This is a genomic window from Pantoea sp., assembly GCF_028283705.1.
Lineage (GTDB): Bacteria > Pseudomonadota > Gammaproteobacteria > Enterobacterales > Enterobacteriaceae > Pantoea.
Genome location: NZ_JAPWKD010000032.1, coordinates 686,864 through 744,534, shown reverse-complemented (window position 1 = coordinate 744,534; position 57,671 = coordinate 686,864). Strand labels below are relative to the sequence as shown.

The window sequence follows — 57,671 nt, the reverse complement described above, 5'->3', positions numbered from 1 at the left end:
AGCAAACGCACCCGATGGCTTTTTGTCCGATTCTGCATAGCTATGCGGAAACTTATCGAATTAAAACTTTTCATAACAGCGAGTTATGGTTCTGTCAACGGATCAGCATTTTATGCTACAGCACAGGATAAGATTTAAGCTATCCGCCCAGGGGTTGCATTTACCGTAGTGAAAATGGTACTTATCTCGCCCCTGTGAAACCAGTATCCACTCAGGCTGACTCACAGGATGCGCGCAAAACGCCCGCACAGCAGTACCGGATCTATTCCAGTATAACCCTCTATTTTATCGAGCTTTTGCTCCCTTCCCTGTGTGTATCGTCTTCTGCACCTTCGCAGCAGAGCAAAGGGGTTTTAACTGAGGAAATAACGCGTTATGAAAGGTTTTAAATTCAGCCTCGCCTGGCAAATAGTGATCGCGCTGATTCTCGGCGTGGTGGTCGGCTCGGTGCTGCATAATCAGCCGGACGATCGTGAATGGTTAATCACCAATATTCTCAGCCCGGCCGGTGATATCTTCATTCATCTGATCAAGATGATTGTGGTGCCGATTGTGGTTTCATCATTGATTGTCGGCATCGCCGGTGTCGGTGATGCGAAAAAACTCGGACGCATTGGTGTCAAAACCATCGTCTATTTTGAAGTGATCACCACCATTGCCATTGTGGTCGGCATTACGCTGGCCAACGTATTCCAACCCGGCAGCGGCATTGATATGTCAACGCTGGCAACGGTGGACATCTCTAAATATGAAGCCACCACGCAGGCAGTGCAGGGTGCACCTCACAGCCTGGTGACCACCATCCTGTCGCTGATCCCGCAGAACATTTTCGCCTCGCTGGTGAAAGGTGACATGCTGCCGATTATCTTCTTCTCGGTATTGTTTGGTCTGGGGCTGTCATCACTGCCTGCGGAACATCGCGATCCGCTGGTGGGGCTGTTCCGTTCGGTTTCCGAAACCATGTTCAAAGTGACGCATATAATCATGCGCTACGCGCCGGTCGGGGTGTTTGCCCTGATTGCCGTCACCATTGCGAACTTTGGTTTTGCTTCTCTGTGGCCGCTCGCCAAGCTGGTGCTGCTGGTTTACGTCGCGATTCTGTTCTTCGCCTTTGTGGTGCTGGGCGCGGTGGCACGTTTGTGTAAGCTGCGCATCACCACCCTGATGCGTATCCTGAAAGACGAACTGATTCTGGCCTATTCCACTTCCAGCTCGGAAACCGTGCTGCCACGCATTATGCAGAAGATGGAAGCCTATGGCGCACCGAAGGCCATCACCAGTTTTGTGGTGCCGACCGGTTACTCCTTTAACCTCGACGGTTCTACGCTGTATCAGAGCATCGCGGCGATCTTTATTGCCCAGCTGTACGGTATTGACCTGTCGCTGACCGATGAAATCATCCTGGTGCTGACCCTGATGGTGACCTCGAAAGGGATTGCTGGTGTACCGGGCGTCTCCTTTGTGGTGCTGCTGGCGACGCTGGGCAGCGTAGGGATTCCGCTGGAAGGTCTGGCGTTTATTGCCGGTGTTGACCGCATCATGGATATGGCGCGTACCGCGTTGAATGTGATTGGTAACGCGCTGGCAGTGCTGGTGATCGCGCGCTGGGAAAACCAGTTCGACACCGAACAGGCCGCCGCTTACGAGCTGCAATTACGCACCCAGGCGTAACCTCCTGCATAAACCCGCCGCCCGGCGGGTTTTTTCTTTCTGTCCCACAAAACTGAAAAAATCTTTTCCTGCCTGAGTGAATTAAGAATTCAATTTGATATATAGTTTCACGAATAAATTATTCTTTCACCGGAGTGTGTGCGCATGAAAATCGATCTTAGCCAGATGGTCACCGAAGGCCGTAACCCAGCCAGCCAGCATATTGATGAGTTGTCGACGGAAGCGATGCTGCGCGTTATCAACGATGAAGATAAAAAGGTGGCGCTGGCTGTAGAAGCGATCGTGCCGCAGATTGCCCAGGTGGTGGATGCCATCACCGCTGCCTTTCGCCAGGGCGGTCGCCTGATTTACTGCGGGGCTGGCACCTCCGGACGTCTTGGCATTCTTGATGCCAGCGAGTGCCCGCCGACCTTTGGCACCCCACGTAGCCAGGTGGTGGGGTTAATCGCCGGGGGACACACCGCGATTTTGCAGGCGGTGGAAAATGCGGAAGACAACATTGCGCAGGGCGCGCAGGATCTGCGTGATATTCAGTTCAGCGCCAAAGATGTGCTGGTGGGCATTGCCGCCAGTGGCCGCACCCCGTACGTACTGGGAGCGCTCGACTACGCGAAACAGCAGGGTGCGTTTCGCGCCGCCTTAACCTGCAACCCGGATAGCGCGATGGCGCAGGTGGCCGATGTGGCGCTAACCCCGGTGGTTGGCCCGGAAGTGGTCACAGGCTCTTCGCGGATGAAAGCCGGTACCGCGCAGAAGCTGGTGCTGAATATGCTGACTACCGGCGCGATGATCCGCAGCGGCAAGGTGTACGGCAATCTGATGGTGGATGTGGAAGCCACCAACCAGAAACTGGTACAGCGGCAGATTAACATCGTCCGCCAGGCGACCGATTGCGATGAAGACACGGCGCAGCAGGCGCTGGCGGCCTGTCAGGGCCATTGCAAAACCGCTATTGTGATGGTGCTGGCGGGTTTGCAGGCTGATGAAGCGCAGGCGCTGCTGGGCCAGCATCACGGCTTTATTCGTCAGGCGTTACGTGATGCAGGAGCGCAATAATGGCCGCCATCAGCGAATCCTTATTGCGCGGTATTCTGCACGCCGTGGGTGGGGCCGCCAATGTGGCGCACTGCGGTAATTGCATGACGCGCCTGCGCCTGACCTTAGCGGATGCGCAGCTCGCCGATCATGCACGGCTGAAAACCCTGCCAGGGGTGCTCGGGGTGATCGACAGCGATGCGCAGTTGCAGATCGTGTTAGGCCCTGGCAAAGCGCAGAGCGCGGCAGAAATGATGCAGACGATGCTGGAGAGCACGCCGGATCTGCAATCCATTGCCTCGGCGCAAAAGCAGCAGCTCAAAGCGAAACAAACCAGCCGCCTGCATCAGTTTCTCGCACGCTTTGCCACCATCTTTACTCCGCTGATCCCCGGCTTTATTGGTGCCGGTTTGCTGCTGGGTTTCGCCACGCTGATCGAGCAGATATTTCATCTCACCACGCCGGGTGATCATCCTCACTGGTTGCTGGCGACCGTGGCGTATATGAAGGTGTTTGGCAAAGGGCTGTTCACCTTTCTCAGCATCCTGATTGGTTACAACGCGCAAAAAGCCTTTGGCGGCACCGGGGTGAATGGGGCGATTATCGCTTCATTATTTGTGCTGGGCTATGTACCCACCGCCACCGTGGGTTATTACAGCGGCATGGAGAATTTCTTCGGTCTGACTATCGATCCGCGCGGCAATATTATTGGCGTGCTGCTGGCGGCAATATTTGGTGCCTGGCTGGAGCGGCAGCTGCGTAAAATCATTCCTGATAATCTGGATATGATTCTCACCTCGTTGCTGACCTTGCTGATCACTGGCGCGGTGACTTTCCTGGTGATCATGCCGATTGGCGGTGAATTATTTAAAGGCATGTCTTGGCTGTTTATTCATTTGAACAGCAATCCGTTTGGTTGCGCCATTCTGGCCGGATTGTTTCTGATTGCGGTGATGTTTGGTATTCATCAGGGGTTTATCCCGGTTTATTTTGCTTTGATGGAAAGCCAGGGCTTTAACTCGCTGTTTCCGATTCTGGCGATGGCGGGAGCTGGTCAGGTGGGGGCGGCGCTGGCATTGTGGTGCCGGGCGGATAAACATTCGCAGTTACGCAGCCAGATAAAAGGGGCGATTGTGCCGGGCCTGTTAGGGGTCGGCGAGCCGTTAATTTACGGCGTCACCCTGCCACGCCTGAAACCCTTTATCACCGCCTGCTGTGGCGGGGCGCTGGGTGGTTTCTTTATTGGTCTGGTGGCCTGGCTGGGATTACCCGTCGGCATGAACACGGTGTTCGGTCCGTCTGGGCTGGTGACGCTGCCGCTGATGACGTCACCGCAGGGTATCTTCGCCGGTATGGCGGTGTATCTCGCCGGATTGATGGTGGCCTGGGTAGGCGGGTTCGCTTTTACCTGGTGGGGCGGCACGCGCGGGGTGGATTTGAGTTAATCGATTAACGTCAAAAAACGGCGCGATAATTCGCGCCACTACATGAAATTTAATGGGTTTTTCTCCCTTTTTGCTCCCCTGAACCTGCCAATCCCCTGCTTATGCGGATTTAAAATGAGATAACCATATTAAAGTTACGACCTTTTCCTGCCGAAAAGATAAAGAAGGGTTATCAATTTTTTTCTCGCCTCTGGCTTGCAAGGACTCAATCATGCGTAACAATCAGCCCATCACTCAGCGTGAATACGTCTTTGACGATCATGCCACCCTGATGTCTACCACCGATCTCAACAGCTATATCACCTACGCCAACGATGCTTTTATTGAGGTCAGTGGATTTACCCCGGAGGAGGTGAATGGTCAGCCACATAACATGGTGCGTCACCCGGATATGCCGCCGGAAGCCTTTGCGGATATGTGGGCGACGTTAAAACAGGGTGAACCCTGGACCGCACTGGTGAAAAACCGGCGTAAAAACGGTGATCATTACTGGGTGCGCGCCAACGCCATTCCGGTGGTACGCGCGGGGCAGGTGCAGGGGTATATGTCTGTGCGTACCAAACCGACACCCGAAGAAATCCGCCAGAGCGAGGCGCTGTATCGGGATTTTCGTGAGGGGCGCAGTAAAGGCCGCCGTTTTCATAAAGGGTTAATTGTGGGGCGCTTTAGCGCGTTACTCAAAACGTTGCCGCTGCGCTGGCGGATTCGTTCCCCCCTGGCCGCGCTGCTGCCGCTGTCAGTGCTGGGGGTCTGGTTGCTTGGCCTGCCACCGCTGGCGCTGGGCTACTTTAGCGGCGGTATGGCGCTGTTATTGTTGCTGGCCAGCCTGTGGCTGGAGCAACAGATTTCACGCCCGATGGAACGTATCTGCCGCCAGGCATTGAGTGTGGCGACCGGGGCCAGCCATAAAGTGGAGCAGATGGATCGCGTCGATGAAATCGGCGTCACGCTGCGTGCCATTGGTCAGCTCGGGCTGATGTTCCGCTGGCTGGTGGATGATGTCAGTGGTCAGGCGATTAACGTGCTGGGTGCCAGCGATGCCATTGCGCGCAGCAACGATGAACTGAGTCGGCGTACTGAGCAGGCGGCTGCCAATGTACAGCAAACGGCCGCCACCATGAACGAAATGACGGCGACAGTGAAAAGTAATACCGAAACCGCCAGCGAAGTGAATGATCTTTCGGCCAACACCAGCCAGGCGGCGGTGCAGGGCGGTAAAGTGATGCAGGAAATGGTCGGCATGATGGCGGAGATTGCCGACAGTGCTAAGCGTATCGCCAATATTACCAGTGTGATTGACGGCATTGCCTTCCAGACCAATATCCTGGCACTGAATGCGGCGGTTGAAGCGGCACGCGCCGGGGAACAGGGCAAAGGTTTTGCTGTGGTGGCCGGTGAAGTGCGCAACCTGGCGCAGCGGAGCGCCACTGCGGCCAGCGAGATCAAAAAGCTGGTGGAAACCAGCGCCAGCCGTGTGCAGTCAGGCAGCAGCCACGCCGACGCTGCCGGGCGCACCATGCAGGACATCGTTGAACAGGTGCAGCATGTCACCGCGTTAATCGCGCAGATCAGTGCGGCGACGGCAGAACAATCCGTGGCGCTGAGCGAGGTAAGCGGCGCGGTGGAGGACCTGGATGACATCACCCATCAAAACGCCGCGCGCGTGCAGGAAGGGGCAGAAGCGTCAGAACGTATGGCACGCCAGGCGAATCGCCTGGTGGAAGCGATCAGCGTGTTCCGTTAAAGCTCGGAAATCACCTCCCGTCGGGCGCGCAGTGCGCCTGGCGGTTGTCCGACAATCCGCTTGAACGCCCGACTGAATGCCGCCAGCGAGCCGTAACCCAGATGAAAGGCGACGCTTTCCATCGCCTCTCCTTCGTTAACGATGCGCTGCACAGCCAGACGCATACGCAGTTCGGTGAGATAGCGCAGCGGCGTCATGCCGGTGGCCGACTGAAAACGGGCGGCAAACACCGAACGCGAGCTGCCCGATTCGCGTGCCAGCCGTTCTACCGTCCAGTTTTCGCCTGGCGCGCGGTGCATGGCCGCCATCGCCAGACTGAGGCGCGGATCGCGCAGCGCCTGCACCAGCCCGCTGCCTTTGCCGCAGCCGTTTTCCACCCAGCCACGCACAATCTGTGCCGCCACCACATCCGCCAGACGTGACAAAATCCCGGCAAATCCCGCCTGGCGCAAGCGCGTTTCCCGCTCCATCGCATCGAGGATTGGCTGGATTTCCGGATATTGCGCCAGCAGCGTGCTGACCAGCATCACATCCGGCATGGTGTGCACCAGCGGCTGCATCCCGCCCAGTTCAAACGCCATGCAGGCGCTGAACAGCACCACATCGGCGTTATCCGGGCTGTCGCACGCGGTGCCGTCAATGGCACAGACGCTGTCGCAAATCGGTTTGCTATTAAAGGTGCTGATCGGCTCGCAGTGCGCTTCTTCGCTTGAGATCAGCGCGTGGGGCCGACCATGCGGGATCAGCAGCGCATCACCGGCCTCAAGGGGATAGATCGTCCCGGAGGCGGAGCGGATCAGCAGCGATCCGCGTCCGACAAAATGCAGCTGCGCCCGGCCTGGCGCATCGTCGTAACGCAGGCCAAACGGGGCATTCAGGGCGATACGCTGATACCTGACGCCGTACAGACGCATGCCCATCAGCAGTTCACTGGTCAGATCTTCATAGCGGCTCATACGATTCCAGACGAATTATCAAAAAACAAAGTTTCTGTATCATAGATCGTCTTGCTGTTGCTCACTATGCTCACTCTTTAATATTTTGTGATGGGGATCGCAGATGAGCCTGAATAGTGATGTCGTCGAACAGAGTTTGCCGGTGGAGAAACCCGCGTGGGGTGCGGTATTTGCCATGGCTTTCGGCGTATTCGGCCTGATTACCGCCGAGTTTTTGCCGGTAAGCCTGCTGACGCCGATTGCCGCTTCGTTGCAGGTCAGTGAAGGGCAGGCGGGACAAACCGTCACAGTGACCGCGCTGGTGGCGCTGCTGACCAGCCTGGTGATTGGCAATCTCACCCGCCGTCTTGATCGTCGCATGGTGATGCTGGCATTTACCCTGTTGTTGATCGCCTCGGCGCTGCTGGTGGCGTTTGCTGAGGATCTCACCATGATCCTGCTGGCGCGTGTGTTGCTGGGCATGGCGATTGGTGGTTTCTGGACGTTATCAACCGCCATCACCATGCGTCTGGTGCCGAATGACCAGGTGCCACGTGCGCTATCGATTGTATTTAGCGGGATTTCACTGGCGACCATCATCGCCGCGCCGCTTGGCAGCTATCTGGGTGGGCTGATTGGCTGGCGCAATATTTTCCTGCTGACCGGTGCGTTAGGCGTGCTGGCGTTGTTCTGGCAGTTCTTTACCCTGCCTGCCATGCCGCCGGAAAACAAGGCACGCAGTGGTGGCGTGCTGGACCTGCTGCGCCGCAGCGTGATGCGCTGGGGGATGCTGGCGGTGATCATGATGTTTACCGGTCACTTCGCCTTCTTTACTTACCTGCGTCCGTTCCTGGAAAGCGCTGCGCAGCTTAACGTCAATCAGCTGTCGCTGGTGCTGCTGGCGTTTGGTGTGGCGAACTTCTTCGGGACTTCGCTGGCGGGTTATCTGGTGACGCGCAGCGTTTCGCTGACCCTAAGCGGTATGGCGCTGCTGATGAGCGTCACTGCGCTGGTGCTGGTGAGCTTCGGCGGTGTCTCGTGGCTGGTGGCGGTTGGTGTCGCGGTATGGGGCCTGGCATTTGGTTCGATGCCGACTGGCTGGTCAACCTGGATTTCCCGTGCTGTGCCGGATGACGCGGAATCCGGTGGTGGCTTGCTGGTGGCGACGATTCAGCTGGCGATCACCGCCGGTGCTGCTGCGGGTGGCTGGATGTTTGATTTGCAGGGCGCAGGCGGGGTATTCCTCTCCAGTGGTGTACTGATGTTGCTGGCGGCGATAACCATTTTCACCCGTGTGCGGCATCACGGGTAGGTAATTAAAAAAAACACGCGATAAATCGCGTCGCTACAAATTGCACCTGCTTGTAGCGGCGCGATTTATCGCGCACGTTAACTTTCAGTAATCACAGCGATAAATCCTGCCTTTTAACTAAAACGCAGATTATTAACACTGTGTGCAAAAGCTAACCATAACGTGCTTTTTATGGTCAATTTTTTTGAATGATAACCGCAAATCTCTCCGCTTTTTGTTGATCAATTTTCGGCCTAATATTTATCTCAACAAGGCGATGACGCCTTACCTAATCAAATATTGACCGAGGAATTGACCATGAAATCTATCAAAACTTTTGCTGCTGTTGTTGCTCTTTCCGTCCTGCCTTTCGCCAGCTTTGCTCAGAGCGTGACCGCTACCGCGTCAACTCTGGACGGTGCTGAAGCGAAAATTGCTGCTCAGGCACAAGAAGTTGGTGCTTCCTATAAAGTGACAGAAGCCACCTTCAACAACGGCGTGCACATGACCGCTGAACTGACTAAATAAGTCAGTTAACAATCTGTGCTGACAGGGCGCCTCTGGGCGCCCTGGCCGCGTTTAAGCAGATAAAATCCTGTCGCTTTCCTTCGTAAATGATTACTATTCGCAAAAATAAAATCCTTCGTCGGCCTGCCTCGGGCTGCTTTTAACGATCTGGTTGCAATGTCGGGCTTTCATTCACTGCCGTGAGGCGGTGGTTTTGCTATGGAGAAGTCATGAAAGCGAATAAAACTGTGCAGTGGGTGCTGCGTCCACTGTTTCTGGCGACAGCCCTGTTTTCTACCTCTGCGGTAATGGCGGCAGATGCTCAGGAATTGAATCAGCCGATCTCGAAAGGTGCCTATGAACTGGCGTTCAGCAACAGCGATAACGCGCTGTTTCTGGCGACGTCACAAAATGCCACCAACGAAAAAGGCGGCACCGTCTATCGTCTCGACCCGCAAAATCTGGCGGTAAAACAAACCATCGATACCGACCTGAAAGCCTTCGGTGCCACCATCAACCCCAAAACCAACGTCCTCTACATCGGTAATACCGTGAATGCGGCGGTGACAGCGGTGGATGCCACCAGCGGCAAGGTACTGAATACACTGGTGCTGGATGGCCGTAAGCGCAGCGAAGATGTGCGTCCGCTGCAACCGCGTGAGCTGGTAGCCGATGCGGCGACTGACCGCGTTTATATCACCGGTCTGGGCCCGCAAAGCGTGGTCTGGGTGGTGGATGGCAAAACGCTGCAACTGATTAGCACCGTGCCGAACACTGGCAAAATGGGCACCGGCCTGGCGCTGGATTCCGCTGCGCAGAAACTCTACGTTACCAACGGCGACGGTGAGCTGGTCACCATCAATACCCGCCTGAATGCGATTGAAAAGCGTCATAAAATCGACGCGGATAAAGATCATTTCTTCCTGAACATCGCGCTGGATACCCAGGGCCATCGCGCCTTCCTCAGCGATTCCAAACAGCCGCAGGTGCTGGTGCTGGATACCCGTAGCCAGCAGGTTATCCACCGGATTGATGTCCCTGAATCGCTGGCGGTGCTGTTCAATGCTGACCGTGATGAACTGTACGTGACGCACCGCAAAGCGGGCGAAATCAGCATCATTGACGCCAGCAACTACAAAGTAAAACGCACCGTCAAAGCACCGGGCCTGCCGAACAGCCTTGCGCTGTCGGCGGATGGTAAAACGTTGTTTGTCAGCATCAAACAGCCTGGCTCACGTAAAGAACCACCCAAAAATCCGGATAGTGTGCTGCGCATCGCGCTGTGATCACATTTATCTGAATTTGCAGGGCGGCTTGTGCCGCCCTTTGCATTTCCTGCCTTTGCTCAGCGTTTCACTGCGCTTACTGCGCTACCTTTAAGTACCACAACACCAAAAGGGAGAACGCAATGAGCCAGTTTTTTATGCATAAGAAGGTCGATCTGGTTAACGAAGCTATCGAAGGGATTCTGTTGAGTACCCCGTGGCATAACCTCAGTCGGCTGGATCTCGGAGATGAGATCCGCGTCGTGGTGCGCAGTGACTGGGACAAAAGCAAAGTCGCGCTGATTTCCGGGGGTGGCTCCGGCCATGAACCGGCCCATGCCGGATTTGTCGGTAAAGGGATGCTGACGGCGGCAGTGTGCGGCGATATCTTCGCCTCGCCGAGTGTTGATGCGGTGCTGAGTGCGATTATCAATGTCACCGGCGACGCGGGCTGTTTGTTAATTGTGAAAAATTATACCGGTGACCGCCTCAATTTCGGGCTGGCGGCGGAGAAAGCGAAAAAGCTCGGCTACAAAGTGGAGCTGGTGATGGTGCAGGACGACATCGCCCTGCCAGATAACCCGCAGCCGCGAGGCATTGCCGGGACAGTGCTGGTGCATAAAATTGCCGGTCACGCTGCCGAACAGGGCAAACCGCTCAGTGTCGTCAAAGCGTTAGCGCAGCAGACGATAGAAGCCACCTCGTCGATTGGCCTGGCGTTTGGCACCTGCCATATTCCGGGTGAAAAACGCGATGATCGCGTGCGGGAAGGGCACAGCGAGCTGGGCATGGGCATACATGGCGAACCGGGCGTAGTGACGCTTGATACGCAAAATAGCCGGAAAATCAGCAGCATCATGACGGATAAACTGGCCCAGACGCTGCCAGACGGCAAACAGTCGCTGCTGCTGATCAATAACCTCGGCGGTTTCTCACAGCTTGAGCTGGCGCTGCTGACGCGCGAAGTGTTGCAGTCACCGCTGGCGGCACGCATCACTCATCTGATTGGCCCGGCTACGCTGGTGAGTGCGCTGGATATGAAAGGTTTTTCACTGTCGCTGCTGGCGCTGGAGCCGCACTTCCTCGAAGCGTTGAGCGCCCCGGTGCAGGTGATGGGCTGGGTGCCGATGTATGACTTTGCCCCGGTCAGCCTGCAAACCGCGACCGCTCCCCTCAGTGAGCTGGAAGTGACGCCATCGCAGGACAAGGCTGTGGCGGAGGTAGTGAAACGCATTACACAAACGCTGATCGAGCTGGAAAGTGACCTGAATGCGCTGGATGCCAAAGTGGGCGATGGCGATACCGGCTCCACTTTTGCTGCCGGGGCGAAGAAAATTCAGCGCGGTTTGCGCGAACATCAGTTGCCGCTGGCGGAATTGTCAGTGCTGCTGGCGCTGGTGGGTGAGCAGATCTCCACGGTGATGGGCGGTTCGAGTGGTGTGCTGATGTCGATTCTGTTCACTGCCGCTGGACAGCGGGTGGACGAGGGTTATGAGTTGCCGGAAGCGCTGATGTACGGGCTGGAACGCATGAAACATTATGGTGGTGCGCAACCAGGGCACCGCACGATGATCGATGCGCTGGAACCGGCACTCTGGGCGCTGGTGGCGGGGCAAACCATGCAGGATGCCGCCGATGCGGCGAAGAAAGGCGCGGATGCCACGGCGCAGATGTCGAGTGCCAAAGCCGGACGCTCGGCCTATCTCAACCAGCAAAGTTTGCACGGTGTGAAAGATCCAGGTGCATTTGCGGTTGAGCAGGTGTTTGCCGCATTGGCGAAACCCTGATTACGCATGAAACCGTAGCGGCGCGATAAATCGCGCCGCTACGGGATTATTCTGCCGCTTCGCGCATCATCTCTTCGTGCGGGATATCCTGCAAAATCTGCTCAAAACTGCGCAGACGTTTGTAGATCGACATCAACTCCACCAGCGTTGACCACGAGGTAATCAGGTACTGGAACGACGAGCGTACCTGGTCAAACACGTTGGTGATCTGGTTCAGCAGACCGAGCGTAATGGTGCCTGCCACAATCGACGGAAACAGCAAAAACAGCCCGAACACGTTATCTACCTGCAAATAAAGAATGCGGGTGATGTTGAAATACAGATAGTGAAAATAGAGGCGGAAATAGTTAAAACGCACTCGGCCAAACAGCTCAGTGACGGTGGGTGGTGAGGCGCGCGATGCATCATCTTCGCCGTAGACCAGTTCTTTACGATAGGCGGCTTCCACCCGCTGGTTACGAAATTCCAGACCGGGCAACTTGATACCCACCAGCGCCAGCAGGCCGGTGCCGAAAATTGACCACAGCACCGCAGCAATCACCAGCGCGTAAGGGATATTGCCCAGCAGTGGGATATCTTTCACATGATGCGACAGGGTGATCAACACCGGCAAGAAGGCAATCAGCGTCATGATCGCCTGAATAAAGCTGACGCCCCAGTCTTCCAGCGTGCTGGCGAAACGCATGGTATCTTCCTGCACACGCTGCGCCGCACCTTCCACATGACGCAGGCGTTGCCAGTTGTGCATGTAGTAGTTATTCATCGCGGTACGCCAGCGGAACACCCAGTGGCTGATGAAGAAGGAGTTCATCACACCAATTACCACGGCAATCAGCGCGATGCCTAAAAAGGCGACTACCTGCTGATAAAATTCACCGATCTGCACCGAACCGGCTTTAGTGAGCGCTTTCTGAATCAAATCATAGAACGGGCCATACCAGGCATTGACCGCCACCCCAACCTGCACACCAAACCAGGTGACGAAGATAATCAGTGCGGAACCCCATACTGACCAGCGTTGCCACGGATGGTTATCCGCGATGCGCCAGGCGATGGCAAACAGCGCCACTACCAGCCAGTAATAGGCGTAAAACCACAGTTGGCTGGCGGCGATAAAACGCAGCGCGTTATCAGGCAACGGTTTACTCATTGCTGCGGCAATATTGGGCCACATGGAAGGTAAGTCGCTGGCAAAGCCAAACCAGGCAAAAATCGCCAGTAAACTCCAGATGGCCACCGTGCTGAAAAACAGCGCTGGCCGGGGAAAATAGGACTTAAACATAGACACTCCGCTGTTATCAGATCCCTTTATACCGTTTAGGGGCCTTAACTGTCTGTAGGCTGTTGTATCAGACCATGACAATGTCGCGCCTGCGGTGTAAAGCCGCTGCGCAAAATGTTAATTATTTTGTGCGATTTTGTGTCCTTACGCTAAATCTTTGTCAGCAACGGTGTTACACTGCGGCGCAATGTTACCGGTAACGGTGGCGCTGTATCCTTAAGCCCGCACATAAAAATCATTACAACGCAATCAGTTAACCTTTCATGCCACATTATATGCGGCACTGAGGCAATGTCATGTCAGAACACAAAAATGGTCACACACGCAGGGATTTTCTGCTGAGAACCATCACCCTGGCGCCAGCCATGGCGGTGGGTTCCACGGCGATGGGTGCACTGGTTGCGCCAATGGCTGCCGGAGCAGCAGAACAAAGTGGCGGGCCACAAAAAGCCCGCGACTATCAGCCGACCTGGTTTACGGCTGAAGAGTTTGCCTTTATCACCGCTGCGGTGGCACGTTTGATCCCCAACGATGAACGCGGTCCTGGCGCACTGGAAGCCGGGGTACCGGAGTTTATCGATCGCCAGATGAACACCCCGTACGCCCTTGGCAGCAACTGGTACATGCAGGGGCCGTTCAATCCCGATCTGCCGAAAGAGCTGGGTTATCAGCTGCCGCTGGTGCCGCAGCAGATCTACCGCCTGGGCCTCGCCGATGCTGATAGCTGGAGCAAAAAGCAGCACGGCAAAGTGTTTGCTGAGCTGAGCGGCGAACAGCAGAATGCCCTGCTGAGCGATTTCGAAAGCGGTAAAGCGGAGTTCACCCAACTCCCGGCCAAAACCTTCTTCTCCTTCCTGTTGCAAAACACCCGCGAGGGTTACTTCAGCGATCCGATCCACGGTGGCAATCAGGGTATGGTGGGCTGGAAGTTGATTGGCTTCCCCGGCGCACGCGCTGATTACATGGATTGGGTGGAACGCGGTGAACGCTATCCGTTCCCGTCAGTGGATATTCGCGGGGAGAGGGCGTAACCGTGGCAAATGAATTGAAGAAAGTGGATGCGGTGGTAGTGGGTTTCGGCTGGGCTGGCGCCATCATGGCAAAAGAACTGACCGAAGCCGGGCTGAATGTGGTGGCGCTGGAGCGCGGTCCGCATCGTGACACCTACCCGGATGGCGCGTATCCGCAATCCATTGATGAACTGACCTACAACATCCGTAAAAAGCTGTTCCAGGATCTGTCAAAAAGCACCGTCACCATTCGTCACGACGCGTCACAGACGGCGGTGCCTTATCGTCAGCTGGCGGCGTTTCTGCCCGGCACCGGCACCGGCGGCGCGGGCCTGCACTGGTCGGGCGTACATTTCCGTGTCGATCCGGTCGAGCTGAATCTGCGCAGCCATTATGAAGCGCGTTACGGCAAAAACTTTATCCCGGAAGGCATGACGATTCAGGATTTCGGCGTCAGCTATAACGAACTGGAACCCTTCTTCGATCAGGCGGAGAAAGTCTTTGGTACCTCGGGCAGTGCCTGGACCATCAAAGGCAAGATGATCGGCAAGGAGAAAGGCGGCAACTTTTACGCGCCGGACCGCTCCAGCGATTTCCCGCTGCCCGCACAGAAGCGTACTTACTCGGCGCAGCTGTTTGCCCAGGCGGCAGAGTCGGTGGGCTATCATCCGTACGATATGCCATCGGCCAACACCTCAGGTCCGTACACCAACACCTACGGCGCACAGATGGGCCCGTGCAACTTCTGCGGCTATTGCAGCGGCTACGCCTGCTACATGTATTCCAAAGCCTCGCCTAACGTGAACATCCTGCCCGCGCTGCGTCAGGAGCCGAAGTTTGAGCTGCGTAACAACGCCTATGTGTTGCGCGTCAATCTGACCGGCGACAAAAAACGCGCCACCGGCGTGACCTATCTCGATGGTCAGGGCCGTGAAGTGGTGCAGCCTGCGGATCTGGTGATCCTGTCGGCGTTCCAGTTCCACAACGTGCATTTGATGCTGCTGTCCGGTATCGGCCAGCCGTATAACCCGATCACTAACGAAGGTGTGGTCGGTCGTAACTTCGCTTATCAGAACATCTCGACGCTGAAAGCGCTGTTCGACAAAAACACCACCACCAACCCGTTTATCGGTGCGGGTGGCGCTGGGGTAGCGGTGGATGATTTCAACGCCGACAACTTCGACCACGGTCCGTACGGTTTCGTCGGTGGCTCGCCCTTCTGGGTGAACCAGGCGGGTACCAAACCGGTTTCCGGTCTGCCGACCCCCAAAGGCACACCGAACTGGGGCAGCCAGTGGAAAGCGGCGGTAGCGGATACCTACAACCACCATATTTCGATGGATGCCCACGGTGCGCACCAGTCATACCGCGCTAACTACCTCGATCTCGATCCGAACTACAAAAATGTCTACGGCCAGCCGCTGCTGCGTATGACCTTTGACTGGCAGGACAACGACATCAAGATGGCGCAGTTCATGGTCGGCAAGATGCGCAAAATCACCGAGGCCATGAATCCGAAGATGATCATCGGCGGCGCTAAGGGACCAGGCACCCACTTCGATACCACCGTGTATCAAACCACGCATATGAGCGGCGGGGCGATCATGGGTGAAGATCCGAAAACCAGCGCAGTGAACCGTTATTTGCAGAGCTGGGATGTGCCGAACGTGTTTGTGCCGGGGGCGTCTGCGTTCCCGCAGGGTCTGGGCTACAACCCGACCGGCATGGTGGCGGCACTGACTTACTGGTCGGCGAAAGCCATCCGTGAACAGTATCTGAAGAACCCTGGTCCACTGGTGCAGGCATAAGGAAAACGGCGATGATGAAAAGCATTCTGGCCCTGGTTTTGGGCACGCTGTCGTTCGCCGCGCTGGCGGACGATCAGGCAAATGATGCCCTGGTAAAACGGGGTGAATATCTGGCGCGCGCCGGTGACTGCGTGGCCTGCCACAGCGTCAAAGGTGGGCAGCCTTTTGCCGGTGGTTTGCCGATGGCGACGCCAATTGGCACCATCTATTCCACCAACATCACCCCGGATAAAACCACCGGGATTGGTGACTACAGCTACGACGACTTCCAGAAAGCAGTGCGTCATGGCGTGGCGAAAAACGGTGACACGCTGTATCCGGCGATGCCGTATCCGTCTTACGCGGTGGTGAGCGACGAGGACATGAAGGCGCTGTACGCGTACTTTATGCACGGCGTGGCACCGGTGGCGCAGGCCAACAAAGATAGCGATATTCCGTGGCCGCTGTCGATGCGCTGGCCGCTGGCAATCTGGCGCGGCATGTTTGCGCCGGACGTGAAAGCGTTCCAGCCTGCTGCCCAGGAAGATCCGGTGCTGGCACGGGGTCGTTATCTGGTGGAAGGTCTGGGTCACTGTGGCGCCTGCCATACGCCGCGCAGTATCACCATGCAGGAGAAAGCGCTCAGCAATGATGGCGCGCATGATTACCTCTCCGGCAGCAGCGCACCGATTGATGGCTGGACCGCAAGCAACCTGCGTGGCGACAACCGTGACGGCCTGGGACGCTGGAGCGAAGACGATCTGCGCCAGTTCCTGCGCTATGGCCGTAACGATCACACCGCCGCATTCGGTGGTATGACCGATGTGGTGGAGCACAGCCTGCAACACCTGAGCGATGACGATATCACGGCAATTGCCCGTTACCTGAAGTCACTGGGGGCGAAAGACGCCAGCCAGACGGTGTTTACCCAGGATGACACGGTGGCGAAGGCGCTGTGGAAAGGTGATGACAGCCAGGCTGGCGCGTCGGTGTATGTCGATAGCTGTGCTGCCTGCCATAAAACCGACGGCAGCGGTTATCAGCGCTTCTTCCCGGCGCTGCGTGGCAACCCGGTGGTGCTGGCAGACGATCCGACGTCGCTGATCCACATCGTGCTGACTGGCGGAACGCTGCCAGGCGTGCAGGGTGCACCTACGGCGATCACCATGCCGGCATTCGGCTGGCGTCTGAATGATCAGCAGGTGGCAGATGTGGTGAACTTTATTCGCGGCAGCTGGGGCAATGGTGCTAAAGCCACGGTGACGGCGAAAGATGTCGCCTCCTTACGTAAGGATGAAACCGTGCAGGCGCATCAGGGCAACGCGGATATTAAGGTGCTGGAACAGCAGTGATAAAACAGGGGCCAGATAATGGCCCCTGTTTTTGCACCTGTAGCGGCGCAATTTATTGCGCAAAATCAGGCACTAAATATTCTCCAAATCAATGCCACGCGTCTTCGGACCGTAAATCCCCACCGACAGCATCACCATCAACATACTCAGCACGATAAAGGCAATCACCCCCTGGCTACCGGCATATTGCAGAATCAGGCCGATGAGAATGCTGCTGAACGCCGTTGACAGGCGGCTGAACGAATAACAAAAACCAACGGCGCGCGCACGAATGTGCGTCGGGAAAATCTCGGTCTGATACGCGTGGTAGCTGAAGGTCAGCCAGGCGTTGCTGTAGGTAATCAGGAAGCCACAGATAATCATCAGCACCGGGCTGGTCATAAAGGCGAACAGCGTGCCGAACACCACCGTCATCAGCGATGACAGAACGATCTGCCACTTGTTCTCGATCTTATCGGCGTAGCGGCTGCAAATCAGCGAACCCAGCGGGTAGGCCAGCGTAATGAAAAACGCGTACAGCAGGCTATGCGTCACCGTTGCACCTTTACCTGACAGCAGGGCGGGCAGCCAGTTACCAAAACCGAAGAAACCAATCGCCTGGAAGAAGTTCATCACCACCAGCATCAGGGTGCGTTTGCGATATGCCGGTGCCCAGATCTCGCTGAAGCGGCCTTTTTTCGGCAGCTGTGCGGCGGCGTCGCGGTCGGAGAAGTCTTCGCCCGGCGCGATACCGCAGCGTTTCTCCATCTCGCTCAGGACGCGATGCGCCTCCTGATGACGGCCTTGCTGCGCCAGCCAGCGTGCCGATTCCGGCAGGTTCTTACGAATAAACCAGATCACCAGCGAGCAGAGCGCACCGGCAATCACCACCCAGCGCCAGCCTTCAAGGCCGAGGATGGTTTGTGGCACCAGCCACCAGGACATCAGCGCCACAGCGGGCACTGACAGAAACTGAATAAAAAACGAGAAGGCAAAAGCGCGGCTACGCAGATGAGTCGGCACCCACTCGGAAAGATAGGTATCAATGGTTACCAGCTCGATACCGAGGCCAATTCCCACCAGAAAGCGGCACAGGATAATCATCTCGGCACTTTGCTGAAACGCCATCAGCAACGAGAACACACCGTACCACGCCAGCGCGCACATAAAGGTCAGGCGACGACCAAAACGGTCCGCATAGGGAGCCAGCAGGCTGGCACCGACAAACAAGCCAAGAAAGGTGGCGGAGGCAAAAGCGGCCTGATCGGCAATGCCGAACACGCCCGCGCTGCCGGTGTGGAACACACCCGCCGCCAGTAGCCCGGAACTGATATAGCCGGTTTCAAACAGATCGTAGAGTTCAAAAAAACCGCCCAGTGCCAGCAGCGTGATAAAACGCCACAGGCCAGCGGAAGAAGGAAGCGCGTCGATGCGCCCGGCTAAGGTACGGCGATCCGCAGCGATAATATCGCCAGCCACCCCGGTTGTGCAGGCAGTTGTCATTGTTGTATGAACCTCGGTATGACGGTGTTTGCAAAACTCACCAACGGCAGAGATTGGTTTTAAAAATAATTAACCGTTAGCAAGCGAAGGAACAGCAGAATAATCAATTACGGCGGGGATGCCGAGAGGTGAAGCGGTGAGATTTTAGCAATGTACGTTGCAATTCGCGTAAGTGTGATCGCCGTCCCTGGCGATGCGGTTAATGCAGGCTGGGATAAACCCCCGGACCGATGGGTAAACCGAGCGCGTACCAGGCAGTCAACAGCACAATCCAGGTGACAAAGAACACCACCGGATAGGGGAAGATCAGCACATAATAGGTGCCAAGTTGCGCATCTTTCTGGTATCGCTGGAGGAAACCGAGGAATAATGGCAAGAACGGCGACATCGGGGCCAGCGGCAGCACCGACGAGTCAGCGATACGGAAGATCATCTGGGCAAACGCCGGATGGAAGCCGAGCAGCATAAACATCGGCACAAATACCGGGGCGAGAATCGACCAGATGGCGGAACCGCTGGCGATAAACATGCACAGAAATGCCGAGAGGAACATCAGGCCGAGAAACGCCGGTGCGCCGCTGATGCCTGCACTCTCCAGCATATCGGTCAGACCAATCGCCATAAACTTGCCCATGTTGCTCCAGTTGAAGAAGGCCACGAACTGCGACAGCGGGAACACCATCACAATAAAGCCCGCCATACTCTTCATCGGATCAACCAGCAGCTGCGGAATGTCATCCGGGCGACGAATTTGCTTCGTCACTGCGCCATAGGCAATCGCCACCACAAAGAAGAACAGGATGATGATCGGCACAATGCCCTGAATAAACGGCGACGGGATGATGCCGCCGGTTTTCGGGTTGCGCAGCGGCGCATGTTCCGGCACCACCAGCAGCGCCATCAGCGCGATAAACACCAGCGCAGCGATGCCAGCGGCTTTCAGGCCACGGTTTTCCTGCTCGGTGAGCGGCGGCAGGCGATCCTGATGGCCGCCGTTCCAGGCGGGCAGGCGCGGCTCGATAAACTTATCGGTCAGCAGCGCACCGGCAATGGTCAGCACCACCACGGAGGTCGCCATAAAGAACCAGTTATCGATCACGCTAACGTGTACCGTGTCGCTCACCGCTTTCGCCGCTTCGGTGCTGATGCCTGACAGCAACACATCGGTAGTGACAATCAGCAGGTTAGCGGTAAACCCGGATGCCACACCGGCAATCGCCGCCAGCAGACCTGCCACCGGATGACGTCCCACGGCGAGGAAGATCAGCGCACCGAGCGGTGGCATCACCACCAGCGCCGCATCAGAGGAGATGTGGCTGAAGAAGGCGATAAACAGCACCATATAGCTGGCGTAGCGACGGCTGACGCGGGATGCCATCTTCACCATCAGCGATTGCAGCAGGCCGACTTTTTCCGCCAGACCGGCACCAATCACCAGCGCCAGAATCGATCCCAGCGGCGTGAAGCTGCTGAAGTTTTTGATGATGTTGGGCAGAATCCACTGTAACCCAGCGACGCTCAGCAGGTTATTCACCCGCACCAGCTCGCCATTGGTCGGATTCTTCACCGCCACGTCAAAACTGCTGAGAATGGCGGTGGCGACCATCAGCACCACGATCAAATATACGAACAATAAAAAAGGGTTTGGGACTTTATTCCCAACCCGCTCAATCCAGCCAAACAGCTTCCCTGGGCTGCGATTCTCCGTGGTGGCTTCCATCGGCATTTCCTCGTCTCGTTATGTTGTGTTTGCGTATAACTTTTATTTTTTATTGGCTACAGCATCCCGCGCCTGCGTGGACGCGGGTTTATTATCAGGACGTCAGCTTTGAGGGCTGCACGCCGGGTGGAATCGGACACTGATACGGTTGTTCGCTGCGCACGCGGGTAAACTCCTCGCGGCAGCGTGCCAGGGCGTCGCTATCGTTGAGCAGGGTGAGGGCGGTGGCGGCCAGCACTTTCGCCGCCAGGCACATCCCTTTATGGGCGATGGCGGTGCGGCCCTGTGCCACCAGCTGCCAGGTATGCAGCGGCGTGCCGAAGGCAAAGCAGGGGGTGAAGCACTGCGCGGTCGGCGTCACCCAGCTGACATCGCCGACATCGGTGGAGCCATACAGCAACTCACGCGTCACCGCATAAGGGGCCACTTCGTCCATCAGCACCTTATCACCCAGCGCTTCAGTCCAGGCCACGCCGGCCTCACCGCCGGTACGCGCCGCATTCAGCCGCGCATTGCGCAGATCGTCTTTGGATAGCGTAGCGCGGATCTGTGCGGCAAATGCGTGCTCCTCCGCGCTGTATTGTGGCAGGCCAAACTGGCGCAGATAACCGTCCATCACCGCTTCGAGCGCGCGATTAGGGACATAGTTGGAACAGGCTTTATCGAAACGCACCGTCATTTGCGTGTCGGTCATCAGCGCGGCACCTTTGGCGATATTGATAACCCGTTGATAAATATCCTGTGCCTGGTCGAGCTGCGGGGCGCGAATCAGATACAACACTTCGGCATCGGCCTGCACCACGTTGGGCGACACGCCGCCAGCGTTGGTCACCGCATAATGAAGGCGCGCTTCCTGCACGATATGTTCGCGCAGAAAGTTGGCCCCGGTGTTCATCAGCGTTACGGCATCGAGGGCACTGCGTCCCAGATGCGGTGAATTCGCTGCGTGTGCCGCCACCCCTTTGAAGTGGAAAGCCGCCTGGATATTGGCGAGGGTGCTGAGGTTAAACATGCCGCTAAAACCTTCCGGGTGCCAGGTGACGGCGGCATCGACATCATCAAACAACCCTTCGCGCACCATATAGGTTTTGCCGGAACCGCCTTCTTCGCCGGGACAGCCGTAAAAACGCAGCGTGCCGTGCTGTCCCTGCTGCGCCCACCAGGCTTTGATGGCAAACGCTGCCGCGAGGCCCGCAGTGCCCAGCAGGTTATGACCACAACCGTGGCCGTTACCGTTTTCCACCAGTGGCTGCGGCTCGGCGCAGGCGGCTTGCTGGCTCAGCCCGGCTAAGGCGTCAAACTCGCCGAGAATGGCGATCACCGGCTTACCGCTGCCAATGCTGGCGATAAAAGCGGTGTCGATACCACCGACGCCACGCTCAACGGCGAAACCCTCCTGCTCCAGCGCGTTGGCCAGCAGGGCGGAAGATTGTGTTTCTTCAAAACGCGTTTCTGGCACATCCCAGATGGCGTCGCTGATGGCACTAAAGCGCGCCTGATGCTGGTTAATATAATTATCGATAAAGTCGTGATGACTCATTGCTGGCCCCCGAACTGCGCCTGATTGAGCGCCAGTGTCGCCAGGGTTTGTACCGCCGTTGCCATAATCGCTTCGTCGAAATCAAACTTCGCGTTGTGATGGCCTGCTGCCAGCTCACAACCAAAAATCACATAGGATGCCTGGCCGCCGCGCTGCTGTACGCGCTCCAGCATATAGGTGGCATCTTCGGAACCGGCTGCCTGTTGTTTGGTGTCGACGACCGAGTTGAACAGGCCCAGCGCGTTGGCCTGCTGGTGGATAAACTCCACCCACGGCTGGCTTGGCGTGCAGCTGCGCGCGCCCCCCATCAGTTTTACCTCAGATTCAACGCCGTACATCGCCGCTGCCCCGGCAATCACGCGCAGCGCCTGCTGATAAATATCGTCGTTCACCTGGTTGCTGACGCCACGCGTTTCCACCTTCATCAGCGCGGTATCGGCCACCACGTTGCGTCCGGTGCCCGCCTGCAATACGCCAACGTTAACGCGCGCCACGCCACCGCTATGCTGCGGCAGATTATGCAGTGCCAGCGTTGCCTGGGCGGCCGCCAGTAACGCGTTGCGGCCCTCTTCAGGACGGCCACCGGCATGGGCACCGACACCGGTAAACTGCACATCAAGCTTGGTGGTGGCGAGGAAGCTGTCGCTGCCGCAAACGATTTCGCCGGCGGGCACGCCAGTGCCGAGGTGGATAGCAGTAAACAGATCCACATCATCAACCACGCCCGCTGCCACCATGGCTTTTGCGCCGCGCACGCCTTCTTCGGCAGGCTGGAAAATCAGTTTGATGGTGCCGCTCAGTTGATCTTTCATCGCCATCAATACTCTGGCGAGGCCGAGGCCAATGGTAGTGTGACCGTCGTGACCACAGGCGTGCATCATGCCCGCATTGCAGGAGGCAAAACCTTCGCGTTGTGGCAGATGATCCGCCGCGCTGCTTTCATTCAAATCAAGCGCGTCCATATCGACGCGAAATCCCATCACCGGACCCGGGCGACCGGTTTCCAGCGTGGCAACAATGCCGCAAAAACCGCCGGAGAAGTGGCTGAGCCACTGCGGCAATGCGCCCTGTTCCAGTGCGCGGGCTTCCTGTGCCGCCAGCACTGCGTCAGAGGGCAGTCCCATGCGTGCATCGGCATCAATCACTTCCCGGCCCAGTTTCAGCGGATAACCCAGACGATGTAGTTCCTCGGCCACCAGGGTGGCGGTTCGAAATTCCAGCCAGCCTGATTCGGCAAACTGGTGCAGGTCGCGTCGCCAGGTTTGCATCTGTGGCACCAGTGCGCTGACGTGGTCGGAAAGGGTTTTCATCGGCATATCCTTCATGTTGGTTTTTTATGCATTCTCCCGAATCTACACAATGGTATTGGCGCGCATAAGATGGGAATATCTTATGCCTGATAAACAACGGTTATCACCGGGTGACTATGTCCGCTAATTTAAAACTGCATCAACTGCGCGCCTTTGTCGATGTGGCCCGCCAGGGGAGCATCCGCGCCGCCAGCCGTCTGTCAGGGGTTTCACAGCCTGCACTGACCAAGGCGATCCAGGAACTGGAGTTATCACTCGGCGCGCGTTTATTTGAGCGGCGGCATCAGGGCGTTACCCTGACCGATATCGGTGATAACTTTTTCCGTCATGCCAGCCTGGTGCTGGAGGAGCTGCGCGTGGCGCAGGAAGATATTCAGCAGCGGCTGGGTCTGGCGGGCGGCAGGGTGAACATTGGTGTCGGCGGCAGCATTGCGCGCACCGTGATGCCGCAGGTGATTAACCATTTTCACCGTGAATATCCGCTGGTGAAAGTGCGTATCGTCGAAGGACAGCTGGTGGCGATGGTGCACGAGCTGCGCCAGGGCGCGCTGGATTTCACCATCAATACTTACGATCAAAGCCACCTCGACCAGGAGCTGACCTTCGAAAGGTTGATGGAGCGTGATTATCAGGTGGTGGTGCGTAAAGGGCATCCGATGGCCCATGCGCGCTCGCTGGCGGAATTGCAGCATTGCGACTGGACCATGCCAACGCCGCAGGGAAGTTATTATCGTCTGCTGCACGATATGTTCGGTGAGCGTGGAATGGCACCGAAAATCGTGGTCACCTGCGAAACCTTTATGGCCTGTACCAGCCTGGTGGCAAAGACCGATTTTGTCAGCATCATCTCACGCGATGTGATTGAAGATCCGACACACGGCGGCCAACTGCTGGCGCTGGAGCTGGACGATCCGCTGCCCAAAGCAACCTTCTACCTGATTCAGCGCAAGGATACCGCGCTGACGCCGATGAGCGCCTATATGGCGCAGCTGTTCCGCCGCTATTGTCAACAAAGGTAAGAGTGCGGCCCGGCTCGCGTCCTGTTTTCCTGCCACGCACTACACTTGGCATCGGGCGTTTATTGTGGAGAACAGACCATGCAAATTACCCCTTATTTGTTTTATGACGGCCGCTGCGAAGAGGCCATCGCATTTTACCTTGAAGCTACTGACGGCGAGTTGCTGTTTAAAATGACCTTTGGCGATATGCCGGAGAGCGAATCAATGGAGGGTTGCCCGTCCGGGATGACGTTTCCCCCGGAGCACATCATGCATGCGCATCTGCGTATCGGACAGGGCGAAATCATGCTAAGCGACGGGAATCGCGAGACGCATTACAGCGGGTTTGCGGTGAGCCTTTCCACCCCGGATGAAGTGCAGGGCAAACGCTGGTTCGATGCGTTGTCGGCAGGGGGGCAGGTGACAAAAAACTGGGAGCCAACGTTCTGGGCGAATGGCTTTGGCATGTTTACCGATAAGTTCGGCGTGCCCTGGATGGTCAATGCGTATAAACCGCGAATTTAAAAGCATTAACCCCGTCACGGCGCGATAAATCGCGCCGTGACGGGAAATGAACGGATTTAGAAGTTATAACCCACTACCAGGTAGTAACCCCAGCCGGTAGATTTCACTTCAAACGGACCGTTGCCGAAGTTCAGCTCCTGGCCATCCGCCCATTGCCCGCCGTTATGGAACCAACGCGCCACGGTTGAAACGTGCCAGTGGTCATAATTCAGCGACAGGATATGGCTGGAGGCAATTGAGTTGCTGGTACGTGATGTACCGGTCTCGTCGCGCAGATCAGAACCCCAGTCAAAGTTGGTGAAGCCGATGTAGCTCAGCTTACCGCCCCACAGGTCGGTAATCGGCACAAAGTATTTCACTTTGAAGCGATAGCCATCCCAGCTGTTTTCGTTCGCTGCACCATAGTTCTGCCACTGATATTTGGCGTACACGTTCAGCGACAGACCAACGTCAGAGTGGGTATCGATATCGGTACCCAGACCCATATACCAGGTGTTCTGACGCTGTGACGCGTTACGACCCATGTCATAGATGTAGTTGTTGGCGAAGTACCACTCTTTAAACGGACCAAAAGCCAGGCTGGTGCCGGTCAGTTTATCGATAGAGAAACGTGGCTCAATTTCCATGAACATCGGCGAACCGTGGTCGAAAATGCCGTTGGCATTGCTGTTGCCCAGACCGAAGAAGTTGGTCAGGTCAAGGTAGCCGTAGAAATCAAACCAGTCCTTTTTCGCAAAGGCTTCGTATTCCAGATACACGTCATTATTAAACTGTGGTCCGAAACGGGTGTGGTAACTGCCCACTACGTTAACGCTCTGATGCCACCAATCTGAAAGGTATTGCGGGTTGCTGTCTGCCGCTTGTGTCGCGCCGGTCCAGCTGCTGGCCAGTAAGGCCCCTGCTATCAATGCTTTATATTTCATTATTGTTAACCACATGCTCGTGATCGCGATAAAAGTGCGCGATCGGTGTCAGTCGATCCCAGGGGTGGGCGGTAAATTGTTTAAGCCGGTCTGAGCCGCCGGTTTCTAAAGCTCGCGTAGGGTGCCTGTATCAGTCGGATAGAAAATAGATTTTGATCACGTTTGTCAAAAAGTGTTGCAATTCCATTCACCAATAATGTGAGTTATGTCACATTATTGTCATGAAACGAACGGAACCCCGCAACCGTTTACGTTGTCGCGAAGTATCGTGAAAGGCTGATGGGGGATCGGATGTAGCGGCGCGATTTATCGCGCATCTTTTTGCCAGGATGGGCACGGTAACAAAAAAACAGCGCGATAAATCGCGCCGTTACGGGAAGGCGAGGGGGGTTACGGTAAGGTCACACGCACCTGCAAGCCGCAGATCTTGCCCTGCGGATTCAGGCAGTTTGACAGCGCCACCTGCATACGATGCTTTTGCGCCACGCTGCGCACAATCGACAGACCCAGGCCGCTGCCCTGTGCCTGCACATCGGGCGAGCGGGTGAAGCGGTCAAACGCGCGTTCGATAAAGGCTTCCGGCATACCGGGACCGTTATCGACGATATCCACCACGGTATGGTTGCCGACGCGATGCAGCAACACATCCACCAGGCTACCTTCGGGGGTGTGCAGCATGGCATTGCCGATCAGGTTATCGAACAGGCTACGTAAATCGGAGCGACTGGCCTGTATACGATAATGCGCGGTGCCGTTAAAGCCGATATCAATACCCCGCTTATCCGCCACCACCATTAGCTGTTCGATGCTCTCTTTCAGCAGGTCTTCCAGCTCAATATTCTCGATCGTCACCACCACCGACTGATCTTCCTGGCGGGAGATATTCAGCAGCTGCGTCACCAGATGGCGCGTGCGCGTGACGCCCGCTTCCAGTTGATCAAACTGGCGGCTGGCCTCACCCGGCTGGATATGCTGACGCAGGTTTTCCAGTTGCAGCGTCACCGCTGTCACCGGGGTGCGCAGCTCATGGGCGGCATCTTCAAGGAACTGGCGCTGTGACGACCAGGCAGCACGCAGTTTATCGAGCAGAGAATTATAGGCATCGACCAGCGGCAGGATCTCGTCTGGCAGGCCATCCGGCGGTACGCTGTCGGGATGCAGCATCTCCTGTGCGGCAATCTGACGGGATGCCACGCGTAAATCACGCGTAATGGTGCGTACCACTAGCCAGATCACCAGCAGGGAGAGCGGCATCATTAAAATCAGTGGGATGATGGCCGACATGGCGCGCTTCACCATCACGCTTTTCATATAGCCGATGTTGTAGAGCACCTGAATGTTGGCGATATCGCTGCCCGGTTCGCCAGGACGATTAAACACCCGCCAGTTGCAATCCTCACAATCGCCGATTTTTACATCATTCCAGCCCTTTTTATTTTGCAACGGCGCGCGCAGCTCCGGCCATGAACTGGCACGCAGCTCGTTATTGGCATCCCACAGTTGCACCACATAGGCGCTTTTGAGTTTGTCGGCGTTGAGCATCAGTGGCATCAGCGCCGGAATGCGTTTGCTGCTGGCCCAGGCATCGGCAATTTTCGCCAGCTGATCGTCTTTCATCGTACCGATCATGTCGCCGTAGCAGCTGTAAAAATAAGAGGTCACGCCGCCGATCATCGCTAAATGCATCAGCAGCAGGGTGGTGAGCAGTTTATTACGCAGCGAGCGCATAAAAGTGAAGGGTTTCATATTGCAGGAACTCGCCAGCCAAGACCGCGCACGTTGCGAATTACTTCGTTATCCAGCTTACGACGCATGCCGTGAATCAATACATCAACGGCATTACTGGTAACTTCTTCACCCCAGCCGTAGATGCGGTTTTCCAGTTGTTCGCGCGACAGAATCGCCCCCGGGCGCTCCAGCAACGCATAGAGCAGGGCATATTCACGAGCGGTAAGTTGCTCACGCTGGCCTTTGTACAGCACTTCACGCGTCATCATATCGAGCTGCACGTCGCCACTGCCTAACAGGGAATCCGCCGCACCGTGGCGGCGTCGGGTAATCGCTCGCATTCGCGCCAGCACCTCTTGCAGATCAAAGGGTTTCAACAGGTAATCATCGGCACCACTGTCGAGGCCCTGGATGCGTTGCGCGACGGTATCGCGTGCGGTCAGCACCAGCACCGGCGTCATATCACCGCGCGTGCGTGCGCGACGCAGCACATGGATACCATCTTCGCGTGGTAAACCGAGATCCAGCAGTACGCAGCTGTAGCCGCCTTCGGCCCAGGCGTTGCTGGCAAAGACGCCATCGCGCACCCAATCCACCGACCAGCCAGCCGCCTCCAGCGCCTGCTGCAGGTTAGCGCCAATCATTTCATCATCTTCAACCAGCAGCACGCGCATGGTATGAGGTCCTCTAAAATCAATACAAACAGTGTAGCGCTGCAAAATTAGCGCAGAATTACACCCGTTTTCCCCCTTGCTAATTCTGCGCTAATTTTCTGCTAATTAAGGGATAAATTTAACGCGCTAAAGTGGCTTCACTGGACATCACGTCGTATCTGGAGGAGCCATGAATCAGAGTCAATTTATCCGCAGTTTGCTGGACTGGATAGAAGACAACTTAGGACACGATTTACATCTGGATGAAGTAGCACGCCGTTCGGGTTATTCCCGCTGGCACCTGCAACGTCTGTTTCGTCAGCACACCGGATTTTCACTGGCCGAGTACATTCGCCAGCGCCGGTTGACGGAGTCGGCGCTGACGCTGCTTAACAGTGATGAGGCGATCCTGCAGGTGGCGATGAGCTACGGCTTTGACACCCAGCAGGCGTATACCCGCACCTTTAAAAACTACTTCCGCGTGACACCGGGCCAGCTGCGTCGTCAGCGCCGCGTGGAACCGGATCGTCTGCTGTTTCCGCTGGCGGTGGCCAGTTGAGTCGCTAGCCTGATTTCCCGTTGTTACGTCGTCGCGGGAAATCAGGTGCTATTGTGCACCAATCCTTTTAAGCTGCTGTTTTCCCCTCCTCTGTCGGTTATGGACAATGGACAACAGCGACAATCTCACTGCCATGATGCTGTTTGCGCGCGTGGTGGAACGGCAAAGTTTCAGCGAAGCTGCCCGCACTCTCGGCGTTTCAAAATCCTATGTCAGCCGCGAAATCGCCCGGCTGGAAATCCGCCTCGGGATCAAATTGTTGCAGCGCACCACGCGTAAGGTGGCGCTGACGGAACTGGGGCAGGCGTACTACCCGTTTTGTACCCGCTTACTCGACGAGATGCATCGTGCTGATGCTTTTGTGCAGCAGGTCCACCAGCTGCCCGCCGGTAATGTGCGTTTACAGGCCCCGGTGACGTTCGGTTGCCAATGCGTGGTGCCAACGCTGAATCACTTTATCCGCCGTCATATTCATATTAACGTCGACCTGGAACTGACGGACCGCATCAACGAGGACCCGCAAAGCAGCGCCGATGTGGCGATTGTGATCCGTCAGCGTGCCCCGGAAGTGCCTGACTATCGTGAGTTGAATACCATCGACTGGGGATTGTATGCGGCACCGGATTACCTGGCGGTGCATCCACCTATCGACCATCCCGAACGCTTAACTCGCCATGATCTGCTGTTGTTTCACGGCCCGGCCCATACGGCAGCTCTGCCGTTCCGGCGCGATAAACAGCGTCTGGCGCTGGATGTGCGCAGCCGTTTTCGCGCCAATAACAGTATGGCGTTGTTGAATGCGGCGCTGGCCGGAACCGGTATCGCCTACCTGCCCGCCTATATGACCCAGGAGTCGCTGGCGCGGGGTGAGATTGTGCAAGTGCTGCCGGAGTGGCAGATGGATCGCCTGCACAGTTACCTGCTGCTAAAAAACCAGCCCGAGCCGTCTTCGCCCGTCACCCTGTTGTGCGATGCGTTAATCACCGCATTAGGCGATGGCTGATTGTTGCCTTTTGGCAACAATAGCAACCTGCGTGGCAAATATTCCCGCCTGTCTGTTATCGATGCTGAACCGCTGTTAGCCTGAGTATCAGTTCAAAACAGGGATATCATCATGCAGCAACCTCCAACGGCGTTAGCGCCTGAGCAGCAACACTGGAAGCGCAATCTGTTCGTTTGCGTACTCGGCTCCTTCAGCACCATTGTGGCGATGACGCTGCTGCTGCCGTTTCTGCCATTATATGTGCAGCAGCTCGGTGTGCAGGAACCGGCAGCGATTGCGCGCTGGTCGGGAGTGGCTTACGGCGCAACCTTTTTCAGCGCCGCGCTCACCGCGCCGCTGTGGGGCAAACTGGCGGATCGCTATGGTCGCAAGCTGATGCTGATCCGCGCCAGCCTCGGGATGGCGATTGCCATGTCGCTGATTGGCATGGCAACCGCACCCTGGCAACTGGTGGCGCTGCGTTTGCTGGCAGGGCTGTTGGGAGGCTATGCCTCGGGATCGACCATTCTGGTGGCAGCGCAAACACCAAAAGAGCAGACCGGCTGGGCGCTCGGCGTGCTGTCTTCCGGCATTATGGCAGGCAATGTGGTGGGGCCGTTGCTGGGCGGAGTGCTGCCGCCATTGATTGGTATTCGTCACACCTTCTGGCTGACCGGCGCGGTGATTTTTCTCGCTTTCCTTGCCACCACCTTTTTACTGAAAGAAGCACCTCGTCAGGCTAAAAAGGCCGCGCAAAGCAGCAGTATCGAGGAGAAACCGGTAAATCTGCCGGTGGTACGGTTGATGTGGTTGTCGGGGATGTTGCTGATTTTCGCCAATATGTCGATTGAACCGATTATCACGCTGTATGTCGGGCAGTTTGTCACTGGCGATCATGCGATTACCGTCACGGCGGGCCTGGTGATGGCGGCGGCGGCTCTGGGCAGCATTCTTTCTGCTCCACGCCTTGGACGGCTGGCGGATCGCATCGGTCATGGCCGGGTACTGGTGTATGGCCTGATTGCCTGTGCGTTGCTGCTGATTCCGCAGGCCTTTATCACCGCGGCCTGGCAATTGGTTGTGTTGCGTTTCCTGATGGGGATGGCGCTGGGTGGGTTGATGCCGTGCGTGACTGCCCTGATTCGCCACAATGTCCCGCAGGCCCAGGTAGGGAAAATGCTGGGATATTCGACTTCAGCGCAGTATGTCGGTCAGGTGAGTGGGCCGTTATTTGGCGGTTTTGTCGGCGGGGCTTTTGGTATGCGCCCGGTGTTTTTGGCGACCTGCGTGATTATGGCGTTGTGCGCCTTATTAAATGCGCGGGTGTTGCGTAAGCCCTAATCCAAAAACATGCGTGATTTATCGCGCGGTTTTTGAAAAAAAAGGCGGACCGAAGTCCGCCTGATTTACTTATAGCTATTTCTCATCCGGCAGTGCATAGGCAATAACATAGTCGCCCAGCTTGGTACCAAACGAACCGTGACCACCTGCAGCGATAACAACGTACTGCTTGCCATCCACTTCATAGGTCATCGGCGTTGCCTGGCCGCCAGCTGGCAGACGTGCCTGCCACAGCATTTCACCGGTATTGGTGCTGAAGGCACGCAGGTAGTTATCTGCGGTGGCACCGATGAAGAACACGTTACCGGCTGTGGTGATCGGACCGCCGAGCATCGGCATACCCATCTTGAACGGCAGCGGAACCGGTGCGCTATCGCGAACCGTACCAATGCGTTTTTTCCACACGGTTTCGTTGGTTTTCAGGTCAACAGCTGAGACATAGCCCCATGCCGGTTGTTTACACGGCAGACCAAACGGTGACAGGAACGCGTTCAGTTCCACGCCATACGGCACGCCGTACTGTGGCTGAACACCGCTTTCGGTACCCGAACCGCCTTCCGCACCTTTCGGTGGCTCGATCGGGTTGCCCGGACCGCGCGGAATCAGTTTGGAAACGAACGGCAGGGCCATCGGGTTAGCGATAGCGATCTGACGATGCGGATCGACCGCAATGCCACCCCATTCGAACATACCGAGGTTACCCGGGAACACCAGCGTACCCTGCTCAGACGGCGGCGTGAACGGACCGTCATAGCGCAGGCGCTTGAAGATCACGCGGCACACCAGCTGGTCGTACATGGTCGCGCCCCACATATCCTTATCAGTCAGATTCTGCTTCGGACGGAAGGTCAGTTCTGAGTAAGGCTGGGTCGGTGATACGTGGTCACCTTTAGCAGCACCCTGCGGAACCGGAGTTTCCGGGGCTGGCACGACAGGTTTACCGGTGCGGCGATCCAGTACAAAGATGTTACCGGTTTTCGCCGGAGCATAAATCACCGGTACGGTGTTGCCATCTTTGTCAGTGATATCGGCCAGCGTCGGCTGAGACGGCAGGTCCATATCCCACAGATCGTGATGCACAGTCTGATACGACCACACCAGCTTACCGGTGGTGGCGTTCAGCGCCAGTACGCTGCTCGCATAGCGCTCCTGGTCTGGCGTACGGTTGCCACCCCAGATATCCGGAGTTGACACGCCCATCGGCAGGTAAACGATATCCAGTTTCGGATCGTACACCGCCGGTGCCCAGGAGTTCGGCGAGTTCATGGTAAAGGTGTGTTCATCGTCAGGAATCGCGTTAGGATCTTTCGCGCCCGGATCGAAGACCCACAGCAGTTTACCGGTGTTGACGTCAAAGCCACGAATGGCTCCTGACGGCTCACGGGTGGAGTAGTTATCCGTCACCGCACCGGCAATAATGATGGTGGTATCGGTGATGATCGGTGGTGAAGTCGGCTCATATTGGCCCGGCGTCAGCACTGGCTGTTTGTGTTGCAGATCCAGCTCGCCGTTGTTGCCAAAAGAGGCACAACGCTCGCCAGTTTCTGCATCCAGCGCGAACAGACGACCGTCGTTTACCGGCAGGTAAATACGGCGTGAGCACAGCGCAGGCTGGGTGTTGGACGCATCAGCAGCGGCCGGAACTTCGTGGTAAGACACGCCACGGCAGGTTACGTGCTGGAAAGTCGGGTTAGGCTTAAGGCCCGGATCGAATTTCCACTTCTGCTTACCGGTTTTCGCATCCAGTGCAAACAGGATTTGATGCGGTGAGCAGAGATACAGTGTGTCGCGGATTTTAATCGGGGTCACTTCATCAGTGATTTCACCCGGATCGTTCGGGGTCTTCAGGTCGCCAGTCTGGAACTGCCAGGCTACCTGCAGATTTTTCACGTTATCCGCATCGATTTGCTTAAGCGGTGAGAAGCGGGTGCCTTGCTGATCACGCGCATACGCTGGCCAGTCGCCATCGGCGATGTTGCTCAGCGGCTGTGCCTGAGGTGCGTTGGCCGCCGCGTCCGGCAGGGTGCCATTCAGCTCCTGCGGATCGTGGAAGACGGCCCACGCCAGCACCAGGGCGCTGGCGATCAGGGCAATACCCATCGCGCTCAGTGCACCTTTACTGGCGTTGTTGAGTTTGCGATAGACAAACGGCAACACCAGCCAGATACCAAAAATCACCAGTACGTCGGTACGCGGTGCCAGCGCCCAGAAGTCGAAACCGACTTCCCACACGCCCCACACCAGCGTGGCCAGCAGCAGCAGGGCATACAACACCAATGCTGAACTGCTACGACGCCACAACAAAATAGCGGTGATTAACATAACCACACCGCCAATTACGTAGTACCAGGAACCTCCAATGGCGGCTAACCAAATGCCACCAACCAGCATAAACGCCCCTGTCAGCAGTGCGAACAGCACTGTCAGGAAGCGAATTACGCCAAAAGATGAGGAAGCTTTCCCCATAATATTGACCTCTTTTTTCGCCATAAATCTAAAAGGAAACAACGCGTTGCGTAGTTTCCCCATATAAGGTACGAGGTGATGAAAATGTTTGCTGCTGAACTCTTCCGTTAAGTCAGATGATCCTTGTGCGTTAAATTTTATCTTAAAAACGTTAACAGGTTTGACTTTTTTAGTGCTTTAAAGCACTGGAATGGTAGTAGTGCGACATTTTATGAGGAGATTCTGAGAATAGGCCCGGGGATATCGGGCCATAAGGGGAAAGCGCGATATTTTGTGTAACCGTTTACACTTCGAATAAATTGCTGCTGGTTCGCTGTTCCTGCCAGCCGCTGATATGCAATCGAGTATAGCTTTCTTCAGGCAAAACCAGACGTGAAGAACGTAATATCACCTCTGCTTCTCTTTCGCGGAACGAAGAGAGCATAAATGGAAAGCTGAACTTGAGATAATTTTCGCTGAAAAACTCGTCAGTCAGAACAATGCCGCTTAAGGGAAAGTTCTCAATATTTTGCCAGCGCGTACCGGGCGATGCCACGTCATAGAGCCAGAAGCGGAAATCCGACGCTCGTGACTGCAACTCAGGCCCGGCCTGTTGTAACGCATCATAGTTGATGGCCAGCCGGACATTGTCGGATTGCAAAAAGGAATAATTATCCGTTTCCTGTAAAAACTGCGTAAGCATATTTCCCTGTAAAGGGATAATTATTAATTCTGGCATAGTCGGCAGATGGTTTTGCAAAGTAATTATGTTGCGTTCATTAAGTAATGTATGGCTACTTTGCTCACAATGCATAAAGGGTGCTGAATAACAGATACCCGTCAGCGCGCCATCAAAGCGGCGAATACGCTCGGTAACATAAGGGTTATATGCGTTATTTTTCATTTATCTCTATGAATAAATTAATTATCTGGAAGGATAGAGTTATTATAATGATGGTCGATCTACTGCCATAATCCGTTTGCTAATATAAAACGTTTCCTTTGCAAAGATCATCTTTTTTATCTGTTTCTGCTAAAGAGATATTAGGCAGTATTACCGCAGTAATTAACGCTTTATTGTAACGTTCTGGAAGTCGCGCTATTTTCAACATAAAAAAATAAGCCTGCTAATATTCAGAACTCTACCTTTAGACTTTTCCCCTATAAGCGACTGTTTTTAAAGCGCACGGCTTGCCGTTGCCTGGCACGGTAAAATCCCGCACTCTGTGGCCTGAAAAAAAAGATAAGGAAAACCGTATTGCGGTTTTTCATCAGGTCAGGTCCATGACGGCCTGGCGGCAACAGAATTCAGGATGGGATAAATATGGGTTTACTGGCAACAACTGCGGATGACTCGCTGCTGCGACACAGGTCGTTTGTCGCCTTCTGGCTGGCACGGACCTGTTCTTCGTTTGGTTTTCAGATGTTCTCGGTTGCCGTCAGCTGGCAGATCTACTCGCTGACCAACAGCGCGATGGCGTTGGGGATGATTGGTCTGATGCAGTTTCTGCCCTCGGTGCTGCTGGCACTGCCTGCCGGGCATCTGGCAGATCAGTTTGATCGTCGCCGGATTGTGTTGTTTGGTCAGCTGGTGGAGTGGGGATCGTTGCTGGCGCTGGTGGCGCTGACGCTATTCCACTGGGCGGATAAAACCGCCATCTGGAGCCTGGTGTTTTTAATTGCGGTGGCAAAGGCCCTGGAATGGCCCGCGTTGTCATCGATGTTACCGGCGCTGGTGCCGCCAGAAATTCTGGCGCGTGCGACAGCAGCGAATGCGGTGGGTGGTCAGGCGGCGGTGATCATTGGACCCACGCTGGGTGGGTTGCTGTATGTCGCCGGGCCGGATGTGGTGTACGGCGTAGCCGCCTTGTTCTATTTATTCTCGCTGCTGCTGGTCAGCCGTATCCGTTATGAGCGCCCGCCACAGACGCGCCTGCCGATGAACCTCACCAACCTGTTTGCCGGTGTCCATTTCATCCGCGAACGCAAAGATGTACTCGGAGTGATTTCACTCGATTTATTCGCGGTGCTGCTCGGCGGTGCGACGGCATTGCTGCCGATTTTTGCCAAAGATATTCTGCATACCGGTCCCTGGGGGCTGGGCATGTTGCGCGGCGCGCCGTCGGTGGGGGCATTGCTGGTTGGGGTATGGCTCAGCCGTCACAAGCTGGAAAAGCATGTCGGGATGATCATGTTTGGCGCGGTGGCAGGTTTTGGTGTGGCAACGCTGATTTTTGCGCTCTCCCGTCAGCTGTGGTTGTCGTTGCTGGCGCTGGCGGCGTTAGGTGCCTTTGATATGGTCAGCATGGTGATTCGTGGCTCGCTGGTGCAGCTGGATACACCGGATGATATGCGCGGACGCGTCAACGCGGTCAACGCCATCTTTATTAATACATCTAATCAGCTGGGCGAGTTTGAGTCCGGGATGCTGGCGGCGTGGCTCGGTGCGGTGCCCGCTGCGGCGCTGGGCGGCATCGGTACGCTGGTGGTGGTGGCTCTCTGGATGACGCTGTTCCCGCATCTGCGTAAGCGGCAGAAACTGGAGAACGAACCCGCAGCTGTGCCGCCAACAAAAACCGGCCAACAGGCCGGTTAAGGGTATTGCCAGTCTGCACTGCCATGACAAAGCTCGCGATCAGGGGGGGCAGGGATCGCGAGCGGTGGCCGTTTAAACGGCCGCTGTTTTCCCCAGGTTGGCGTCAAATTGTTTCCAGCTTTCTGTCATATCCACCACGGTTTTCGATTTTCGCGCTTCGTCGATTTTAATCGCGGTGAGCCCGGCTTCCAGTGCGTCCACCACCGTCACTTTCAGCGGCGTTCCCTGTTTAATGTGTTTCACAATCTCTTCGGCCATCAGCGCATCAGCGCCATAGTGGCCATCGTAAGCGTTGCCGCTGTAAGTGGTGTCCACTTCACGCTCACCGGTCCGGGCGTTATGCACGCGGAAGTAGTTGCGCACAAAGTCGCCTTCCGCCATGCCGTCCGTTCCCATCACGCAGAAGCGGCGGAACTCATCCGGCACGTTGAGGTTGGCGTGGAAGGCCAGAGTGGCGCCACCGGCGTATTCAATGATGGCCGTCTGGTAATCGACGATATCGGCATCGCTATCAAACACCGCGTCGGTGCTTGACCAGCCGCTCGGTTTGACGTGATACAACTCGGAAGCGGGCGTGATGGCACCCTGTGGCGCGTGCTGCGGCGTAAAGGATTTACGGCCACCAAAGCTGGCGACGCGCACCGGGCGTTCGCCCATCAATCCCTGATAGAGATCGATATCGTGGCAGCATTTTTCCAGCATGTACGGACCGGCGTATTTCTCCAGACGACGCCAGTCGCGCTGGAAGAAAGCACCGTGGTACGGCTTGATATGTTCGGTTGCTTCGATTGAGGTGATCTCGCCAAGGCGTTTATCATCGCGCGCTGCCAGCAGGTCGTGATACAGCGGTGAATAACGCAGTACCAGACCGACCAGAATGCGCTCGTGGCCATACTGCTGTACCAGCTGCGCCATCGCCATGGTCTGTTCTTCATTGATCACCACTGGCTTCTCGGTGAATACGGTATAACCCGCGGCCAGCCCCTGACGAATATGGTCGAGATGCATAAAGTTCGGTGAACCAACCAGCAGCAGATCAAAGCCGCCGTGATTCAGCAGTGCGTCGATACTGTCAAACGCCTGACCAGGATCGATACCAAAGGTGTGGAGATTGGGTAAACCCGCTGGAGCCGGATCGACATAACCCACGACGGAGAACTCTGTATCGGCTTTGCTGAACTCTTTCACCACATGGGAAAGACGAAAGCCAAGACCAATAATGCCCACTTTCATGTTATACCCCTGAAGCCCGTTGCCTGTTAGCTGCCCGACCCATCAGGCTGCTGATAATCTGACCGCTAACTTATTACGGCAGAAAAACTAATGTCAATGAATATCCTGGGTGTAAAAATCCTATAATCTATTATTCGTATGATTTTAATCATTTTTATTTGATGTTGTGGCTTCCATATTTATTTGTTATTGCGATTTAAGTTTTTTTACCCTATCTTTCGCACATCTATAAAGAGTCATTCCGAGCGGTGCAGGGCAGGAGGAAGCGCGTGCAGTCACTTATGCTAGGTATCGATGGGGGTGGTACGCACTGTCGCGGACGCCTCACCGACGCTCAGGGGCAACTGCTGGCGGAAGCGCGCGGCGGGCCAGCCAACGTCTGGTCGCAGTTTGAAGCGGCGATTGACGCCATCGATCGGGTGATTGACGATCTCTTCACTCAGGCGGCATTACCGGCGGCGGCACGAGCGCAAACCGTGCTGGTGGCGGGGCTGGCGGGAGCGAATGTCGCTTCGGTCAAAGCCCGTCTGGATAGCTGGCAGCCCGTTTGCCAGGCGCGCTATGTTTTTACCGATGTCGAAATTGCCTGCGCTGGTGCGCATCATGGCGCGCCCGGAGCGGTGTTTATTACCGGCACCGGCAGCCAGGGTGCCGCCTGGGATGGTGAACGCTTTACGTTGCTGGGTGGCTGGGGCTTTGCACTCTCCGATGCCGGTTCTGGTGCGGTGCTCGGTCAGCGGGCATTGCGGCTGGCGCTGCTGGCCCATGAAGGCATTGTTCCGTCCTCGGCGCTGACGCAGCGTATCATGGCGCATTACCACGACAGCCCGGAACAGATGCTAATCTGGTCACGTCAGGCGACACCCGCCGACTGGGGCCGGATTGTGCCGGACGTGTTCGCCGCCGCACAGGCGGGGGATGAGCATGGCACTGCCTTAATTGAACAAACCGCGGCGGATATCGCGCAAATGGTCCAGCCACTGCTGGCGCGCAGCCACGGTAAGCTGGCGTTGATGGGCGGCTTAGCCACGCCGATTCAGCCCTGGCTCCCGGCGGATATCGCCGCACTGCTGGTGCCGCCACAGGGCGATGCGCTGACTGGCGCACTCCGGCTCGCCAGTCAGTTCAGCCTGGGTCAACTCGCGTAACCTTTTCATTCTGCTGATAAAGAGAACCATGACCGCTCCGAACGTAACCGCCCGCATTCTGCGGCTGATTGTCGAAAACGCGCCAATAAGCCAGTCCGATCTCAAAGTGCGCAGCGGCCTGAGCATGTCAACGGTTTCGCAGGCCACTAATCGCCTGCTGACTGGCGGCATCGTGCAGGAGCTGGGGCTACGCCGGGTCTCGATGGGGCGTCCCAAAACTCTGCTCGGCCTCAATCCTGATCACGCCAGTGTGGTTGGCATCCAGCTCAATGCGGAACGCAACCTGATTGTTCTGACCGACCTCGGTGGAAATATCATCGGCGAGCAGCAAATGCCTTCCGGTGCGATGAGCCCGAAACAGCTGGGTGACGCGCTGGCGAAGTTTCTGCGCGGCGTAGAAGGCAAGAAAGTCGGTGCTATTGGTCTGGCGCTATCCGGTCTGGTGGATGCCAGCAATGGCTATTGCGTGCGCTCACGCGTGCTGGACTGGGATAACGTGCCCATCGCCCGCCTGCTGGAAGAGCGTTTTTCGTTACCGGTATTTATCGAAAACGACGCTAACGCGCTGGCGATGGCGGCGCTGGTGTTTGGTCAGCTCGGTCATGCACAATCGGCGATTATCGCCACCTTCGGCAAAGGGATTGGCGCGGGTATTTTGCTGGATCGTCAGCTTTATCGCGGACGTCATGGCAAAGCGGGGGAGATTGGTAATGCCCTGCTGGGTGATGGCTCTGAGCGCCTGCTGGAAGATGTCGCCTCATCGCAGGCGATTCTGCACCGGGTGGCGGAGACGCTGAAACAGGATGCACCGCCGACGTTGCGCGATCTGGATTTGCGTCCCACACCGGAGGTGTTAAGCGCGCTGGCGGAAGCCGGGCATCAGCTGGGCATGTCGCTGGCGAACCTGTCGATTGCCTATGATCCGGATGTGGTTTATCTGGCGATGGAGCCGCAAATGGCGTCACGCATTCTGCTGGATAATATCACCCAGAGTTTCCAGAACTATCGTCTGAAGCTGACACCGCATATGACGCCGTTGCAGTTTATTACCGAGTCGAATCGGATGTGGGCGCAGGGCGCGGCGGGGTTTGCGGTGAATAAGTTGCTGGATTTGCTGGCGGCGCAGGCCGATGAAGAGATTGCGTCTTAAGTCGCGTGGTTTCGTTTGCTTCCGAGGGGATTTCGTTCGCCTCGGGCTGAGGTAGTTTCAGTTCGCCGGTGCGGCGACCGAGCAAAGGGGACCTGGCCGTCCCCTTTGCATTCCCCGGCCTTGCGCCGCCTGCGCCGCCTGCCTCGCCGCTTCGCGGTCCCTTCGCTTACTCACGCTTCCGACGGACCGGCGTCGATTCGCTCCTGCTCAACGCCGCCTTTCGCCGCATCCATGCGGCTCATCCTGGAATCGTTCCCGCGCTCAGCGAGTCCGGATGGCGCCCATCCGCCGCTGCCACATCAATGCTTTCCTGTGTTTTTTCTTTTGCGGTTTGTTTTTTCTTCGGGCTTGCAAACGGGGGTGTGGGCGGCATTCGCAGCGCCGAGTGCAGAGTGAAGGCCAGGACGAGCCGCATGGATGCGGCGAGAGGGCGGTATGAGCCATGGAAGGCGAATCCGCGCGGTCCGTCAGGCCTGAGTGATAAGCGAGGGAACAGCGCGAAGCGCTGCGCGAGGACGCCGCAGGGCGCGGATTGCAAAGGTCCGCGCCTTCGGACCTTTGCCCGTCCGCCTGCACAGGCGGTGCTGAAACTGCCTCAAGCCTGGCGGGCGGACCCCCTGCGGAGCCAAACCGCTGCCAGCGGACAGAACCTTACCGCATCCGCATCCCTTCCTGATCAAACAACAAACAACTCCCCGCATCCAATTGGTAACGCATCGGCTCACCGATCTCGTGGCTTGCCACATTCCGCTCCTCAATCACCAGCAGCCGCTCCTGGCCCACATCCAGATAAAGATAATTGGTATGCCCCAGCATCTCGCTGAACGACAGCGGGGCGCTAAAGCTCAGCGGCGCGTTGGCAGCCGTGGCGAGCTGGAAATGCTCAGGGCGTACGCCCAGCGTCACCTTTTGCCCCTCGTGACAGGTGGCCGCCATGTCCAGCGTTAATGAGTGAATACCCAGCGACGGCACGCGCAGCTGCACCTGGCCGGGAGCTAACGCCGCTACCTCTGCGGGTAAGAAATTCATCTTCGGCGAACCAATAAACCCGGCGACAAACAGGTTATCCGGGTCGCGATACAACTCCAGCGGCGCACCGACCTGTTCAATACGCCCCTGACGCAGCACCACGATCCGGTCGGCCAGCGTCATCGCTTCCAGCTGGTCATGGGTGACGTAAATCATGGTGTTGCCCAGCGAGGTGTGCAGCCGGGCAATTTCGATACGCATCTGCAAACGCAGCTCAGCATCCAGGTTCGACAGGGGTTCATCGAACAGGAAAATACGTGGATGGCGAATAATGGCGCGGCCAATCGCCACACGCTGCCGCTGTCCGCCCGACAAGGCACGCGGCAGGCGATCGAGCAACTCGGTAAGGTGCAGACGCGCCGCAGTCTGCGCAATCGCCTGTTCAATCTCGGCTTTCGGCCGCTTCATCACCTCCAGCGGATAAGCGAGGTTGCCACGTACCGTCATATTCGGGTAAAGCGCGTAGGACTGAAACACCATGGCGATACCGCGCTCGGTGGCAGGCTGCTGGGTCATATCCGCACCCTCAATCAGCAGCTTGCCATCACTGATCTCCTCCAGCCCGGCAATCATGCGTAACAGCGTCGATTTTCCGCAACCCGAAGGGCCAACAAACACCACAAATTCACCACTGTTAATGGTGAGATCGATACCGTGGATCACGTTCACTTGCTCGTAGGACTTCTTAACGCTTTGCAGATGCAGGCTGGTCATGCTGTGTCTCGCTTAAAGTAACTGGCCCAGATAAATGGCGTTGCTGCGCACGATGGGCGTGAAGCCAAGGCGCTGATAAAAACCGCAAACCTGCTCGTTTTGCAGGCTAACGCCGAGATGCACGCCAGGCACACCGGCCTGGTGCAGCAGGGTCAGCAGGTGCTCAATCAGTTTGCGCCCCCAACCACCCTGTTGAGCGGGCGGCAGTAGATTAATGTGCAGATGCGCGGGCCACTGGCTCACCAGTTGATCGGCGGCGGCATCCGGCTGGAGGATGGCATCCAGCACTTTGCTGTCGAGCGGGGCGCTGGCCGGGTAGTCGCGATATTGCGCCTGCAACAGCGGCCACCACTGCTGATTCAGCACGGCTTCGAAGGCGCGGGTATCCGGTACCGAGACTGCATAGCCGACGACCTCTCCCTGTTGTTCCAGTACCAGCGCGAAATCAGGTACGAAACGGGCGTAGGGAATCACAAAGCGCAGGCCCGGCAGGGCGGGGTCGGAATAAAGCGCGGTCGCGTCTTTCCCTGCATTGGCGGTTTCTAAACAAATACGCGAGAGCGCGGGAAAATCCGCCTCGGTGGCGTGACGAATAACACCTTCAGCCGTCATGGTGGAGCCTCTGTGGTCAGGAGATGAACAGTTTTTACGGTAATGAAAGCGTACTTAGTTTTCAAGGTGTAATAATTGCGTCATCCCACAAAGCGCAGGCGAAACATAACCGCAGCGCATGACCGCCAGCGCGGCAAGGCTGTAGTGATGCGCTGGCAAGCCCTTAATCCGCAGGCTTTTTCACGTTTTCTTCGTCAGTATCATCCATAGCTATACGATTTTCATATGCTCTATCAGTAAGTTAATGCGCTTTAAAATCGTGAGTGATTTATGCTGGGCATGGCTTTAGGTGGGCTGTTTGCAGCGGCCTGGTGGCTGATTAAGCAGCATTCTCTGCTGATCACCGCGCCTTTCTTCTCACTTTTTGCACTGCATCACAGAGCAAAAATTCCGCACGGCACAGGTTTGACTTTCTTTTGTTCATAAAGTAAGTATGGATAAGTGCGTTATTTCTGCTGAATCAGCCTGCGGGAGCTGCGGGTGTCGAGATGAAGGGATGCCAGTCATCTGTTGGAGAAACCGAGCATTATGTGTGATTCAACCGTACGTTCGCAGTACTTCCATCGCCCTCTGCGTACCCTGTCTCGTCTGGTTTCCGCTGGGGTGCTGCTCGGCGCAGCGATGACCTCGGCCCAGGCGGTGACCCTGAATGAGTGGGATATTTATAACTATCCACAGCAGACCGCAGCGGTGGATGAAGCGATTAAAGTGTTCCAGCAACAGAATCCCGGCATTGTCATCCAGCGTTCTGTGCACTCCTTCGAAGATACCCGCATCCCGCTCAAACTGGCGCTGACAGCCGGTGATGGCCCGCAGATTGCCCAGGTGAATCAGGGTGGTGGCGATATGGGTTCGCTGGTGAAAGACAAGCTGCTGTGGCCGCTGGATGATTACGCCAAAACTTATGGCTGGACCACGCGTTTCCCGGATTCGATCCTGAAACGTAACCGCTGGTCCGATAATCAGGACTTTGGCAGCGGCAAATTGTATGGCGTTGCCAGCCTCGGTGAAATGGTTGGCCTGTATTACAACAAAGCGCTGCTGGATAAAGCTGGTATCGCGGTGCCAAAAACCCTCGCCGAGCTGGAACAGGCGATGGAAAAACTGAAAGCGCAGGGCACCGCACCCATGATGCTGGGGCTGCTGGACGGCAACATGGGACAGCAATTGCTCAGCACCATTTGGGAAGCGCAGATTGAAAGCAGCGACCGTAAAAAACTCGATGACCTGATTTACGACGTGGGCGGCACCTTTAAAGATGACAAGCTGGTAAAAGCCGCCAACATGATGAAAAGCTGGAACGACAAAGGCTATTTCTTCCCCGGCTTCCAGGGGATTGGTCATGACGATGCTGCGACCTTGTTCCAGAACGGTCAGGCCGCCTTCCTGGTGAGCGGCACCTGGTATCTGGGGCAGTTCAAAGACAACAAAGATATCCACTTTGCCGCGATGCCGATGGGGGCGGGCGTGCAGCATGCGCTGATGGTGGGCGGGACTGACCTGGCGTTCTCCATCACCAGCACGGCGAAAACTAAAGAACAGCAGGATGCCGCCGCGAAGTTCATCGACTATATCGTGTCGGATGAGATGGCGAACCGCTGGCTGAAAGTGGGCTTCCTGCCGGCCAGCGCCAGCAAAAATGCGCAGATCCCGGCCGATAATCCGCTGCTGGCCGAGGCCTACCAGGTATGGGTGACGCTGAACCAGCATGATGGCCTCGGTCATTACGTGGACTGGGCGACACCGACCATGAACGCCGAGCTGAATCAGAACGTACAGCTGCTGCTGGCCGGACGGCAAACTGCCGACCAGATGGTCACTAACTTCGACAACAACTATCAACGTTACCTGAAAACCCTGAAGCACTGATAAATCCGGCCCGGCATCGTGCCGGGCTGCTGACAGGTCCGCAAGCGAGTAAGGTTATGCTGAACAAATCTGCCTGGCGCAATGCGCTCTATCTCCTGCCCGCGGTGCTGGTGTACGCGGTCTTTCTGTTGCTGCCGCTGCTGGCGTCGCTGGGCATCAGTTTTACCGAGTGGGATGGCATCTCGATGCCGATTTTTACCGGCATCAGCAACTATATGCGTATGTTCAGTGACCCGGTGTTCTGGGTGGCACTGGGCAACAACGCATTACTGATGTTGTTCTACACCTTGTTGCCGATTGGTGTTGGCTTGCTGCTGTGCAGCTTCCTGTACGAAACGCGTAACAACAAAGAACGCAGCCTGCTGCGTATCTTTTTCTTTCTGCCTTACATCATGCCGATGGCGGTGCTTGGGGTGGTGTGGCGCTGGCTGTACAACCCGGCATTCGGCCCGATTGACCAGTTCCTGCGCGCCATCGGTCTGCCGCAGCTGGCGCTGTCATGGCTGGGTGACTTTACCTGGGCGCTACCTGCCGTGGGCTTTGTCGCCACCTGGTACTTCTTTGGTTTTTGTCTGGTGTTGTTTATGGCGGGATTGCAGCGCATGGACCCGTCGCTGCTGGAAGCGGCCGATCTGGATGGCTCCTCGCGGCGGCAAAAATTTATGCGCATCACGCTACCATCGCTGCGCCCGGAGCTGCGAATTGCGCTGTTGCTGACGGTGATCGCCAGCCTGAAAGCCTTTGATCTGGTCTACGTGATGACACAGGGGGGGCCGGGCACCTCCACCATGGTGACCAATATCTTTATGTATAAGCAAGGCTTTGACCTGCACTACTTCGGCTATGCGTCGGCGGTAGCGGTGTTCAGTATGATGATTGTGTTGATGATCAACGCGTTAATCCACTTTGCAATTCGGGAGCGTCATTGATGCGTGGCACGCCAGTCGTTTCTCGTGCGCTTATCTGGATTGTGGCGCTGATGACCATTATGCCGTTTCTGATGGCGTTGATGACCTCATTCAAAACCCAGATGGAGCTGTTCCAGGGCGTCTTTACCTTACCTTCGTCGCTCAACTTCAAAAACTACGCCACCGCCTGGCAGCAGGGCCATTTTAACGTTTATTTTATGAACTCGGTGCTGGTGGTGTTCCCGGTGGTGATTTGCAGCATTCTGCTTGGGGTTCTGGCCGGTTTTGGTTTTGCCTGGCTGAAGATCCCCGGTAAAAAACTGGTGGCGGCGATGCTCGCCCTTGGCATGGTGTTGCCGAGTGAAGCCTTTATTATCCCGCTGTATCACGAGCTGCGCTGGATGGGGCTGACCAACACCTACCTGGCGCTGATTCTGCCGCAGATTGCGCTGTCATTGCCGTTCACCACGCTGATGATTGCCACCGCACTGCAACAGGTGCCGCGCGAGCTGGTGGAAGCCTCGGTGATGGATGGCGCATCACGACGTAAAATTCTGTGGGGCATTCTGGTGCCCGCCATCTGGCCCACGTTATCAACGCTGGCGCTGCTATTGTTTATCTGGACCTGGAACGAATTTCTCATCCCACTGATTCTGGTGAACAAAGATGAGTTGCGTACCCTGCCCATCGGCATGATGTTTTTCCAGAACAAAAACACCATTGATATCCCGGTGCTGATGGCGGGGGCGATGATCGTCATTTTGCCGCTGGTGGCGGTGTTCCTGGTGTTCCAGCGCAAATTTATCAGTGGTGTGACCGAAGGCGCAGTGAAATAGGAGAACCGCATGCATCTCTCTCTGGCCGATTTTCATCCCGCCGCCGACGGGGAAACCCTCGATACCGCCTGCTTTCAGCGCGCGCTGGATCAGCTGGCGCAGCAGGGGGGCGGTACGCTCACGATACCAGCAGGCCGTTACCGGCTGGGCACCGTCACGCTGGGTTCGAATCTCCATCTGCATCTGGCGGCGGGGGCCACGTTGCTGGCAAGCCAGCGGGTTGAGGATTATCAGCGTTGCCTGGCGCAGAGCCAGGCTGAGCTGTCGCAGCATGTGCTGCTGTACGCGGTGGGCCAGCGCAATATCACCCTGAGCGGCAAAGGGGTTATTGACGGGGATGGCGAAGCCTGGTTTGCCGCTGAAAAGGATGATCAGGGCTATCGCCTGCCGCGCCCGTTTCGCCCACGCATCATCGTGTTTGAAGATTGCCAGCAGATCACGTTACAGGAATTCAGTATCGTACAGGCACCGATGTGGACCGTGCATCTGGTGAGTTGCCGCCATGTCCATATTGATCATCTGACCATCGATAATTCCATGACCATGCCGAATACCGACGCGCTGGATATCGACAGCTGCGAAGCGGTGTTTGTCAGCAACAGTTACCTGAGCGCGGCGGATGACGCGATTTGTATTAAAACCACCGACAAACCGGCTCCTCTCAGGCGCGCGGCGCGGCAGATTATGATCAGCAACTGTCTGCTGCGCTCGTACAGCTGCGCCTTCAAAATCGGTACCGAAACCTTTGATGACGTGGAAGATGTTACTGTCACCGGCTGTACCATTTTCGATTCCAACCGGGCGATTGGCCTGCTGTCGCGCGACGGTGGCTGTTTCCGTCGTCTGCATTTCAGCAACCTGACGCTGGCCTGTCACCATGCGCCGCCGTGCCACTGGGGCAAAGCCGATGCGTTGTTTGTTTCGGTTCGCGCGCGCGATCCGTCGATTGCACCGGGCCATATCGAACAGCTGCAATTTACTAACGTCAGTGGGGTGATGGAAGGGGCGATTAACCTGCATACCGAGGCAGCGGGGCAGATCCGTGAGGTGATGCTCAGCAATGTGCAGATACGGCAGGTGGTGGCGACCACGGCGGAGCAGGGGCACTACGATGTGCGCCCGCCCTGTAATCCCGCATCACCCACCGGAATGGGGCTGGATAACGCCTATAAAATGGATAGCCTCACCGGGTTGGCCTATGGTGTGGCGGCCTACCCGGATGGGCTGCCGGGCGTGTTTGCGCGCGGCGTGGAGAACCTGCAACTGCACAATGTCACCATTGTGCGTCCGCAGCCGTTGCCAGCGGGCTGGCATACGGCAACGGTGCAGATTCTGCCGTAGCAGCGCGATTTATCGCGCGGTTTTTTATTACAACGCCGCCGCGATGGCCGCCCCCAGCTCCTCAGTTGAGGCTTTGCCGCCGAGGTCGCGCGTCAGGCTGTTACCCGCCGCCAACGTGCGTTCGATGGCATCCAGCACCGCCGCGCCCGCTTCGGCAAAGCCGAGGTGCTCCAGCATCATCGCACCACACCAGATCTGACCGATCGGGTTCGCGATTCCCAGACCTGCGATATCCGGCGCGGAGCCGTGTACCGGTTCGAACAGGCTGGGGAATTTGCCTTCCGGGTTGATATTGGCCGATGGCGCAATACCAATGGTGCCGGTACAGGCCGGGCCGAGATCCGACAGGATATCGCCAAACAGGTTGCTGGCGACCACCACATCAAACCAGTCCGGGTGCAGCACGAAGTTGGCGGTGAGAATATCGATATGATATTTATCGACCTTTACCTCCGGGTAGTGGGTGGACATGGCTTCTACCCGACTATCCCAGTACGGCATGGTAATGGCGATACCGTTGGATTTGGTGGCCGAGGTCAGGTGTTTTTTCGGGCGCTTCTGTGCCAGTTCGTAGGCAAATTTCAGGATGCGATCGACGCCGGTACGCGTCATCACCGTTTCCTGAATCACCACTTCACGCTCGGTGCCGGGGAACATGGTGCCACCCACGCTGGAGTACTCCCCTTCGGTGTTTTCTCGCACCACGTAGAAATCGATATCACCCGGCTGACGATTCGCCAGCGGTGCTTTGACACCCGGCATCAGGCGTACCGGACGCAGATTGACGTATTGGTCGAACTCACGACGGAACTGCAACAACGATCCCCACAGTGACACATGATCCGGCACCACATCCGGCCAGCCTACGGCACCGAAGTAGATCGCATCAAAGGTTTGCAGGGAAGCGAACCAGTCATCCGGTAGCATTTTGCCGTGCTGCTGCCAGTATTCGGCGCTGGCATAGTCAAACCATTGCCACTCCAGTGGGATATTGAATTTTTTCGCTGCCGCATCCATCACGCGGATGCCTTCTGGCATCACTTCTTTACCAATGCCATCGCCAGGGATGACGGCGATTTTAAATGTTTTGCCGCTCATAGGGTTCTCTCGCAGGTTGCTGTTGATGTTCTGCCCGCAGTATAACTTTGCATCATGGGGAAATAATTAGCCTGAACAGCAAGCCAATGTTGAATAAAAGTAGAGAATCCCGCACCTCCACCGACGGTCTGGCCTTTTTCGTGCGTATCGCCACCCTCGGTAGCCTGACGGCGGCAGCACGCGAGCTGGGGCTATCGTTACCGGCGGTAAGTAAACGGCTGAGTCAGCTGGAATTGCGTCTTGGCGTGCAGCTGCTGCGTCGTACTACGCGTCGGCTGGAGCTGACGCCTGAGGGCAAACGTTACCTGGAAGGGGCACGCCCGCTGCTGGATCAGCTGGCGGAGCTGGAGGAGTCGGTCAGCAGCCAGACCGCCATGCTGCGCGGCACGCTGAATATCAATGCCTCGTTTGGTTTTGGCCGTCGTCATGTCGCGCCGCTGGTGTCGCGTTTTGCTGCGTTGCACCCGGAGCTATCACTCAGCCTGCAACTGAGCAGCCAGCCGCTCAGTTTCCTTGATGCACATATCGATATTGATATTCGCGTCGGTGAGCCGCCGGATGCACGGCTGATGGCACGCAAGCTGCGTACCAATCCGCGTGTACTGTGTTGCGCACCAGCCTATGCCGAACGTTGTGGCCTGCCGGAGAGCGTCGCGGCGCTGGCGCAGCACAACTGCATTTTGCTGCGGCAGTATGAAAGCGATTTTGCCCTGTGGCGGCTGAGTAATGGCGAGCAGCAGTTAACGCAAAAGGTCCGGGGGACGTTGATTACCAATGACGGCGAGGTAGCGATGCAGCTGGCGCAGGATGGGCATGGCATTCTGTTACGGTCGTGGTGGGACGCGCAGCACAGCATTCACAATGGCGAGCTGCTGCATGTGCTGCCAGCCTGGACGGCACCAGACGGCGATATCTTTGCCGTCTGGCAACCGCAGCGCCAGCTTCCAGCGCGCATCAGCGCCTTTGTCGAGTTTTTGCAGCAGGCGCTGTAACAGTTTACTCCTCCGCCGTCTGCTGGCGGCGCTGCTGGAGTGGGTAAAACTCCCCGGCTTTCAGCGAGGTTTCAATTTCCTCCAGCGAGCGGCCTTTGGTTTCCGGCATCAGGAAAAAGACAAACACAAAGCCGAGCAGATTCAGCAGTGCGTAGAACCACATGGCACCGCCAATGCCGAGAAGATTGACCATCGATAAAGCCGTGGCGGTCAGCAGCAGGTTGGAACCCCACAGCATCCCGGCGTGCAGACTGGTGGCTTTCTCACGGATACCCAGCGGGTACAGCTCCGACCCCATCAGCCAGCCAATCACCTGGATACCGCCGGAATTAAACACCATAAAACCAAACAGGCAGAGCACGATCAACAAACTGTGCCCACCGCCCTGTGCATCGAGACGGAATACCGTGCCCAACAGCAGCAGGCTGACGATGGCACCTGGCATCATCCACAGGGTTAAGGCACGGCGTCCAACATGATCGACCAGCAGCTTGCCGATGATGGTCAGCGTCAGATAAATCACCGCCACGCCCAACGCCGAGTAGAGTGCCGCATCACGGCTGAATCCGGCGTTGGTGAGAAAGGTTGGCGTGTAGTAAATCATCATTTCAATGCCGGAAAGCTGCGTAAAGGCGGCGATCCCCAGCCCGACCAACAGCGCCGGGCGCAGCCAGGGTTGTTTCAGATCGCCCCAGCTGGCGACCGCCTTGCGTTCTACTTTGGCGTGCACACGCTGGATATCGCGAATCTCCTGACGTACCTGTTTTTCCGTGTCGCGCACGGCATCCAGCGCCAGATGTGCCTCTTTCAGGCGTTTCTGGCCGACCAGCCAGCGCGGGCTTTCCGGCAGTGGCAGCATCCCCAGCAGCAGGATCACCGCAGGAATGGCGGCGACGGCGAACATGGTACGCCAGCTCCAGATATCCTGCATAAAGGTGCCGACCAGCGCGGCGGTAACAATGCCGACGCCAATCGAGATATTAAAGAATGTCACCAGGCGGCCACGGCGGTCCGGGGGAGCCAGCTCGGCGATATACACCGGGACGATTTGCGAGGCACCACCGACGGCAAAGCCCAGAACCAGGCGTGCGACGCCGAGCCAGACGGCATTGGGTGACAGGCCTGAACCGATTACGCCGACCGCAAAAATCGCTGCCACAATCATCACCGTGTAGCGACGGCCCAGCTGACTGGAGAGACGTCCACAGCTGAGGGCACCCACCACCGCGCCGACGAGGATCGCGCTGGTCACCAGCTCCTGAGCATGCGAGGAAAGGTGGAAATCATGGGTAATCTGCAACAGTGCACCGGAGATAATGCCGGTGTCGTAGCCATAGAGAAAGCCAGCAATGGCGGCGATGGCGGTCGCTGTCAATAAAAAGGCATCTGCGCTGAGAAAGCGGCTGTTTTCTTCGGTTGCGCTTGCGGATAACTTTTCATTGTCAGCCTGAGCAGACGGGGTTTCGGGCGAATATCGCCAGGTTTTATTTTCTGATGAAGGCATAGTATTCCTTGCAGGTGAGTTTATTTTTATGCAGGGGTACAGTGCGACCGAAATAATCGGCGTTCGCTCATTGATATTATTCTGATGAGATAAAGATATAGCATTGTTTGTGATTTGTGTCACATTTTACTGTGGATGGATGGCGAATTATAGCTGTTGTTCTACGAATTCTATAAAAATAAAGTCACATAATTAATTGATGTAAATGACTTTTATTTTATAAAATTTATTATGTTCTGAATTTCCCTTCTCAACTATGAAATATTGAATTAAATAAAATTTAATCAATCCGATTCGGACGAGATAATATTTTACTATCCATGCTCTCACCAGAAAATATCACTGCGTACACCGGTGTACTGTGCATAAATATTAAAACCTCTTCTTTTTCCGCGCAGGTGCGATGGTCATGCTATGAAATGATGTTTTGATCATTTGTAATCAACATTGAGTGTTTGTGAGCATGATCAAACAAATTTATCCGACCATCACCTATAAAGTAGCCCTGTCAGTGCGTGATTTTGCTCCTGGTTGAGCGATTTAAATCATTTTTACCCTGGTGGCGATACCCGGTGCCCAGACACCCGTCAAAATAACAGACGCCACCCTTAATAACGGCGCGCGTGAAGCCCAGCGCGTGCCACGACCCTACGTTATCGATGAGGCTGAAATGAAACAATTCTCTACAGAAGGGATGGTGATTATTGTCGGGATAGTGATTGCTTATATCCTGTTTACCACCTGGCTGACCTGGCGTTTGCGCAGTAAAAATACCGGCGACTTTATGGCGGGATCGCGCGTCATGCCGGCGTTTATTGTCGGGGTGATGCTGATGTCAGAATATATCGGGGCCAAATCCACCATTGGCACTGCGCAGGCGGCATTTGAAGATGGTTTTGCGGCGTCCTGGTCAGTGATTGGTGCGGCCATTGGCTTTCCGTTATTTGGTATTTTGCTGGTCAAACGTATCTATAACACCGGGAAAATCACCATTTCTGGCGCGATTGCCGAGCGTTACGGTAACTCAACCAAAAACATCATTTCGCTGATCATGATCTATGCGCTGCTGCTGGTGAACGTCGGTAACTATGTCAGCGGTGCAGCGGCCATCTCCACGGTGCTGAACCTCAACCTCACCACGGCAGCCTTTATCACCGCCATCGTCAGTACCTTCTATTTTATGTTCGGCGGAATGAAAGGGATCGCCTGGGTGACGCTGCTGCATAGCGGACTGAAATATATCGGGATTATGATTATTCTCGGTGTGGCGCTGCATATGACCGGTGGCGTGAGTCCGATGATCAGGCAGATGCCGCATTTCTACTGGACCTGGGATGGCAACGTCGGCGGCAGCACCATTTTTGCCTGGCTGATTGGCACTATCGGTTCGATCTTCTGTACTCAGTTCGTGATTCAGGCGATTGCTTCAACCAAAAGCGCCGCTTCGGCAAAACGCGCCACCTGGGTCGCCTTCTTCTTCTGTATGCCGATTGCTATCGCCATCGCGCTGATTGGCGTGGCGGCGAAATTCCTCCATCCTGATATCAAAAGCCTGTATGCGCTGCCGGTGTTTTTACAGGATATGAGCCCGTGGCTGGCGGGGATTGTGACGACCTCGCTGGTAGCGTCGATTTTTGTCAGCGTCAGCACCGTGGCGCTCGCCATTGCCTCGCTGGTGGTGAAGGATTTTTATGTGCCGTACCGCAATCCCACGCCGGAGCGGGAATTCCGCATGACGCGCTGGCTGTCGCTGGTGATTGGCTTCCTGCCGTTGATTTTCGTGCTGTTCGTGCCTGAAGTGCTGAAGTTGTCGTTCTTTACCCGCGCTATCCGCCTGTCGATTTCGGTGGTGGCGATCATCGCCTTCTACCTGCCGTTCTTTAAAAGCACGCGCGGTGCCAATGCCGGGCTGATCGCCGCCTGTGTGGTAACGTCGGTGTGGTATTTGCTGGGCGATCCTTTTGGTATCAACAATATGTATGTGGCGCTGGTGACACCGGCGGTTGTGATGGTGATTGACCGACTGATTCCGTCGCGCCAGGCGCAGGATAAAAAAGCCCCGAAACAAACCATGCAAAACAGTGGAGCCTGATATGACCGATTTAACCGAGGCCGTTGAACGCAACGGTAACCTTCATCCTCACGCGCAGGACGCGCAGCAGCTCACCGCGATGCTGCCTTCGGTCTGTCCGCAAAACCATGCCGCCAATTTGCTGCCTTTGCCGAATGGTGACCTGCTGTGCGTCTGGTTTGGTGGCACCCAGGAAGGGATCGCCGATATCTCGATCTGGTGCTCGCGGCTGGAAAAAGGCCGCGAGCAATGGAGTGATGCGCAAAAGTTATCGGACGATCCGACGCGATCGGAACAAAACCCGGTGCTGTTTCTCGATCCGGATCAAGTGCTGTGGCTGCTGTGGACCGCGCAGAAATCCGGTAACCAGGACACCGCAATTGTGCGTTATCGCCAGTCGCGTGATTTTGGCCGCAGCTGGAGCGCCATCGGCACGCTGCTTGATCAACCCGGCACCTTTATCCGCCAGCCGCTGGTGGTGCTGCCAAATGGCAACTGGCTGCTGCCGGTGTTCTATTGTCGCACCCAGCCGGGGGTGAAATGGGTCGGTAACGACGATGTCAGCGCGGTGAAAATCTCCAGCGACAAAGGCAAAAGATGGCGTGATGTGGCGGTACCAGACAGCCTCGGCTGCGTGCATATGAATATCACGTTGTTACACGATGGCAGCCTGCTGGCGCTGTATCGCAGTCGTTGGGCAGATTTTATCTACCAAAGCCGTTCCCATGACGGTGGCGAAAGCTGGAGCGCACCACAGGCGACCACCTTGCCCAACAACAACTCATCGATTCAGGTGACGACGTTGCATAACGGCCATCTGGCGCTGGTGTTTAACGCCATGAGCGCCCGCGATGCCAGCGAGCGTCGTGTGTCGCTGTATGACGAGATCGAAGATGAAGACGAGGGCGATGTGGCGGTTGCGGCGGAGCCGGTGGTGCAGAGTGGACGTACCGCGTTCTGGGGGGCACCACGCGCGCCGATGACGCTGGCGATCTCTGCCGATGGCGGCCACAGCTGGCCCTGGCAACGTAATCTCGACGAAGGTGACGGTTACTGCATGACCAACAATTCGCAGCAGAAGCTGAATCGTGAATTCTCCTATCCCAGCATTAAACAGGGGGAGGATGGCGCGCTGCACATTGCCTATACGTATTTCCGTCAGGCGATAAAGTATGTGCGCGTTGATGAATCCTGGGTGATCTCATGAGCCGACATGCGCTGGTGACAGGTGTCAGTTCCGGTATCGGTGCGGCGATTGCCGATGAGCTGTTGCAGCAGGGCTGGCAGGTGACGGGCTTCAGCCGCACGCGGGTGAAAAAAGATCATCCGCGTTTTACCCCGGTCAGCGTGGATCTGTTTGATGCGGCGTTACTGAAACAGGCGCTGGGCGTGCTGCCGAAAGTGGATGCGCTGGTTCATGCTGCCGGGATGATGGCGGCCGCGCCGCTCGGCGATCTGGATGAGGAAGCCAGCCACCGCTTGTGGTATCTGCATGTGCAGGCCGCGCAGATTATGGCTAATGCGCTGCAACCGCAGATGCAGCAGGGCGACCGTATTTTGCTGATTGGCAGCCGCACCTCGCGTGGCGCGGCGGGTCGCAGCCAGTATGTCAGCACTAAGGCGGCGATGGTGGGGATGGCGCGTAGCTGGGCTGCCGAGCTGGCACCGAAAGGGATCACGGTAAATGTGATAGCGCCAGGAGCCACGGAAACGCCGATGCTGCTGCAACCAGGGCGCGCCAGTTCGCCACCAAAACTGCCGCCTATCGGGCGTTATATCAAACCGGAGGAGGTAGCGGCGCTGGCATCGTTTGTGCTGTCGCCTGCCGCAGATGCCATCACCGGGCAGGAGCTGGTGATATGCGGTGGTGCGTCGTTGGCGTAGCGGCGCAATTTATTGCGCAGGGTTTCACCCCCGCCGCATTGCCGCCACATCCACCTGCCACTGATTAAGCTTGTTATATAACGCGGTACGCGAAATCCCCAGCAGCTGCGCCGACTGGCGCAGGTTGCCTTTCTGCTCCGCTACCACCTGCAACACATGCTGGCGTTCATTTTCCTGCAACGAGGGCAACGCGATCGGCGGTTGATGGCTGTGCACCATCTCATCTGGCAGATCCTGCCTGCCAATCTCCAGCCCTTCGCACAGGTTCACCATGCGTTCCACCAGATTCTCCAGCTCGCGTACGTTGCCCGGCCAGTGCCATGCCTGCAAACAACGCATCGCCTCCGGTGAGACCTGCGGCGCGATGCGTTTCAGCCGGGCACAGAGCGCCAGAATAAAAGTATTCACCAGGCCGGGGATATCTTCCTGGCGTTCACGCAGCGGTGGGATTGCCAGTGACACCACATTCAGCCGATAGTAAAGATCGCGTCTGAACGCCCCTTTCTCCACGGCATCCAGCAGGTTGCAATGGGTGGCGGCGATGATGCGTACATTGACCTTCAGCGGATTAGCCGCGCCGATGCGCACCACCTCGCTCTCCTGCAACACGCGCAGCAGGCTGGTCTGTGCTTCCAGCGGCATCTCACCAATCTCATCAAGAAACAACGTACCGCCATCGGCCAGCTCGAATTTGCCTGGCGATCCTCCGCGACGTGAGCCGGTGAACGCGCCATCGACATAACCAAACAGCTCGCTCTGCACCAAATCGCGCGGCAGTGCGCCGCAGTTCAGCGCGATAAAGGCTTCCTGCTGACGCGGGCTGGCGTTATGGATCGCCTGGGCAAACAACTCCTTACCGGTGCCACTTTCGCCGGTCAGCAGCACGGTGCTATCGGTGCGGCTGCTGGCACGCGCTTTCTGAATCGCCTGCTGTACCCGTGGCGCATGGCCGCGAATCATCTCAAAGGTGTAGCTGGCGCTGACGCCCATCACCCGACGGGTAATGGCACGGATACGCTGGTTCTCGCGCAGCGAAAGCACGCGTCCGCCGTCGGGGGCGGGCATCAGCGAAATCAGGCAGGGGATTGGCTGCACGCCGTCCGGCATAAATTGCAGCTCGCGGTCGTTGCAGAACGGCATGGTCAGTAGCGATCCCCCCTGTGGCTGCAACAACACATCGATCGGTCCGGCATCGGGATCCAGCCCGCTGAAGATCTGGCGCGCGTAACGATTCAGGGTTTTGATCCGGCCGTGGCGATCACAGACGATCACCCCTTCATTGAGGGTTTCAAGGATCGATTGCTGCTCCGCCAGCAGACGACGCAGCATCAGTTGCTGGCCTACCGCTTCAGCCGCCGCCTGCACGGTGCCTAGCGTGTGCGCATTGAAGTTATCGGGGGTGGCGGTGAGCGTCAGTACACCGATCAGCTGGCCGCTGGCATCACGTACCGGGGCGGCGGCGCACTGGCGATGACGTTTGCGCAGATCGAATTTCCAGTTCTCACCGCTCAGCACATACACCAGCCGCTGCTCAATCAGGCAGCGTGCGGTGCAGTTGGTGCCAAGCACTTCTTCGCGCAGGATACTGCCGACTGGCGTCATATCCGCGCCACAGTAATGTAGCGTCACTCCCTGGGCATCGGTCAGGTTGATATGCCCATCCGGGTTGTAGGCGAGCAGATTCTCCATAATGCTGCGCGCCACCAGGATCAACCCGGCGTTGTGTTCGAGGATCGCGGCCAGTTCATCGGCGGGTGGGGAGATATAGGTAAAATCGCTGGGATCGGTGCCACGCTGCTGCGATCGTTGCCACGACTGCAAAATGCTACGCCGCATCCAGCCCGGCTGTTCACCGCGTTGAAAACTATGCCAGCCCTGCCACAGCAAATTATCCCACTCGGCAACCTCCGCGCCGCCTGGCAGGCTGAAGATCGGGTCGCTTTCATCTTTAAACGGCAACCGCTCACTGAGAGATCGCATGACGCACTCCGGCGATGGATGGAATGTCCATTTTATTTACATGTGAAGTTGACATGTAAATTTTGTGGCCAGTTTGTGAACTGTATCTGTGTGGCGTCTCACAAATTCCGGCGATTTTTACCTGGCATCGGCTTTGCAATAACCCCGTTATCTGCCGCATCCCGCGTGATGCTTCGTCAATAACAAGGAGTTAGCAATGATTCAACCTGTACGCGTTGGCCTGATTGGGGCCGGTCGCATGGGCAGCTTCCATGCGGAAAATCTCGCCTGGCGGGTGCCGGGCGCAACGCTGGCCGCCGTGGCCGATCCGCTGCCGGGTGCAGCAGAAAAACTGGCACAGCAGCTCGGGGTAGCGAAAGCCTATAACGATTTGCACGCGCTGCTGCAGGACGCGGAAATCGATGCTGTCGTCATTGCCGCTCCGGCACGCACCCATGCGGAATGGGTGATTGCTGCTGCGCAGGCCGGAAAACATGTGTTTTGTGAAAAACCGATGGCGGTGACGCTGGACGAAGCCGATCGCGCCATTCAGGCGGCGAAAACCGCCGGTGTGGTGTTGCAGGTGGGGTTCAACCGGCGCTTTGACAGCGGTTTTGCCGCTGCAATTGCCACTGTTACAGCCGGGGAGAATGGCACCACGCAGTTAAGCCGTTCCGTCACCCGTGATCCGGCGTTGCGCGATCCGGCACCGATCCCGCCGTGGACCATCTTCCTCGAAACCCTGATCCACGACTTCGATACCCTGCTGCACTTCAATCCTGGTGCCAGGCCGGTAGAAGTGTACGCGCTGGCTGATGCGCTGGTACGCCCGGATTTTAAAGACAAAGGCCTGCTGGATACCTCAGTAGTGACCATTCGTTTCGACAATGGCGCGATTGCCACTGCCGAAGCCAATTTTCAGGCTGTCTATGGCTATGACGTACGCGGCGAAGTGTTTGGCAGCAAAGGCATGTTGCAGGCCGGGCATATTAACGCCAACCACTGCGTGCGTTACCACGCGGGCGGCATCGCGATGGATACCTCGCGCCTCGATTCGGATCTGCTGCGCGACGCCTATGTGGCGGAGATGACCGAGTTTGCCCGCTGCATCCTTACCGGCGAGACGCCACGCGCCAGCGGCGAAGATGCCCGTAATGCGCTGGAAATTGCGCTGGCCTGTATTGAATCCGTCAAACAACACCAACCGATCACGCTGGGAGGCTGCTAATGGCTGGGTATCAACTTTCCGTCTGTGCCGAAATGGTGTTTCTCGATCTGCCATTTATCGATCGCGTCAGACGTATTCATGAGCTGGGCTTCGGCGTCGAAATCTGGGGCTGGGCCAATAAGGATATTGCGGCGCTGGCGGCGACAGGCGCGCGCTTCACCTCCATGACCGGCTATCTGAGC

At 56.6% G+C, this 57,671-nt stretch carries 47 protein-coding genes (1 of these 47 cut by a window edge); 30 read left to right on the top strand and 17 right to left on the bottom strand.

Going from position 1 to position 57,671, the window contains the following annotated elements; translation table 11 throughout:
- The first annotated feature begins 375 nt into the window (after positions 1 to 375).
- The 4 genes from gltP to PW844_RS26370 all read left to right on the top strand — a co-directional run bounded on the left by gltP (position 376) and on the right by PW844_RS26370 (position 5,895).
- Positions 376 to 1,671: a glutamate/aspartate:proton symporter GltP gene (gene gltP, locus PW844_RS26385; RefSeq protein ID WP_299458187.1), complete on the top strand. Its 1,296-nt coding sequence runs from the start codon at positions 376 to 378 to the stop codon at positions 1,669 to 1,671.
- A gap of 144 nt (positions 1,672 to 1,815) precedes the next feature.
- A complete protein-coding gene (gene murQ / locus PW844_RS26380) occupies positions 1,816 to 2,727 on the top strand; it encodes an N-acetylmuramic acid 6-phosphate etherase (RefSeq protein WP_299458186.1) in 912 nt (303 codons plus the stop codon).
- Positions 2,727 to 4,151: a PTS N-acetylmuramic acid transporter subunit IIBC gene (gene murP, locus PW844_RS26375; RefSeq protein WP_299458184.1), complete on the top strand. Its 1,425-nt coding sequence runs from the start codon at positions 2,727 to 2,729 to the stop codon at positions 4,149 to 4,151. Before murQ ends, murP begins: the two co-directional genes overlap by 1 nt.
- Before the next feature lie 211 nt (positions 4,152 to 4,362).
- A complete protein-coding gene (locus PW844_RS26370) occupies positions 4,363 to 5,895 on the top strand; it encodes a methyl-accepting chemotaxis protein (RefSeq protein WP_299458183.1) in 1,533 nt (510 codons plus the stop codon).
- Here PW844_RS26370 and PW844_RS26365 read toward each other — a convergent pair.
- Complete coding sequence (locus PW844_RS26365) at positions 5,892 to 6,851, bottom strand: AraC family transcriptional regulator (protein ID WP_299458181.1); 960 nt, start codon at positions 6,849 to 6,851, stop codon at positions 5,892 to 5,894. The two genes, PW844_RS26370 and PW844_RS26365, sit on opposite strands and share 4 nt — an antisense overlap.
- Before the next feature lie 103 nt (positions 6,852 to 6,954).
- Between PW844_RS26365 and PW844_RS26360 the strand changes: the two genes are divergently transcribed.
- The 4 genes from PW844_RS26360 (at position 6,955) to PW844_RS26345 (ending at position 11,680) form a co-directional block, all read left to right on the top strand.
- The gene (locus PW844_RS26360; RefSeq protein ID WP_299458179.1) at positions 6,955 to 8,142 is read left to right on the top strand and encodes an MFS transporter; all 1,188 of its coding nucleotides are present in this window, start codon (positions 6,955 to 6,957) and stop codon (positions 8,140 to 8,142) included.
- Positions 8,143 to 8,439: 297 nt separating this feature from the next.
- Positions 8,440 to 8,649: a DUF1471 domain-containing protein gene (locus tag PW844_RS26355; RefSeq protein WP_299458177.1), complete on the top strand. Its 210-nt coding sequence runs from the start codon at positions 8,440 to 8,442 to the stop codon at positions 8,647 to 8,649.
- A 209-nt stretch (positions 8,650 to 8,858) separates the two neighbouring features.
- Complete coding sequence (locus tag PW844_RS26350) at positions 8,859 to 9,914, top strand: YncE family protein (RefSeq protein WP_299458175.1); 1,056 nt, start codon at positions 8,859 to 8,861, stop codon at positions 9,912 to 9,914.
- 122 nt (positions 9,915 to 10,036) lie between these two features.
- A complete protein-coding gene (locus PW844_RS26345) occupies positions 10,037 to 11,680 on the top strand; it encodes a dihydroxyacetone kinase subunit DhaK (protein WP_299458173.1) in 1,644 nt (547 codons plus the stop codon).
- Positions 11,681 to 11,726: 46 nt separating this feature from the next.
- Here the strand turns inward: PW844_RS26345 and sbmA are convergent, their stop codons facing one another.
- A complete protein-coding gene (gene sbmA, locus PW844_RS26340) occupies positions 11,727 to 12,962 on the bottom strand; it encodes a peptide antibiotic transporter SbmA (protein WP_084871877.1) in 1,236 nt (411 codons plus the stop codon).
- A gap of 296 nt (positions 12,963 to 13,258) precedes the next feature.
- On the opposite strand from sbmA, the gene PW844_RS26335 reads away from it, so the two are divergent.
- The 3 genes from PW844_RS26335 to PW844_RS26325 are packed head-to-tail and all read left to right on the top strand — an operon-like array spanning position 13,259 to position 17,111.
- Positions 13,259 to 13,993 carry a gluconate 2-dehydrogenase subunit 3 family protein gene (locus PW844_RS26335; protein ID WP_299458171.1) on the top strand — a complete coding sequence of 245 codons (735 nt, stop codon included), beginning with the start codon at positions 13,259 to 13,261 and terminating at the stop codon, positions 13,991 to 13,993.
- A gap of 2 nt (positions 13,994 to 13,995) precedes the next feature.
- The gene (locus PW844_RS26330; RefSeq protein WP_299458169.1) at positions 13,996 to 15,780 is read left to right on the top strand and encodes a GMC family oxidoreductase; all 1,785 of its coding nucleotides are present in this window, start codon (positions 13,996 to 13,998) and stop codon (positions 15,778 to 15,780) included.
- Positions 15,781 to 15,791: 11 nt separating this feature from the next.
- Positions 15,792 to 17,111, top strand: a complete 1,320-nt coding sequence (locus PW844_RS26325; RefSeq protein ID WP_299458167.1) for a cytochrome c — start codon at positions 15,792 to 15,794, stop codon at positions 17,109 to 17,111.
- Positions 17,112 to 17,183: 72 nt separating this feature from the next.
- Here PW844_RS26325 and PW844_RS26320 read toward each other — a convergent pair whose 3' ends face one another.
- From PW844_RS26320 to PW844_RS26305, 4 genes are all read right to left on the bottom strand, one after another.
- Positions 17,184 to 18,593 carry an MFS transporter gene (locus PW844_RS26320; protein ID WP_299458165.1) on the bottom strand — a complete coding sequence of 470 codons (1,410 nt, stop codon included), beginning with the start codon at positions 18,591 to 18,593 and terminating at the stop codon, positions 17,184 to 17,186.
- Positions 18,594 to 18,792: 199 nt separating this feature from the next.
- The gene (gene abgT / locus PW844_RS26315) at positions 18,793 to 20,313 is read right to left on the bottom strand and encodes a p-aminobenzoyl-glutamate transporter (RefSeq protein WP_299458162.1); all 1,521 of its coding nucleotides are present in this window, start codon (positions 20,311 to 20,313) and stop codon (positions 18,793 to 18,795) included.
- 94 nt (positions 20,314 to 20,407) lie between these two features.
- Entirely contained in the window at positions 20,408 to 21,853 is a 1,446-nt protein-coding gene (locus tag PW844_RS26310; protein WP_299458160.1) for a M20 family metallopeptidase, read from the bottom strand.
- Entirely contained in the window at positions 21,850 to 23,163 is a 1,314-nt protein-coding gene (locus tag PW844_RS26305) for an amidohydrolase (protein ID WP_299458158.1), read from the bottom strand. The genes PW844_RS26310 and PW844_RS26305 overlap by 4 nt, the downstream gene beginning before the upstream one ends.
- A gap of 116 nt (positions 23,164 to 23,279) precedes the next feature.
- On the opposite strand from PW844_RS26305, the gene PW844_RS26300 reads away from it, so the two are divergent.
- Both PW844_RS26300 and yjdN read left to right on the top strand, forming a co-directional pair.
- Entirely contained in the window at positions 23,280 to 24,182 is a 903-nt protein-coding gene (locus PW844_RS26300; RefSeq protein WP_299458156.1) for a LysR family transcriptional regulator, read from the top strand.
- Positions 24,183 to 24,260: 78 nt separating this feature from the next.
- Positions 24,261 to 24,686 carry a VOC family metalloprotein YjdN gene (yjdN, locus tag PW844_RS26295; protein WP_084871886.1) on the top strand — a complete coding sequence of 142 codons (426 nt, stop codon included), beginning with the start codon at positions 24,261 to 24,263 and terminating at the stop codon, positions 24,684 to 24,686.
- A gap of 56 nt (positions 24,687 to 24,742) precedes the next feature.
- Here the strand turns inward: yjdN and PW844_RS26290 are convergent, their stop codons facing one another.
- From PW844_RS26290 to PW844_RS26280, 3 genes are all read right to left on the bottom strand, one after another.
- Positions 24,743 to 25,609: a nucleoside-specific channel-forming protein Tsx gene (locus tag PW844_RS26290; RefSeq protein WP_084871887.1), complete on the bottom strand. Its 867-nt coding sequence runs from the start codon at positions 25,607 to 25,609 to the stop codon at positions 24,743 to 24,745.
- A 390-nt stretch (positions 25,610 to 25,999) separates the two neighbouring features.
- Positions 26,000 to 27,355, bottom strand: a complete 1,356-nt coding sequence (locus PW844_RS26285) for an ATP-binding protein (protein WP_299458150.1) — start codon at positions 27,353 to 27,355, stop codon at positions 26,000 to 26,002.
- Positions 27,352 to 28,011 carry a response regulator gene (locus PW844_RS26280; protein ID WP_084871889.1) on the bottom strand — a complete coding sequence of 220 codons (660 nt, stop codon included), beginning with the start codon at positions 28,009 to 28,011 and terminating at the stop codon, positions 27,352 to 27,354. Before PW844_RS26280 ends, PW844_RS26285 begins: the two co-directional genes overlap by 4 nt.
- Positions 28,012 to 28,180: 169 nt before the next feature.
- Here PW844_RS26280 and PW844_RS26275 point away from each other — a divergent pair, with 169 nt between their 5' ends.
- The 3 genes from PW844_RS26275 (at position 28,181) to PW844_RS26265 (ending at position 30,872) form a co-directional block, all read left to right on the top strand.
- Positions 28,181 to 28,549, top strand: a complete 369-nt coding sequence (locus tag PW844_RS26275; protein ID WP_013507554.1) for a helix-turn-helix domain-containing protein — start codon at positions 28,181 to 28,183, stop codon at positions 28,547 to 28,549.
- Between the two features lie 106 nt (positions 28,550 to 28,655).
- Positions 28,656 to 29,552 carry a LysR family transcriptional regulator gene (locus PW844_RS26270; protein ID WP_299458136.1) on the top strand — a complete coding sequence of 299 codons (897 nt, stop codon included), beginning with the start codon at positions 28,656 to 28,658 and terminating at the stop codon, positions 29,550 to 29,552.
- Between the two features lie 111 nt (positions 29,553 to 29,663).
- The gene (locus tag PW844_RS26265) at positions 29,664 to 30,872 is read left to right on the top strand and encodes an MFS transporter (protein ID WP_299458133.1); all 1,209 of its coding nucleotides are present in this window, start codon (positions 29,664 to 29,666) and stop codon (positions 30,870 to 30,872) included.
- A gap of 75 nt (positions 30,873 to 30,947) precedes the next feature.
- On the opposite strand, the gene PW844_RS26260 is transcribed toward PW844_RS26265, so the two are convergent.
- On the bottom strand, positions 30,948 to 33,338 hold the full coding sequence (locus PW844_RS26260; RefSeq protein ID WP_299458130.1) for a glucose/quinate/shikimate family membrane-bound PQQ-dependent dehydrogenase: 2,391 nt from the start codon (positions 33,336 to 33,338) through the stop codon (positions 30,948 to 30,950).
- Between the two features lie 283 nt (positions 33,339 to 33,621).
- The gene (locus PW844_RS26255) at positions 33,622 to 34,221 is read right to left on the bottom strand and encodes a hypothetical protein (RefSeq protein WP_299458127.1); all 600 of its coding nucleotides are present in this window, start codon (positions 34,219 to 34,221) and stop codon (positions 33,622 to 33,624) included.
- A gap of 420 nt (positions 34,222 to 34,641) precedes the next feature.
- Between PW844_RS26255 and PW844_RS26250 the strand changes: the two genes are divergently transcribed.
- Positions 34,642 to 35,913: an MFS transporter gene (locus tag PW844_RS26250; protein ID WP_299458124.1), complete on the top strand. Its 1,272-nt coding sequence runs from the start codon at positions 34,642 to 34,644 to the stop codon at positions 35,911 to 35,913.
- Positions 35,914 to 35,985: 72 nt separating this feature from the next.
- Here the strand turns inward: PW844_RS26250 and PW844_RS26245 are convergent, their stop codons facing one another.
- Entirely contained in the window at positions 35,986 to 37,146 is a 1,161-nt protein-coding gene (locus tag PW844_RS26245; protein WP_299458121.1) for a Gfo/Idh/MocA family oxidoreductase, read from the bottom strand.
- A 269-nt stretch (positions 37,147 to 37,415) separates the two neighbouring features.
- Between PW844_RS26245 and PW844_RS26240 the strand changes: the two genes are divergently transcribed.
- Complete coding sequence (locus PW844_RS26240) at positions 37,416 to 38,294, top strand: BadF/BadG/BcrA/BcrD ATPase family protein (RefSeq protein ID WP_299458118.1); 879 nt, start codon at positions 37,416 to 37,418, stop codon at positions 38,292 to 38,294.
- Positions 38,295 to 38,322: 28 nt separating this feature from the next.
- Entirely contained in the window at positions 38,323 to 39,444 is a 1,122-nt protein-coding gene (locus tag PW844_RS26235; protein WP_299458116.1) for an ROK family transcriptional regulator, read from the top strand.
- A gap of 651 nt (positions 39,445 to 40,095) precedes the next feature.
- Here the strand turns inward: PW844_RS26235 and PW844_RS26230 are convergent.
- A complete protein-coding gene (locus PW844_RS26230; RefSeq protein WP_299458114.1) occupies positions 40,096 to 41,187 on the bottom strand; it encodes an ABC transporter ATP-binding protein in 1,092 nt (363 codons plus the stop codon).
- A gap of 12 nt (positions 41,188 to 41,199) precedes the next feature.
- On the bottom strand, positions 41,200 to 41,799 hold the full coding sequence (locus PW844_RS26225) for a GNAT family N-acetyltransferase (RefSeq protein ID WP_299458112.1): 600 nt from the start codon (positions 41,797 to 41,799) through the stop codon (positions 41,200 to 41,202).
- Positions 41,800 to 42,069: 270 nt separating this feature from the next.
- Here PW844_RS26225 and PW844_RS26220 point away from each other — a divergent pair, with 270 nt between their 5' ends.
- The 5 genes from PW844_RS26220 (at position 42,070) to PW844_RS26200 (ending at position 46,753) form a co-directional block, all read left to right on the top strand.
- Entirely contained in the window at positions 42,070 to 42,225 is a 156-nt protein-coding gene (locus PW844_RS26220; protein ID WP_299458110.1) for a hypothetical protein, read from the top strand.
- Positions 42,226 to 42,327: 102 nt separating this feature from the next.
- Positions 42,328 to 43,668 carry an extracellular solute-binding protein gene (locus PW844_RS26215; RefSeq protein ID WP_299458108.1) on the top strand — a complete coding sequence of 447 codons (1,341 nt, stop codon included), beginning with the start codon at positions 42,328 to 42,330 and terminating at the stop codon, positions 43,666 to 43,668.
- A 56-nt stretch (positions 43,669 to 43,724) separates the two neighbouring features.
- The gene (locus PW844_RS26210) at positions 43,725 to 44,597 is read left to right on the top strand and encodes a carbohydrate ABC transporter permease (protein WP_299458106.1); all 873 of its coding nucleotides are present in this window, start codon (positions 43,725 to 43,727) and stop codon (positions 44,595 to 44,597) included.
- Entirely contained in the window at positions 44,597 to 45,412 is an 816-nt protein-coding gene (locus tag PW844_RS26205; RefSeq protein ID WP_299458104.1) for a carbohydrate ABC transporter permease, read from the top strand. Before PW844_RS26210 ends, PW844_RS26205 begins: the two co-directional genes overlap by 1 nt.
- 9 nt (positions 45,413 to 45,421) lie before the next feature.
- A complete protein-coding gene (locus tag PW844_RS26200; protein WP_299458102.1) occupies positions 45,422 to 46,753 on the top strand; it encodes a glycoside hydrolase family 28 protein in 1,332 nt (443 codons plus the stop codon).
- 27 nt (positions 46,754 to 46,780) lie between these two features.
- Here PW844_RS26200 and PW844_RS26195 read toward each other — a convergent pair whose 3' ends face one another.
- Positions 46,781 to 47,851, bottom strand: coding sequence for a tartrate dehydrogenase (locus PW844_RS26195; protein WP_299458100.1), 1,071 nt, complete (start codon positions 47,849 to 47,851; stop codon positions 46,781 to 46,783).
- 86 nt (positions 47,852 to 47,937) lie between these two features.
- Between PW844_RS26195 and PW844_RS26190 the strand changes: the two genes are divergently transcribed.
- Entirely contained in the window at positions 47,938 to 48,843 is a 906-nt protein-coding gene (locus PW844_RS26190; RefSeq protein ID WP_299458098.1) for a LysR family transcriptional regulator, read from the top strand.
- Positions 48,844 to 48,847: 4 nt separating this feature from the next.
- Here PW844_RS26190 and PW844_RS26185 read toward each other — a convergent pair whose 3' ends face one another.
- Positions 48,848 to 50,347, bottom strand: coding sequence for a sugar porter family MFS transporter (locus PW844_RS26185; protein ID WP_299458095.1), 1,500 nt, complete (start codon positions 50,345 to 50,347; stop codon positions 48,848 to 48,850).
- Positions 50,348 to 51,017: 670 nt separating this feature from the next.
- On the opposite strand from PW844_RS26185, the gene PW844_RS26180 reads away from it, so the two are divergent.
- The 3 genes from PW844_RS26180 to PW844_RS26170 are packed head-to-tail and all read left to right on the top strand — an operon-like array spanning position 51,018 to position 54,302.
- Positions 51,018 to 52,439 (top strand): sodium:solute symporter family protein, encoded by a 1,422-nt coding sequence (locus tag PW844_RS26180; RefSeq protein WP_299458092.1) that lies wholly within the window; start codon positions 51,018 to 51,020, stop codon positions 52,437 to 52,439.
- Between the two features lies 1 nt (position 52,440).
- Entirely contained in the window at positions 52,441 to 53,625 is a 1,185-nt protein-coding gene (locus PW844_RS26175; protein WP_299458090.1) for an exo-alpha-sialidase, read from the top strand.
- Positions 53,622 to 54,302, top strand: coding sequence for an SDR family NAD(P)-dependent oxidoreductase (locus tag PW844_RS26170; RefSeq protein WP_299458088.1), 681 nt, complete (start codon positions 53,622 to 53,624; stop codon positions 54,300 to 54,302). Before PW844_RS26175 ends, PW844_RS26170 begins: the two co-directional genes overlap by 4 nt.
- A gap of 24 nt (positions 54,303 to 54,326) precedes the next feature.
- Here the strand turns inward: PW844_RS26170 and PW844_RS26165 are convergent, their stop codons facing one another.
- On the bottom strand, positions 54,327 to 56,282 hold the full coding sequence (locus tag PW844_RS26165) for a sigma 54-interacting transcriptional regulator (protein WP_299458086.1): 1,956 nt from the start codon (positions 56,280 to 56,282) through the stop codon (positions 54,327 to 54,329).
- A 196-nt stretch (positions 56,283 to 56,478) separates the two neighbouring features.
- Here PW844_RS26165 and PW844_RS26160 point away from each other — a divergent pair, with 196 nt between their 5' ends.
- A complete protein-coding gene (locus tag PW844_RS26160) occupies positions 56,479 to 57,489 on the top strand; it encodes a Gfo/Idh/MocA family oxidoreductase (RefSeq protein ID WP_299458084.1) in 1,011 nt (336 codons plus the stop codon).
- On the top strand, positions 57,489 to 57,671 hold the start of the coding sequence (locus PW844_RS26155) for a TIM barrel protein (protein ID WP_299458083.1). Its footprint extends 597 nt past the window's final position; 183 of the gene's 780 nt are visible here — the first part of the coding sequence; its start codon is at positions 57,489 to 57,491; its stop codon lies off the right edge, out of view. Before PW844_RS26160 ends, PW844_RS26155 begins: the two co-directional genes overlap by 1 nt.

Coding starts and splice junctions, on each gene's coding strand:
- PW844_RS26255 (WP_299458127.1), bottom strand. CDS start 34,221: ATGAAAAATAACGCATATAACCCTTATGTTACCGAGCGTATTCGCCGC.
- PW844_RS26160 (WP_299458084.1), top strand. CDS start 56,479: ATGATTCAACCTGTACGCGTTGGCCTGATTGGGGCCGGTCGCATGGGC.
- PW844_RS26170 (WP_299458088.1), top strand. CDS start 53,622: ATGAGCCGACATGCGCTGGTGACAGGTGTCAGTTCCGGTATCGGTGCG.
- PW844_RS26205 (WP_299458104.1), top strand. CDS start 44,597: ATGCGTGGCACGCCAGTCGTTTCTCGTGCGCTTATCTGGATTGTGGCG.
- abgT (WP_299458162.1), bottom strand. CDS start 20,313: ATGGAAGCCACCACGGAGAATCGCAGCCCAGGGAAGCTGTTTGGCTGG.
- PW844_RS26320 (WP_299458165.1), bottom strand. CDS start 18,593: ATGACAACTGCCTGCACAACCGGGGTGGCTGGCGATATTATCGCTGCG.
- sbmA (WP_084871877.1), bottom strand. CDS start 12,962: ATGTTTAAGTCCTATTTTCCCCGGCCAGCGCTGTTTTTCAGCACGGTG.
- PW844_RS26370 (WP_299458183.1), top strand. CDS start 4,363: ATGCGTAACAATCAGCCCATCACTCAGCGTGAATACGTCTTTGACGAT.
- PW844_RS26345 (WP_299458173.1), top strand. CDS start 10,037: ATGAGCCAGTTTTTTATGCATAAGAAGGTCGATCTGGTTAACGAAGCT.
- PW844_RS26305 (WP_299458158.1), bottom strand. CDS start 23,163: ATGAAAACCCTTTCCGACCACGTCAGCGCACTGGTGCCACAGATGCAA.
- gltP (WP_299458187.1), top strand. CDS start 376: ATGAAAGGTTTTAAATTCAGCCTCGCCTGGCAAATAGTGATCGCGCTG.
- PW844_RS26300 (WP_299458156.1), top strand. CDS start 23,280: ATGTCCGCTAATTTAAAACTGCATCAACTGCGCGCCTTTGTCGATGTG.
- PW844_RS26260 (WP_299458130.1), bottom strand. CDS start 33,338: ATGGGGAAAGCTTCCTCATCTTTTGGCGTAATTCGCTTCCTGACAGTG.
- PW844_RS26350 (WP_299458175.1), top strand. CDS start 8,859: ATGAAAGCGAATAAAACTGTGCAGTGGGTGCTGCGTCCACTGTTTCTG.
- murP (WP_299458184.1), top strand. CDS start 2,727: ATGGCCGCCATCAGCGAATCCTTATTGCGCGGTATTCTGCACGCCGTG.
- PW844_RS26365 (WP_299458181.1), bottom strand. CDS start 6,851: ATGAGCCGCTATGAAGATCTGACCAGTGAACTGCTGATGGGCATGCGT.
- PW844_RS26225 (WP_299458112.1), bottom strand. CDS start 41,799: ATGACGGCTGAAGGTGTTATTCGTCACGCCACCGAGGCGGATTTTCCC.
- PW844_RS26175 (WP_299458090.1), top strand. CDS start 52,441: ATGACCGATTTAACCGAGGCCGTTGAACGCAACGGTAACCTTCATCCT.
- PW844_RS26230 (WP_299458114.1), bottom strand. CDS start 41,187: ATGACCAGCCTGCATCTGCAAAGCGTTAAGAAGTCCTACGAGCAAGTG.
- PW844_RS26195 (WP_299458100.1), bottom strand. CDS start 47,851: ATGAGCGGCAAAACATTTAAAATCGCCGTCATCCCTGGCGATGGCATT.
- PW844_RS26190 (WP_299458098.1), top strand. CDS start 47,938: ATGTTGAATAAAAGTAGAGAATCCCGCACCTCCACCGACGGTCTGGCC.
- PW844_RS26180 (WP_299458092.1), top strand. CDS start 51,018: ATGAAACAATTCTCTACAGAAGGGATGGTGATTATTGTCGGGATAGTG.
- PW844_RS26265 (WP_299458133.1), top strand. CDS start 29,664: ATGCAGCAACCTCCAACGGCGTTAGCGCCTGAGCAGCAACACTGGAAG.
- PW844_RS26335 (WP_299458171.1), top strand. CDS start 13,259: ATGTCAGAACACAAAAATGGTCACACACGCAGGGATTTTCTGCTGAGA.
- PW844_RS26355 (WP_299458177.1), top strand. CDS start 8,440: ATGAAATCTATCAAAACTTTTGCTGCTGTTGTTGCTCTTTCCGTCCTG.
- PW844_RS26270 (WP_299458136.1), top strand. CDS start 28,656: ATGGACAACAGCGACAATCTCACTGCCATGATGCTGTTTGCGCGCGTG.
- PW844_RS26215 (WP_299458108.1), top strand. CDS start 42,328: ATGTGTGATTCAACCGTACGTTCGCAGTACTTCCATCGCCCTCTGCGT.
- murQ (WP_299458186.1), top strand. CDS start 1,816: ATGAAAATCGATCTTAGCCAGATGGTCACCGAAGGCCGTAACCCAGCC.
- PW844_RS26200 (WP_299458102.1), top strand. CDS start 45,422: ATGCATCTCTCTCTGGCCGATTTTCATCCCGCCGCCGACGGGGAAACC.
- PW844_RS26360 (WP_299458179.1), top strand. CDS start 6,955: ATGAGCCTGAATAGTGATGTCGTCGAACAGAGTTTGCCGGTGGAGAAA.
- PW844_RS26275 (WP_013507554.1), top strand. CDS start 28,181: ATGAATCAGAGTCAATTTATCCGCAGTTTGCTGGACTGGATAGAAGAC.
- PW844_RS26185 (WP_299458095.1), bottom strand. CDS start 50,347: ATGCCTTCATCAGAAAATAAAACCTGGCGATATTCGCCCGAAACCCCG.
- PW844_RS26250 (WP_299458124.1), top strand. CDS start 34,642: ATGGGTTTACTGGCAACAACTGCGGATGACTCGCTGCTGCGACACAGG.
- PW844_RS26210 (WP_299458106.1), top strand. CDS start 43,725: ATGCTGAACAAATCTGCCTGGCGCAATGCGCTCTATCTCCTGCCCGCG.
- PW844_RS26165 (WP_299458086.1), bottom strand. CDS start 56,282: ATGCGATCTCTCAGTGAGCGGTTGCCGTTTAAAGATGAAAGCGACCCG.
- PW844_RS26325 (WP_299458167.1), top strand. CDS start 15,792: ATGATGAAAAGCATTCTGGCCCTGGTTTTGGGCACGCTGTCGTTCGCC.
- PW844_RS26285 (WP_299458150.1), bottom strand. CDS start 27,355: ATGAAACCCTTCACTTTTATGCGCTCGCTGCGTAATAAACTGCTCACC.
- yjdN (WP_084871886.1), top strand. CDS start 24,261: ATGCAAATTACCCCTTATTTGTTTTATGACGGCCGCTGCGAAGAGGCC.
- PW844_RS26310 (WP_299458160.1), bottom strand. CDS start 21,853: ATGAGTCATCACGACTTTATCGATAATTATATTAACCAGCATCAGGCG.
- PW844_RS26290 (WP_084871887.1), bottom strand. CDS start 25,609: ATGAAATATAAAGCATTGATAGCAGGGGCCTTACTGGCCAGCAGCTGG.
- PW844_RS26220 (WP_299458110.1), top strand. CDS start 42,070: ATGCTGGGCATGGCTTTAGGTGGGCTGTTTGCAGCGGCCTGGTGGCTG.
- PW844_RS26235 (WP_299458116.1), top strand. CDS start 38,323: ATGACCGCTCCGAACGTAACCGCCCGCATTCTGCGGCTGATTGTCGAA.
- PW844_RS26245 (WP_299458121.1), bottom strand. CDS start 37,146: ATGAAAGTGGGCATTATTGGTCTTGGCTTTCGTCTTTCCCATGTGGTG.
- PW844_RS26280 (WP_084871889.1), bottom strand. CDS start 28,011: ATGCGCGTGCTGCTGGTTGAAGATGATGAAATGATTGGCGCTAACCTG.